This is a genomic window from Exiguobacterium sp. s152 (assembly GCF_018618335.1).
Taxonomy (GTDB): domain Bacteria; phylum Bacillota; class Bacilli; order Exiguobacteriales; family Exiguobacteriaceae; genus Exiguobacterium; species Exiguobacterium chiriqhucha.
On record NZ_JACSLX010000001.1, the window covers coordinates 514745 to 572255 of the forward strand.

Consider the following 57511-nt stretch of genomic DNA (forward strand, 5'->3'; position numbering starts at 1 on the left):
ATGTCACTGACGCCCCCTTAAAATTGACAACCGAGCCGTGTGTGTAGCTCTCTTCTGTCTTTAGTATAACGAACGCCTGAAAAAAAGAGAAGGGATTGCGGTCGCCCGCAATCCCTTCTGTCTCTAGTCACGCGTTTTGTTCGTGCAACGCCTCGAGGAGTCCCTCGATATAATGTTGCGCGTTTTGAGCAGCGATCGATCCGTCGTTCGTCGCGGTGACGACTTGACGGAGCGTCTTGTCGCGAACGTCTCCGGCTGCGAAAATCCCAGGGATTGTCGTCTCCATCGCTTCGTTCGTGACGATATAGCCTTGCTCGTTCGTGATGCCGAGGTCTTTGACGAAACCAGTGATCGGGTTCATGCCGATATAGATGAACACGCCGTCGATCTCATGGTCCGACTCGGTCCCGTCGACCGTGCTGACGAGACGCGCCCCACCGACTTTTCCATCTGCTTCCACGATCTCTTTGAGCGTGTGGTTCCAGATGAAGTCGATTTTCGGGTTGTCGAACGCCCGTTTTTGAAGAATCTTTTGCGCGCGAAGCTCGTCGCGACGGTGGACGATCGTGACTTTGTCAGCGAAGCGCGTCAAGAACACGCCTTCTTCGACTGCCGAGTCACCGCCACCGATGACGAACAAGTTCTTGCCTTTGAAGAACGCTCCGTCACAGACCGCACAGTACGAGACACCGCGGCCGCCGAGCTCTTCTTCGCCCGGGACACCGATTTTCTTGTATTGCGCGCCTGAGGCGAGAATGATCGCCCGCGCTTTATAGTCGCGGTTGTGGGCGTGGACGACTTTATACTCTGTCTCGTCCGAGATGCTTTGGACGTCGCCATAGGCGTACTCCGCACCGAACGCTTTCGAGTGGTCGAACATTTTTTGAGACAAGTCTGGGCCAAGGATGCTGTCATAGCCCGGATAGTTTTCGATATCTTCCGTGTTCGCCATCTGTCCACCTGGGATGCCGCGTTCGATCATAAGTGTCGATAAGTTGGCACGCGACGCGTAGAGTGCCGCCGTCATTCCGGCTGGGCCGGCCCCGATGATAATGACGTCATAGATTTTTTCTTCTGTCATAATGATTCCACCTCTGCATGAAATTGATTGACTTCAGTATAAGAAACCTAGGGAGGTATCGTCTATCTTTATGCTTGTTCGAGTGTCTGTTTGAACGAACGGATCGTCTCCGTGAGCGTCGCGACATCGATACCGAACGCGTCGGCACAGTCGTCGAGGACGAGAGCGTCCCGTTTCGCATAGAACATCCAGACGAGGGCAGCGGCCGATGCCGTTGTGTCCTCGAATGATGCACCGGCGAGCAGCAAGAGCGCGAACCGTTCATAAAAGTCGCCGTCGAGGCTCATCTGTTCTGCTTCCGACACTTCCGTCTCGGCGAGCAGGAGCGCGTCATACGCCCGAGCGATGCGGACGTCGCCTGTGAACGGGGCCTGGCAAATCTCGGCGCGGCACTTCTCGGCGAACGCGATTACCGTCTCGTTGTCGGTGATGCCGCTCGTCAATGCGAGCGCTTCGAACGCCTCGTCATCGGCGAGCTTCGAGATGATTCGGATAATCTCGATTCGAGCCGCGTCTTCTTCTTGGCGCAATCCTTGAACGAGCGCCGAACGGAACTCGAGATTGTCGCGGATGTCGTACGGGCTCTTCTCTTCGAATCGTTTCAACTCGTCACTGTTCAAATAGGTAGCCGCTTCTTCAAGACGCCCGGTCTTGTAGGCGGATACGCTGAGCCAATGCCCGAACAGTGAATCCCCACGGAATCCGCGTTCCTTCAACAGGCGGAGTTCTTCGTACGCGCGGTCATATTGACCGACGAGCGCGAGCGTCGTGGCGAGTTTGTAGCGTAAATCGAACTGGAGCGGACGGACACGTGTCAGCGGGACCGACAGTTGGAGCGCCGCGTCCGATTGTCCGGCTTCATGCAGCAACAGAATCGTGTTCAAGAGCGCATGCAAGTTGCCCGGGTTCTCATCGAGCACGTACTCGAGCGTCTCGAACGCCGCTTCATCGTTGCCGAGATAAAAATTGACGACGGCCAAGTTGTTGAACGCCGGCCAAAAGCGCGGATAGCGATCGATTAACCGTTCGAGCGTCGACTTGGCTGCGAACAGGCGGCCTTTGTCGATATGCTGTTGGGCCTCGGTGTGCCACGTGATCAGCTCGTCTTCCTCGTCATCCTCGAGTTCTTGTTCGAGTTCAATCAGTTCTAACAGGGATTGGACCGAGTCCGCGTAGCGTCCGTGTGCCTCGACTTCGAGGTAGCGGTTTGCATACATCGCTGCTTCTTCATATAAAGAGATATAGGCGCAGTTGCTCGCAAGGTGATATAAGGCCTCTGTTGACGTTTCATCGAGTTCAAGCACCCGTTTCCACACGTCATTGGCGTGGTAGATCTCCCCTACTTCAAATAACAGTTCAGCGTACTGTTTGTGATAGTCGACGCGGTGGGCTGCAGCGGCAGTGGCTTCAGCCATGAAAAAAGTCGCTTCATCTAGGCGACCTTCACGTAACGCACGACGACCTCTATAGTAGTGGAGCTCCGCGGCGAGCGGAGATTCTGGTTCGGGTAGCGTCATTACTGCTTCATAGTTCGCTTCCATATTCTAAATCCTCCACATCATCTCTAAATCTTTTTTTAGTTGCAGGGTTAAGAATACCGCACTCATTCAGTGAGGGCAACTGAAAAACTTAAAAAAAATCGGGACTATATTCCTTCTATAATGAATATATTTTGCTAGGTCCACTAAATGCTTTTTGACAAAAATATGAGGGTTTTGTGTCAGCGCCCACAGACACAAAAAAGCGGCATCCCCTTTAAAAAAAGTGATACCGCTCTAGTAATTTTATGAGGACGGACATGTCTTGATCTCAAAATGATTTCGCGCTAAATTGTGTCTATTTTGTGTCGACGGTTTGGAGCTTTGCGCCAACGACGCGCTCTCCGGGCAGGACGTCGCGATGCACGACGGCACCGGCACCGATGACGGCCCGGTCGCCAATCGTGACGCCAGGAAGGATCGTCACGTTCGCCCCGATCAACACCTCGTCCCCAATGCGGACATCCCCGATCCGGTACTCGTCCACGAGGTACTCGTGACAGAGAATCGTCGAATTGAACCCGATGACCGTATTACGGCCGATCGAGATTCGCTCCGGGAACATGACGTCCGGTGTCACCATGAGGGCGAGCGCGCTATACTCGCCGATTTCCATGCCGAGGAACGTCCGGTACAACCAGCGTTTCGCTTTGACGGATGGGGAGTAGCGGCCGATCAAGACGACGGTCGTGTTCTTGAAGACGCGCAGGAAGCGGATCGTCCGATACATCTGCCAGAGCGGGTTCGGCCCGTCGAGACGAAACCGTTCCGTCTTACGCATGGATCGTGACCTCGTCGAGCCACGCCTCGAAATGTTCCATCGAGTCGATGATGACGTCCGGCTCGAGCGCTTCTAAGAACGCACGGCCTTTGAGCGCCCATCCGACGGCGACTGTCTTCGTGCCGGCGTTTTTGCCGCTGAAGATGTCCGTGTCGTTGTCTCCGACCATGACGGCGCGGTCCGCCGTCGACCCGAGCGCGTGGAGCGCCCGCTCGACCGGTTCGGCGTGCGGTTTCTCATGAATGACATCGTCGGCCGTGATGACGACGTCGAACAAGTGGTCGATGTTGAACAAGCGCAATCCTTGCTCGACGACGGGACGGCCTTTCGACGTGACGACGCCCATCTTGAAGCCTTTGGCGTGAAGGCGGTACAGCCCTTCGATCACACCCGGATATTCGGCGACGAGCTGGTCGTGCATCGCGATGTTGAAGCTGCGATAGAACGCCTGCATCTCTTTCCATTCCGGCTCATTGAGCGCTTTGAACGACTTCTCGAGCGTCGGTCCGATGAACGGGAAGATGTCCTCGTCGCGATACGTCTCGTCCGGGAAGTAATACCCGAGCGTGTGACGGAAGCTCGCGATGATGAGCGGGTTCGTATCGAGCAACGTACCATCCAAATCGAATAGAAGTGTATCCATCAATCAAACAGTCCTTTCTCTGAAGGGTCGTCGTATCGTTTCGCTTTGCGGCGGACGACCATCATGACGACACCGAACACGATCATCGCGATCGAGACGAGTTGTGCCGTCCGCAGGTCGCCGGCCATCAAGCTATCGGTCCGCAGTCCTTCGATATAGAAGCGACCGATCGAGTACCAGACGAGATACGACAAGAAGATATAGCCGCGCGGCGGGTTACCGACCATACGCCATACGACGAGCAAGATGACGCCGATGATGTTCCAGACGCTCTCGAACAGGAACGTCGGTAAATAGTAGGCTCCGTCGATATACATCTGGTTGACGATCCAGTCCGGGAGGAACAGCGTCTCTTTCAAGACACGGCTCGTCGTCTCGGCCCCGTGCGCCTCTTGGTTCATGAAGTTGCCCCAGCGTCCGACCGCCTGTCCGAGGAGAAGCGACGGTGCGAGGATGTCCGTGATTTTCCAGAACGACATCGACTTGCGCATGCAATAGATGACGACGACGAGCAGCGCCCCGAAGATGGCCCCGTGAATGGCGATGCCGCCTTGACGGATGTCGATGATTTGACCGAGGTTCTGACTATAGTAGTCCCATTGGAAGGTGACATAGTAAATCCGGGCAAAGACGATACTGATCGGAATCGACCAGATGATGACGTCGACGACCCGTTCTGAATCGTAATTGAGTCGTTTCGCTTCGAACAAGGCGAGAACGAGGCCGAGCATCGCCCCGAAGGCGATAATCATGCCGTACCAATAAATCGGGAGCGACCCGATTTCAAACGCGACGCGGTCAAATGTTGGCTCTACCATTATTCCACGTCCCCTTCGTTGTCATGGATAGCGTTCGCGAGCCGTTCCGCGAACTCTTCGGCCGTGTTGATGCCCATGTTCTGCAGGCGGTAGTTCATCGCCGCGACTTCGACGATGACGGCCAAGTTACGTCCCGGACGGACCGGAATCGTCAAAATCGGCACTTCACTGTCGATGATTTTCATCGTGTTGTGATCGAGCCCGACGCGGTCATACACTTTGCCCGCATCCCAGTTCTCGAGGTTGATGATCAAGCTGATTTTCTTGTGGGAACGGACGGCGCCGGCGCCGAACAACGTCATGACGTCGATGATACCGATTCCGCGAATCTCGAGCAAATGGCGAATCAGCTTCGGCGCTGAACCGACGAGCAATTGGTCCCCAGTCTGGCGAATCTCGACCGAGTCGTCGGCGACGAGGCGGTGGCCTCGCTTGACGAGTTCGAGGGCTGTCTCGGATTTCCCGACGCCGCTCTTCCCTTTGATAAGGACACCGACACCGTAGATATCGACGAGCACGCCGTGCATCGCCGTCATCGGTGCAAGTTCCATCTCGAGGAAGTTCGTGATTTGCGACTCGATCGACGTCGTCATCGCGTTCGTGCGCATGAGCGGTACGTTCGCCGCCTCGGCTTCCTGTTCAATCTCTTTCGGGATGTCGAAGCCGCGCGTGATGAGGATGCCCGGTGTCAATTCCGTGCATAAAATCTTCGCCCGCTCGCGGCGGCTCTCTTCCGACAAGCTCGCATAAAACGTGAGCTCCGTCTTCCCGAGCACTTGAAGCCGATTTTTCGCATAGTGGGTATAGTAGCCGGCAAGGACGAGTCCCGGTCGACTGAGGTCCGGTGTGGCGACGGGACGGTGAAGTCCCTCTTCCCCGGCGATGACTTGAAGTTTGAAGCGCTCAACGAGTTGAGCCGTGCGTACGATATTTTGCATGAGTAATCTGCCCCTTTCACGCTCATTATTGTATCATAGCTCTTCTTCAGAAGCGTCAACGAAAGTGAGCCGAAGCGTGTCGAAAAAATGGGGTGAAACTAAATTGTGGCAAATCCGTAGAACGGGTATAGACGAATAGGGAGGTGAAATGAAATGAATTCACTATTTTGGATTGCCATTGTCTTTATTTTTATCGTCGGGATCGCGGCGCTCGTCTACTTGGTCAAGTCACTGTTTGACATGTGGCGCGAGTATGCCGCGACAAAGAACGAGACGGTGCTGCTCTTGTTCATCTTGAACATCGTCGGCTTGTTCTTGTCCGGGTCGCTCCTATCGATGATCGTCGCCATCATCTTCTATTGGAACCGGTCGAAGTCGATGCGGAACCTCGGGATTTTCTTGCTCATCGCCGGACCGGTCCTTTTTATCTTGTTCATCATCGGCTCATTCACGCTGTATGACGGTCAAATGATGGATTGGGAACAGATGGAGTATCAAATGAATCTATGACATGACAAAAACCCGGAGGCAATCGCCTTCGGGTTTTCGATTGGATTTATCATTCGCCCGGCAAATAGCCGATCACGGTATCCGACTCCGGTGCGACTAAAATTGTCGGGACACCGACGCTGCTGTTCGGGTCCGCTTCGAACGAGACGGCGAGCGCTTCGGTGCCCGCATACACATCGTCCAACAATTCATAGCCGTCATCGACCGTGACACGGTCCACCTCGGCACTTGCTCCCGCATCGAGTGCAGGTTCTTGCCAGTTGCGCGCGGTAACATATGCCCAGGCGACGACGATTGCCTCATCGTCAACCGGCTCATTCCCATTGACGATGCGCTGTTCGTCGTCACATCCGCTGAGCAACAGTACCGCAATCATCATCCATCCGTACGAGGACACGAATCGCCTCATCCCGTCCCTCCTCATCTATCAAGTTGAAACAAACCCGAAGGCGAGAGGCCTTCGGGTAGTTGGTCATTGCTGATGGAACGGGTTGTTCAAGTCGGCCGGATTGACCGGGGCGACCGGGTCGATCGGTTCCACCGGTTCATGCTTGTCCTCTTCGAGGAACGTCGACGGCGTGTGGAGCGAGCCGTGCTCGAGGTCAATCGTACCGGTACGTGTTCCGGCCTCGACTTCGATGCGCGGGGTCTGACCGCGTCCCGACAAGAATTCAAGACGACGCTGGGCGACGTCTTTCCGGTCACGGATCAACTCGAGCTCGTCCAAGTTACAGTGGAGACCACCGAAGTTCGTCTCGAGTTCCCCTTCCACCTCGACGCCGTGCGGCAAGACGAGGCGGATGTTGCCGGCGAGCGAGACGAGCTCGAACTTGGCCGGGCGGGCCGTCGCGAGTTCGGCCCGGATATTCCCGTTGCCGGTCTTGAGCGATGCCTTGTCATATTTCCCGTTCACGATGACGGCACCGTTGCCGGTCCGGACGTGGACGAGTTCTGACTCGACCGCTTCGACCTCGACCGTGCCGTTCCCCGTATTAAGGAGCAGCTCTGAGGCGTGCACATCATGGAGCACGACCCGGCCGTTCGCCGTCTGGATGCGAACGCTCTCGACGTCGAGGCCGTCCGCGCGGACTTCCCCGTTGAGCGTCTGCACGTGCAGGTGATCGAAATGATGATGCGGGACGTACAGTTCGACGTGGGCCCGGACGAGCTTATCACGGAGCGACACGACGAGACGGTCGCCGATGACCGAGTGTTTGACCGCCGATTGGAGCTGTTCGAGTGCCTTGTCCGCGTCTTGTTGACGGAGCGGACGGCCGGTGACGATCAGTTCGCACTCGTCGTTGTCGGACGAGACGATTGTCGCCGAGGCATTGAACAAGTCGAGCGAGATGTCTTTCCCGGTAAACGGGAACGATTTCGAATATGTCACTTCCGGTCCGAAGTTCGAGCTGAACGTGAAGTCGCTGTCACGAAGTTTCGTCACGAGTCCTTCGACGGCCGACGTCAGTTTCGTCGTGAGCGACTCGACCGAATACGCATCGACTTTCTCCGTCTCTTGACGTTCCTCGAGCGCTTGGACGCGCTCAGGTTCGAGCCGTTCCAGTCGTTCGAGTTGGGTCATGCCCTCTTCAATCGTCAGCTTTCCATCTTTCACTTGCTGGAGAATCAGTTCACGCATTTCTTGTTTCACTGTTCGTTTCCCCCTTCGATTTGGTTACACGTCAATCATGTTCCCGTTTCTCATCATTTCTATACCTTACTTCCGTTTTCCTGCTTTTGGTTTCGCTCGGGCCGAATCCCGTTCTAACACCGGCTTCAAATACTTGCCCGTATACGAGGCTGCCACTTCAGCGACTTCTTCCGGAGTCCCGGTCGCGACGATTGTACCGCCACCGTCGCCGCCCTCAGGTCCGAGGTCAATCAAGTAGTCGGCCGATTTGATGACGTCGAGGTTATGCTCGATGACGAGCACCGTGTCCCCGTTCTCGACGAGGCGTTGCAGCACTTTCAACAGACGAGCGATGTCGTCGACGTGAAGACCCGTCGTCGGCTCGTCCAAGATGTAAATCGTCTTCCCGGTCGAACGTTTATGGAGCTCGGAGGCGAGCTTGACGCGCTGCGCTTCCCCACCGGACAGTTCCGTCGCCGGTTGTCCGAGTTTCATATAACCGAGACCGACGTCAAAGATCGTCTGGATCTTGCGCTTGATTTTCGGAATCTTGTCAAAGAAGTCGAGCCCTTCCTCAATCGTCATATCGAGCACGTCGGCGATCGTCTTACCTTTGTACTTCACTTCGAGCGTCTCACGGTTATAGCGTTTCCCGTGACACACTTCACACGGGACGTAGACGTCCGGCAAGAAGTGCATCTCGATCTTGATGATCCCGTCCCCGCGGCACGCCTCACAGCGTCCGCCCTTGACGTTGAAACTGAAGCGCCCTTTCTTATAGCCGCGCATCTTCGCCTCGTTCGTCGACGCGAACACGTCACGGATATCATCGAATACACCGGTATATGTCGCCGGGTTCGACCGCGGCGTCCGTCCGATCGGTGACTGGTCGATATCGATGACTTTGTCGATATGGTCGAGTCCTTCAATCTTCTTATGCTTCCCTGGTTTCGCCTTGGCCCGGTTGATGTGATGAGCGAGCGATTTATACAGAATCTCGTTGATGAGCGTCGATTTCCCGGAACCGGAGACGCCGGTGACGGCGATGAACATACCGAGCGGAATCGAGACGTCGACCCCTTTCAAGTTGTTCTCTTCCGCCTTCAAAATCTTCAAGAAACGCTCGTCCGGCACTTTCCGTTCGGCCGGGAGCGGGATGAACTTCTTACCAGACAAGTATTGGCCTGTTAGCGATTTTCTGTTCTTCATGAGCTGTTTCGGCGTCCCGGCGGCGATGACTTCTCCGCCGTGTTCGCCGGCACCCGGTCCGATGTCGATCAAATAATCGGCTGCCATCATCGTGTCCTCGTCGTGCTCGACGACGATGAGCGTGTTACCGATGTCACGCATCTGTTTGAGCGTCGCGATCAAGCGGTCGTTGTCACGCTGATGCAATCCAATCGACGGTTCATCGAGGACGTATAGGACGCCCGTGAGCCGTGAGCCGATTTGCGTCGCGAGACGAATCCGCTGCGCTTCTCCACCCGAGAGCGTCCCGGCGGCGCGTGACAACGTCAAATAGTCGAGACCGACGTTGTTGAGGAAGCTGAGCCGTTCGCAAATCTCTTGCAAGATGAGACGGGCGATGGCGATATCTTTCTCGCTCAACTCTGTCATGATTGAGTCGAACAACTTGATGGCGTTGACGACGGACAGTGAGGTCACTTGCCCGATATGGTGGCCCGTGATTTTGACGGCGAGCGTCTCTTCTTTCAACCGATAACCGCTACATGTCGGACAAGCGTGTGTCGCCATGTACGTCTCCATCTGTTCACGGATATAATCGGACGTCGTCTCTTTATAGCGGCGCTCGATGTTGCGGAGCACCCCTTCGAAGAAGATCGTGTTCGTCCGGACTTGTCCGAAATCGTTCTCGTAACGGAACAAGAACGACTCTTCGTCCGTCCCGTGCAAGACGAGGTCTTGGTCACGCTTCGACAGACGTTCGAACGGCACGTCCATGTCGATGTCAAAGTGTTTGCACATCGAGGCGAGCAGTTGCGGATAATATTGCGAGCTTGTCGGCTGCCAGGCGACGACGGCGCCTTCCTTCAGCGTCTTCGACGGGTCCGGGATAACGAGTTCCGGGTCGACATCAAGCTTCGTACCGAGCCCGTCACACGTCGGACAGGCACCGAACGGCGAGTTGAACGAGAACATACGCGGCTCGAGTTCGCCAATGGAGAAGCCACAAATCGGACAAGCGTGATGTTCGCTGAACAGGAGCTCGGTGCCGTCCATCTTGTCGATGATGGCTCGGCCGTCGGCGAGGCGAAGCGCCGTCTCAAGTGAATCAGCAAGACGGCCTTCGACGTCAGGGCGGACGACGAGGCGATCGACGACGACCTCGATGGAATGTTTCTTGTTCTTATCGAGCTCGATCTCATCGGTCAGTTCGATTGTCTCGCCATTGACACGAACGCGGACGAACCCTTCCTTTTTGAGCGAGTCGAACACTTTGACGTGCGTCCCTTTGCGGCCCGAGACGATTGGCGCCAGGATTTGCAGGCGCGTCTTCTCCGGCAGTTCCATCACTTGGTCGACCATCTGTGAGATGGTCTGGCTCGAGATTTCGATACCGTGACGCGGACAGACCGGTTTCCCGATGCGAGCGAACAAAAGACGTAAGTAGTCATAGATTTCCGTCACCGTTCCGACGGTCGAGCGCGGGTTACGGCTCGTCGTCTTCTGGTCGATCGAGATGGCCGGGCTCAGCCCTTCAATCGTATCGACGTCCGGTTTGTCCATCTGTCCGAGGAATTGACGGGCGTAGGCCGATAGACTCTCGACGTAACGGCGCTGCCCCTCGGCGTAGATGGTGTCGAACGCGAGTGACGATTTACCGGAACCGGACAAGCCCGTCAAGACGACGAGCTGGTCCCGTGGAATATCGATATCAATGTTTTTCAAGTTGTTGACGCGCGCCCCTTTGATGACGATCGCATTTTTCTTTTCAGCCATTTAATTCCCTACCTTCAACTCCAAGATTAAGTCACGCAATTCGGCCGCCCGTTCGAACTGGAGGTCGCGGGCCGCTTGTTTCATTTCTTCTTCTAGCTTGGCGATGGCTTCCTCACGTTCAGCCGGCTTCATCGAGCTGAGTGATTCGAGCACATCCTCCTCGGCGTCGACCGTCGCGCGGATGACGCCGCGTACTTCTTTACGGATCGTCTGCGGCGTGATGCCGTGTTCTTCATTATAGGCTTGTTGAATCGAGCGACGACGATCGGTCTCTTCAATCGCGCGCGTCATCGAGTCGGTCATCTTATCAGCGAACAAGATGACGTGCCCGTTCGAGTTCCGCGCCGCCCGCCCAATCGTCTGAATGAGCGATCGGTCCGAACGGAGGAACCCTTCCTTGTCGGCGTCTAGAATCGTGACGAGACTCACTTCCGGGATGTCTAGTCCTTCCCGCAGTAAGTTAATTCCGACGAGGACGTCGTATTTTCCGAGACGCAGGTCACGGATGATCTCAATCCGCTCGAGCGTCTTGATTTCAGAGTGCATATAGTTGACCTTGATGCCCGCTTCACGCAGATAGTCCGATAAATCCTCGGCCATCTTTTTCGTGAGCGTCGTCACGAGGACGCGTTCGTCCTGTTTGATGCGGTCGCGAATTTGGTCCATCAAGTAGTCGATTTGTCCTTTGATCGGATGAATCTCGATCGTCGGGTCGAGCAGCCCTGTCGGCCGGATGATCTGTTCGATCATGTGCGGGGTATGCTCGAGCTCGAACGGACCTGGTGTCGCCGAGATAAAGATCGCTTGCGACAACTTCTTCTCGAACTCGTCGAACTTGAGCGGACGGTTATCTTTAGCTGAAGGCAGGCGGAACCCGTGGTCGACGAGCACTTGCTTCCGGGCCTGGTCACCGTTATACATGCCGCGTACTTGCGGGAGCGTCACGTGCGACTCATCGGCGACGAGTAGGAAGTCTTTCGGGAAGTAGTCGATGAGCGTGTACGGCGTCGCCCCTGCCTCGGTCAAGTTCAAATGACGCGAATAGTTTTCGATGCCTGAACAGTAGCCCATCTCACGCATCATCTCGAGGTCATAGTTCGTTCGCTGTTCGAGACGCTGGGCTTCAAGCAGTTTGCCTTCCTCGCGGAACTTCGCGAGCTGTTGTTCGAGCTCGGCCTCGATGTTGACGATCGCTTTTTGCAGCTTCTCGTCGCGGGTGACGAAGTGGGACGCCGGGAAGATTGAGACGTGCTCGCGGTCGGCGATAATCTCGCCGGTGAGCGGGTCCATCTCGCGGATGCGATCGATTTCGTCTCCGAAGAACTCGACGCGCAAGCATTGTTCGTCGCGTGACGCCGGGAAAATCTCGACGACGTCACCTCGGACACGGAAACGGCCGCGCTGGAAATCGATATCGTTCCGTTCATATTGGATGTCGATCAGTTTGCGAAGCATCTGGTCGCGCCCCATCTCTTTCCCGACACGGAGACTTATGACGAGACTGTTATATTCTTCCGGGTTACCGAGACCGTAAATACAGGAGACGGAAGCGACGATGATGACGTCGTCGCGCTCGAACAAGGCCGATGTCGCCGAGTGGCGGAGTTTATCGATTTCATCGTTAATCGAGGCGTCTTTCTCGATGAACGTGTCGGTCGACGGCACGTACGCCTCCGGCTGATAGTAGTCATAATAACTGACGAAGTATTCGACGGCATTGTTCGGGAAGAACTCTTTGAACTCGGAGTAGAGCTGTCCGGCGAGCGTCTTGTTGTGGGCCAAGACGAGCGTCGGCTTCTTCACTTCTTGGATGACGTTTGATACGGTGAACGTCTTCCCTGTACCGGTCGCCCCGAGCAACGTCTGATATCGGTCGCCGCGATTGATTCCTTCGACGAGCTGACGAATCGCTTCCGGTTGGTCGCCGGCCGGCTTATATTCTGATTGTAAGTCAAACGGAACGCTAATCTTATCCATGTATATTCCTCGCTTTCTGTACCTTGCATAGTACCTTGATTATATCACATACACGAACAAATATTCGCTTCTGACATGCTTCCCAAATCGTTCCGCTTTTCGTTATCATGGAGAGTGAATCTAAACAGAAACGAGTTGGTCGTCATGTGGTCGCTTCTCTTTATCCCGCTCGGTGCCATTGTCGGCGCCTTGTCCGGATTTTTCGGCATCGGCGGCGGTGTCATCATCGTCCCGGTGCTGCTCTTTAGTGGATACTCGGCGGCCGAGGCCGTCGCTACGTCGCTCTTGTTCGTCGTCGGGACGAGCCTGTCCGGCGCCAAGAAACATACATCGCTCGGCAACGTGTCCTGGTCGACAGGCATCACGGTCGGTTTGGCCGGTGCCGTCACGGCGCAACTGTCGAGCCGGCTTGTCCTCTCGATCTCGGGGACATACGACTGATTGCTTAACCTATTTTATCTGGCTATCCTATCTTATTTTGCCGTTACGCTATTAAAGAAAACATCGAAACCGCAGAAGCCGAAAAAATCATCGCTGCTTGCCGCCCTCGTCATCGGGATGATGGCCGGACTGTTGTCGGCTCTGCTCGGCATCGGTGGCGGCTTCATCATCGTCCCGCTCCTCGTCAGTTGGCTCGACTTCTCGACGCATCGCGGGGTCGGGACGAGCCTGGCCGCCGTCCTGTTCATCTCGCTTGGCGGACTCGTCGGCTATCTCCCGTCGCTGTCGCTCGACTATATGACACCGCTCGCGTTGGTCGTCGGGGCGTTCATCGGGGCCCCACTCGGCGCTTCGCTCACGAATCGTTATCACGATAAAGAGATTTCCACCCGGCTCGCCTGGTTGTATGTGGCCGTCATCGTCTCGATCGCGCTCGACCTCGGTGCCGCCCTCTACGCGCCGCTTGCATACGTCAGTTTGGCGATCCTGCTCGCTTTTCTTGTCGGGATTGGACTCGACTTCAGACGGCGTATTGTCAATCAAAACCACTTTTCATAAGAAAAGTGGCTTTTTTTGCATATTCGGTTTTGAAACGCTTACATTTGGGGCATATAATGAAGTGGTAAGCCAAATTTAATATGGAAGGAAGGGAGTATCACATGTCAGCATTCGTCAGCGAAATTATTGGTACAATGCTACTCATCTTGCTCGGTAACGGTGTCGTCGCCGGCGTCGTCCTCCGTCATTCGAAAGCGGAGAACGCAGGTTGGGTCGTCATCACGTTCGGTTGGGGCTTCGCCGTTATGATCGGGGTATACGCAGCCGGAATTTATGGAGGGGCGCACTTGAACCCTGCCGTCACGGTCGGGCTCGCGACAGCAGGCTCATTCCCTTGGGCTGATGTGCCAGCCTACATCTTGGCACAGTTTATCGGGGCGTTCATCGGGGCCGTCCTCGTGTTCGTGCACTACAAACCGCACTATGATGTGACCGACGATCCGGGTGCCAAACTGGCCACCTTCTCGACCGCACCAGGGATTCGTAGCACGCCGTTCAACTTGATCGGGGAAATCATTGGTACGTTCGTTCTCGTCTTCGGAATTTTGTCATTCGGGGCCAACACGTTCACGGACGGCTTGAATCCGCTCATCGTCGGTTTCCTCGTCGTCTCAATCGGTCTCTCACTTGGTGGTACAACGGGATATGCCATCAACCCGGCACGTGACCTCGGGCCGCGGATTGCGCATGCGATTCTTCCAATCAAAGGCAAAGGGACGTCGGACTGGGGCTATTCATGGATTCCGGTCGTCGGACCAATCATCGGGGCGGTCATCGCCGCATTGGTTTACGGCATTCTTGTCCCATAATCTTTCTAATTTCTAAGGAGGCACTCTCATATGGAGAAAGAAAAACGTTATATCTTAGCACTTGACCAAGGAACGACAAGCTCACGGGCCATCATCTTCGACCATGACGGGAAAATCGTCACAGTCGCGCAACGTGAGTTCAAACAATACTTCCCGAAACCGGGCTGGGTCGAGCATAACGCCAACGAGATTTGGGGTTCTGTCCTCGCCGTCATGGCCGAGGCGTTCGGGTCGGCTGATATCGATCCAAAAGAGATCGCGGCCATCGGAATCACTAACCAACGGGAAACGGCCGTCGTCTGGGAGAAGTCGACAGGACGCCCAGTCTATAACGCGGTCGTCTGGCAATCGCGGCAAACGGCTGGCATCTGTGACGAGCTGAACGCGGCCGGACACGGTGACTTATTCCGCGACAAGACAGGCCTCTTGATTGACGCCTACTTCTCAGGAACGAAAGTCAAATGGATTCTCGACAACGTCGAAGGTGCGCGCGAGAAAGCGGAAGCCGGCGACCTCCTCTTCGGGACAATCGACACATGGCTCATCTGGAAACTGTCAGGCGGTCACGCCCACGTCACGGATTACTCGAACGCCTCACGGACGCTCATGTACAACATCTATGAACAGAAGTGGGACGATGAGCTCCTCGAGATTTTGACAGTACCAAAATCGATGCTCCCAGAAGTCAAACCGTCGAGTGAAGTATATGCCAACACAATCCCGTACCACTTCTTCGGATTCGAAGTACCAATTGCCGGTGCGGCCGGTGACCAACAGGCTGCCCTCTTCGGTCAAGCTTGCTTCGAGTCTGGCGAAGGGAAAAATACGTACGGGACAGGTTGCTTCATGCTCATGAACACGGGCGAAGAAGCCGTTAAATCGGACCACGGGTTGCTCACGACAATCGCTTGGGGTTACGGCGGCAAAGTCGAATACGCGCTCGAAGGATCAATCTTCGTCGCTGGTTCAGCCATCCAATGGCTTCGTGACGGACTCCGCATGCTCAAGTCGGCGAAAGATACGGAACAGTACGCTAACCGTGTCGAAACGACTGACGGCGTCTACGTCGTCCCTGCCTTCGTCGGTCTCGGTGCGCCGTATTGGAACTCGGACGTCCGCGGTGCCATCTTCGGCCTCACACGCGGTACGGAGAAAGAACACTTCGTCCGGGCGACGCTCGAGTCACTCGCTTATCAGACGCGCGACGTCTTGACGGCGATGGAACAAGATTCTGGCATCGAGTTGAAGACACTCCGCGTCGATGGTGGTGCGGTCAACAACAACTTCCTCATGCAGTTCCAAGCGGACATCTTGAACGTGCCGGTCGAACGTCCGGAAGTGAGCGAGACGACGGCCCTCGGTGCCGCCTACCTCGCTGGACTCGCCGTCGGGTTCTGGAAAGACCAAGCTGAGATTAAACAGCAGTGGAAACTCGACCACCAGTTCGAATCGAACATGGACGAGGCACACCGCGAAAATCTGTATAAAGGCTGGCAACACGCCGTCGAAGCGACGATGGGCTTTAAACCGTCGAAACTTGAACTTTAATCGAACGCACGAAAGGGAGCATCCGCCAAGGATGCTCCCTTTTATAATTTCCTTAACCGCAGACGCGGACTCGCCGGCTCCGCGACGAACAAGATGCCGAGCTCGTGCGGGTCGGTCTCATACATCGCCCGTTGCACGAATCGGATGTCTCCGTTCAAATTGAGCACTTCGAGCTTGATGTATGGCTTATGGAGCTGGAGCGCCTCATAGAAGCTGCTCCCGCCCGTGATGACCGTCCCGTTCACTTTATAAATCGACTCGCCCGGGATGAGTTGCATCGATTCACCCGGCGAGCCTGGGAGCGTGTCGATGATGACCGCGCCCCGGTTGCCGTTGATGAACACCGGTGTCGTCCCGCGGTTCTCCCGCTTGATCATTTGAAGCGCTAGCTCATACAAGACGAACACGACGAGCAATCCATAGGCCGCATACGGCACGTCGGTGACGTACGACGCCCCGAACAAACCGAGGGCGACAAGCGCGAGCAAGCCGCGATACAGGCTCAGGCGACCGAGGAGCGTCCCTGGCAAGGCTCCGGTCGATAACAGGCTGACCCCGATTGGAATCGGCAAGATGACCGGCACCGGCATGTCGAGACCGAACGACGGTGGCAAAAAGACGACGAGCGGGAAAAACCAAAGCCGTTTGACGACGTGTCCGCCGATGAACTGACCTCGTTTGGACAAGATGAGCGTCGGTGATGTCTCAATCGACCCTTTCCAACGCAAGAGAATCGCTTCCGCCAATGTGACGACTCCGAACACGAGCGCATAGACCGGCCACTCGACCTCGGATAGCCGGTCCATCCAGCCCGAGACGGCGCCGTAGTCAACGACGTCACGCAACGTGACCGCCGTCAGCATGAGGAGGAATGGGAACGCCGGGCTGCTGAAGCGTGGGTGCATCGTCAAGACGATGAGCGCATACAGCACGCTGAACGTCACGAGCCATTCCCAGTTGACGGTCGTCTCGAGCAAAATCAATGCGGCTGAACCGATGACGGCGAGCAACAGGCTCGGCCATACAAAATGGCGCCAGTCCGACTTCGGCGAACGTCGCCGTGAGCGGAACATGCCCCGTTCCCGTTTGATGCGCGTCATTGATATGTAAGCGAGGGCGACGAGCGTCGCCCAGAGTAGCGGACTACCAATCAAGGTCAACAAAGCAGTAAAACTCATTCGTAGAACGTCCACACTTGTCCAATCCTTTCCCTAATCCTTATTTTGCAGCTTCTTCGAGCGCACGGTTCAATTGGGCATCGTTCGCCTCATCTTGAATCACCTCGAGCAAGCGTGACTCGAGCGCCGACGCCGTCGCCTCATTGACGACCCCGTCTTCCGGCAAATTGTTGTCGGCTTGGAAGTCGCTGACGGCGCGGGCCATCGTGTCGCCGTAATATCCTGGCTGTCCGCCCGGCTCATAGCCGATGCCCGACAAGACCGTGTGCAGGTTCGACACCGCCTCGCCGTAGTCGCCGACTTTGAGCGAGTCCGTGTCGGCGAGGATGCGGTTCACCCCGAAGTAATCCGGTTGATTGACCTCGACGTCCGGCTCGATGCCTTTCTCGTTAATCCAATTGCCGTCCGGCGTGAGCCATTTGCTCGTCGTCAGCTTCAAGTTGCTGCCGTCCTCTAAATCGAACGCCGTCTGGACGACCCCTTTTCCGAACGTCTTGTTGCCGATAATCGTGGCACCGGCCCCTTCTTTTAGCGCACCGGCCAAAATCTCAGATGCCGACGCCGATCCTTCGTCCGTCAAGACGAACAAGTCGTACGGCTTCACTTCTCGGGCGCGGCCTCTCTGCGACTCGCGTTCCCCGTCCGCGTTCTCAATTTGGACGACCGGTTTATTCGTCGGCACGAACCCTTCGGTCATCTCGATGACGGCCGGAAGCAAGCCACCCGGGTTCCCGCGCACGTCGATGATAAGGCTATCGATGTCTTCTGACTCGAGCGTCTCAAGCTGCTCCAAAAACTCATCGGCCGTCGGCTCAGAGAACTGGGTCACCTCGATATAGCCGATTTTCTTGCCGTCCTGTTCTTTCACTTCTGAATAGACGGTCTCGATCGGAATCGTATCGCGTGTAATCTCATAGTCGGCCTCTTGGCCGCCGCGACGGATGGTGAGCGTGACGACGGTCCCTTTCTCGCCACGGATGAGTTGGACCGCCTCTTCGACGGCCATCCCTTCAATCGATTCCCCGTCGACCGACGTGATGACGTCTCCGGCCCGAAGACCCGCCTCTTCGGCTGGTGCGCCTTTGATTGGAGCGACAATTAAGATGTCTTCTCCTTTCTTCTCCAAAGTCGCGCCGATTCCTTCAAAGCTCGACTCGATCGAGTCAGTGAACTGTGACGTCTCTTCGGCGTCGAGGAAGTCCGAGTACGGGTCGTCGAGCGCTCCCGTCATCCCGTCGAGGGCACCGGTCAACAAGTCTTCTTCCGAGATATCCTTTAACGAATGCGTCTCAATCAATTGTCGGACTTGGTCGACTTTGTCCCAGCCTTCCGCTTTCGGTTGAAGCGGTAACGCTGTATCGGTGAACGCCATCGTCGCGAGCCCAGCACCGGCACCGGCGACGAACGTGGCACCGGCTAGTAATCCTGCGGTTGTATTTTTCACGGGTAGTCCCTCATTTCTCTTTGTCAGTCTTTCATCCAGTATAGCAAAAAGTTCAGAAAAACGGACGTGTTCCAGAAATTTGGAACACGTCCGTCTCATCAGTAACCGATGTATGGACCCGGGTCGACCGCATTCGGTTGCCCTGGCGCCCATTGTCCGCGATGTAATTCGAAGTGGAGATGCGGGCCTGTCGACCAGCCCGTGCTGCCGAGCGTACCGACGGTCTGTCCGGCTCCGACCGTTTGCCCTGACGTGACCGTAATCGCGTCGAGATGGGCATAGACGGTCGTCCATACTTCCCCGCCGACGATATGGGACACGAAGACGACGTTGCCGTAACCGGTCGCCGGGGCCGCCTTGATGACGATGCCTGGTGCCGACGCGACAATCGGTGTCCCGGTCGCATTGACGAGATCGATGCCACGGTGCGACTCCGCCACGCCCGTGAGCGGGTTTTGACGAGGGCCGAACGGGCTCGACACGTAGCCGGAGACCGGCCGCACGAACGAGGTCGTCGGTCCCGTCACGTTCGTCGGGGTTTCCGCAGGTGGTGGTGTTGTTGGAGCAGGCGCTGGGGCAGCTGGCGCTTTGTCGTCTGCCCGCTTGTCCGCTTCCGCTTTGGCATCAGCCCGTGCTCTCGCCTCTGCCTCGGCTTTTGCCTGCGCTTCTGCTTGTGCCTTGGCCTTCGCTTCGGCCTCGGCGCGGGCGGCGGCTTCCCGCTCCGCTTGGGCGATCGCATCGAGTTGACCGGCGATGATGCGGCTCTGCTCACTCATGAGCGCCTGTTCTTCTTCACGGCTCATCTTCTCGAGCTCGAGCAGTTCGACTTGTTCGTTCAGTTCTGACAACAAATCCCGCTTTTGTTCGGCGGCGACGTCGAGCGCTTGTTTCGTCACGACTAGTTCCCGCTCTTTCTGTTTAAGGAACGAAAGCTGGGTCCGCTGCCGTGCTTCGAGCGCTTCGAGCCGCTCGACTTCACTCATGTAGCTATGTATGAGGTCCCGATCCTGATCGGCGATCGTCTGCGCGGTCAATAACCGTGTCACGAAGTCTCCGAATGAACGGGACTCGAAGACGACTTGAAAATAGGACTGGTCCTCATGTACTTGAAGCACACGAAGACGCTCACTAAGGAGCGCCTTCTGGCTTTCGAGGTACTGCCCTTGGGCAGTGAGTTGATCACGGGTTTCCTCGAGCTCGGTGCGCGCCGCGTCCGCTTCTTCCTGTTGGACGGCGATCTGTTCACTTAAGCCTTCGAGACGTTCATTGACGGCGCGGATTTCTGTCGTTACCGCGTCACGTTCCGCCTCGGTGACTTCGAGCTCGGCGTCCGTCTCGTCTTGCGCTTTCTTGGATTCCTCCAATTGATTGGATAAACGATCTTGTCGTGCTTTCAGCGTGTCTTTCTCCGTCGCCCATACAGGCGAGGCAAGTAGCGTCAAACTTAATCCAAGCGCAAGCGAACGTTTCATCCGCCAACTCCTCCTCATATTTAAATTAAATCAGACTTTCAAGAATCGACCGAGCGATGTCGTCGAACCCCAGATCCCGATGAAGGCACCGAGCGCTAAAAGGACGAGTGACACTTGCGTCGTCAAAATCGATGGATCAATCAATTTAAATATATCACTATTCAGTTGATCTAGCGATGGTTGTAAAGCACTATATGCGACGTCATAACCGAAGTAGATGACGGCAATCGGGATGAGCGCACCGAATACACCGAGGAGAAGCCCTTCGATGAAGAACGGCCAGCGAATGAAGCTGTTTTTCGCTCCGACGAGACGCATGATCTCGATTTCGCGACGGCGTGAGAAGATCGTCATCTTGATCGTGTTCGAGATGAGGAACATCGCCATGAGCGTGAGACCGACGATCAACGCAAGTCCGCCGATGCGAATCCCGTTGAAGAAGGCGAACATCTTGTCGATATAGTCCTGTCCATATGTGACCTTATCGACGTTATCAAGTGACTGCACCGAATTAGCGACCTTCTCCGTATTGAGCGGGTCTGACGCCTTGACGATATAGCGGTCGTGGAGCGGGTTGTCCTTCTCGACCGTTCCGTAGGCGTTCGCATCTTCACCAAGCTGGTTACGGAAATTCTCTAATTCATCCTCTTTCGAGCTGAACGTGACCGATTCGACGCCTGGAATCTGTTCTAAGTTCTCGCCGAGCTTCTCGACGTTCGCTTCCTCCGCGGTCCGGGTGACGAATACTTGAATCTCGACGTCGTTCTCGACGTTCTCTGAAATCTCATTGACGTTGAACATGACGAGGGCAAATACCCCGACGAGTAACAAGGTGATGGTAACAGCACTGATGGCCGCGAACGTCATCCAACCGTTGCGAAGTGTTCCCTTGAACCCTTCGCGCAGATGACGGAATCCACTTTTAAATATCATAGCCATAAGCTCCTTTCTCTTCATCGCGTACGACTTTCCCGTTCTCGATCGCGATGACGCGATGGCGGATCTTGTCTACGATATCACGGTTGTGGGTCGCCATGACGATGGTCGCCCCCCGGCGGTGAATCTCTTGGAACACTTCCATGATGCCCCAAGCCGTGTCCGGGTCTAAGTTACCCGTCGGCTCATCGGCGATGATGAGCTTTGGCTTATTGACGATGGCCCGAGCGATTGACACACGCTGTTGCTCCCCACCCGAAAGTTCATCCGGATAGTTGCGCGCCTTGTGCTTCAGTCCGACAAGGTTCAACACGTCCATGACCTGCTTGCGCATCGTGTTCGTGTCGGCCTGGACGACCTCAAGAGCGAACGCGACGTTCTCGTAGACCGTGAGTGACGGCAACAACTTATAATCTTGGAAGATGACGCCGAGTTGACGGCGTAATTTCGGGACGTGGCGGTTTTTCAATTTGCCGACGTCAATCCCATCAATCATGAGAAGACCGCTCGACGGTTTCTCCTCTCGATAAATCATTTTCATAAACGTCGATTTCCCGGCGCCGGATGGTCCGACGACGTATAAGAACTCGCCGTCTTGAATCTCTAACTCGAGGTCATCGACGGCGACGACGCCGTTTGGATATACTTTACTGACTTTTTGCATCGAGATCATAACGTATTCCCTACCCTTTTTATATATTTTTCATGCATCTATCACGTTTCATGCATCTATGACGAAGACTTGATTAGTTAGTTAAGTGAATATTTTCGTCTAGCCTCTGTTCTACACGATAAGCACTGGTCCTGTCAAGGGACCTTGTTCGTGTCCACCTGTCCGAAAAATGCGGCAGGCGATATAGTTCAAGCGCCTACAATTATAGCAATTGAACTTTTAAATAACCATTACAGGAATGTTTCAGTTGGATTGAGTTCGGTGTGAAATTGTCGCTTTGAAGATAGATTTCACGACCTAGACACAGATGATGAAACGTACATTCAAAAGGCATCCGCGTCTACGATGACCCGAATTCGGTTGAGAATGAAACAAAAAAACCACGAGTCGTCTCGTGGTTCCCCATGATTATTTTTTCTCGGCGAGCCAAGCGGCGACAGCCGTGATTTCTTCTTCGTCTTCAATCACATTCGCAGGCATAGCGCCTTTCCCGTTTTTGATGACTTCTTCAATTTCACTGGCAGATAGACGTGAACCGACATCCGAGAGTTTCGGACCGCTCATCCCTTCTAAGTTCGCGCCATGACATGCCGCACAGTTTTGCGCGTAGACCGCTTCTGCGTCGACCGACGCCGTGTTGGCGCCGTCCCCGTTGCTCGTCGACTCTTCTTCATTGCCACCGCCGCACGCACCGAGCGTGAGCATGGCGCCAAGTCCAATCGCCATCATCCATTTCTTCATAATAGGGTTCCCCTCCTAAGTTGTAGAAATAACCTACTTTTACCATTATAGCCGTTATGAACCGCTTTCTAACCTAACTCACGAAAAATACACAAAGATTCCACAACTTAGGGAACGTTGATATAGCGTTTGTCTGACGTGAACCCTTGCCCCATCACCTCGTGCGCCTCGCTGAAGATGAGGAACGCATCAGGATCGATGCGGCGAATGATTTCTTTCAGCCGGCTCACTTCGTTCTGGCGGACGACGACGAGCAACATCGGACGCTCGATGCGCGAGTATGCCCCAATCGCTTGAATCTCTGTCGCGCCCCGATCGAGCTCATCGAAGACGGCGCGCGTGATGACGTCCCGTTTCTCCGAGATGACGTACGCCATCTTGTCCTGTGTGAAGCCGAGCTGGACAAAGTCGATCATCTTGATCGTGATGAACAAGGCGATAAGTGCATACAGCCCCGTCGTGAACGAGAACGTGACAGCAGCGACGAGGACGACCGCCCCGTCGAGAATGGCGATACAGAGATAGAGCGGGATGTGGGTGAACTTATGTAAAATCTGCGCGAGCAAATCCATTCCCCCGGTCGAGGCCCGTCCCCGGAAGATGAGCCCGAGACCGATGCCGACGCCTGCCCCGCCGAAGATGGCCGCGAGCAGTGTGTCATTGACGGCCGCACCCGCGTCAATCGCTTCATAAAATAAGATCACGCCCGGTAAAAAAATCGACCCGACGAGTGACTTCACGCCGAAGCCTAGCCCGAGAATCATCCAGCCGACGAGGAGGAGCAACACGTTCGACACGAGCTGGAACGCCCCTGGCGAGATGTTGAACAGCTCGTACGTGATGATCGAGATCCCGCTGACGCCGCCCGAGGCGAGGTTGTTCGGCAATAGGAACAAGCTGAACGCCGAAGCGACGAAGACGGACCCGGTCAGTAAATAGATATAGTCTTTGACGATTTGCTTCATTAAAGGTTTTCTCCTCTACATACAACGTGGCCCAAAGACGTCAGTCCTTGAGCCACTTGCATCACATATTTGTCTTGCGGAGGTAAGCATCGATGAAGCCCATGATGTCACCATCCATGACGCCACTCGTGTTCCCGACTTCATAACTCGTGCGGTGGTCCTTGACCATCGCGTACGGGTGGAAGACGTACGAACGGATTTGGCTGCCCCAACCGATGTCTGTCTTCTCGCCGCGGATCTCATCGAGCTTGCGTTGCTGCTCATCGAGTTCGCGTTGATACAGTTTCGCCTTGAGCATTTTCATCGCTGCTTCACGGTTCTTGATTTGCGAACGCTCGGCTTGACACGAGACGACGACGCCCGTCGGCACGTGCGTGATCCGGACGGCCGAGTCGGTCGTGTTGATGTGCTGACCGCCGGCGCCTGACGCGCGGTACGTATCGATCCGGAGGTCTTCGGTCTTCACTTCGATTTCGATGTCGTCATTGAATTCCGGCATGACGTCGCACGAAACGAATGACGTATGGCGGCGGCCCGACGAATCGAACGGCGAGATGCGGACGAGACGGTGAATCCCTTTCTCCGCCTTCAAGTAGCCGTAGGCGTTATGCCCAACGATACGGAGCGTGACCGACTTGACGCCAGCTTCTTCGCCCGGCAGATAGTCGACCGTCTCGACTTTCCAGCCTTGCTTGTCCGCGAAGCGTTGGTACATCCGGAGCAGAAGCGAGGCCCAGTCTTGTGATTCGGTACCGCCCGCTCCTGGGTGAAGCTCGAGGATGGCGTTGTTGGCGTCGTAAGGTCCGTTCAAGAGGATTTCGAGTTCGAACGCGTCGAAATCGGCCTTGAGCGCCGTGACCATCTCTCCCAACTCACCTTGCATCTCGGCGTCCGGCTCTTCTTTGATCAGTTCGAGCGTGACTTCGCCGTCTTCATGCCCATCGGCGAGCTCTTGGTATTTGTCGACCATCGCTTTGAGCGCGTTCGACTCGTCGATGACTTTCTGCGCCTTCTCTTGGCTGTCCCAGAAGTCTGGGTACGTCATCTCGTTCTCGAGCTCGGCGATGCGGGCCTGCTTCTCTGTCAGGTTGAGCGATTGACGATAATTTTCGAGGCGTTTCGCCATCGCCTCGAGTTCATTGCGAATATCTGAAATTTCCATAGTGTAGGTCACCTTTCCGTAGGAAAGAGGCGAGCGGACTCGCCTCTTTCAAAATTAAGCCTGTTGTTTGCCGTGGCAGTTTTTGAACTTCTTGCCTGAACCACACCAGCACGGGTCGTTGCGCCCGAGCCGTTGGTCTTCCGTGCGACGGACCGGCTTTTTCTTGAGCGGGGTGTCGTCCTTGCCAGACACCGCCACTTCCTCCTCGACGACTTTCTCGCGTCGGAGATTGTCGCCGACTTCGGCACGAAGCACGAAGCCGGTCACTTCTTCGGAGATGGCCACGTTCATCGCGTCGAACATGTTGACGCCTTCCGCCTGATACTCGCGGAGCGGGTCGTTCTGTCCGTAGGCACGCAAGTGAATCCCTTGACGGAGTTGGTCCATGTGGTCGATGTGTGCCATCCAGTGTGAGTCAACGGCACGGAGCACGATGATCTTCTCGAACTCGTTGAAGCGTTCCGGCGGCGCGAGTTGCCGTTTCGCCTCATACTGCGCGGTCGTGCGTTCGCTCAAGAGCTCGATGATCTCTTCGCGCTCTTTGCCGTAGAAGTCCTTACCTTCGACCGGCTGCTCGAGGGCGAGCGTCTGGTTGGCCCAGTGCGCGAGCTCGTCGATGTTCCACTCTTCCGGCACGAGCTCGAGCGGCGTATATTGCGCCACGCCCGTCTCGACCGTCTCTTGAATCATCGAACGGACGATGTCCGTGACCGACTCGTTCTCGAGGATGCTAGCCCGGTCTTTGTACATGACTTTCCGTTGGTCGGCCATGACGTTATCGTAACCGAGGAGCTGTTTCCGAGCGTCGTAGTTGTTCCCTTCGACACGCTTCTGGGCCGACTCGACCGCTTTCGAGACCATGCGGCTCTCGATCGGTTGCGTGTCGTCCATGCCGAGGCGCTCCATCATGTTCTGGAGGCTGTCCGTCCCGAAGCGACGCATGAGCTCATCTTCGAGTGACAAGTAGAACTGGGATTTACCCGGGTCTCCTTGACGGCCGGCCCGTCCACGGAGCTGGTTGTCGATCCGGCGCGACTCGTGGCGCTCGGTCCCGACGATGTATAATCCGCCGAGCTCGATGACGCCTTCGCCGAGCTTGATGTCGGTTCCGCGTCCGGCCATGTTCGTCGCGATCGTGACCGCGCCTTTTTGACCGGCGTTCTCGACGATCTCGGCCTCACGGGCGTGGTTCTTCGCGTTCAAAACTTCGTGTTTGATCTTCTTCTTCGAGAGAAGCTTACTCAAATGCTCCGACGTCTCGACGGCGACCGTCCCGACGAGGACCGGTTGTCCCGTCGCGTGGGCTGCCATAATTTCTTCGACTACGGCTTTGAACTTGCCATCCATCGATTTGAAGATGAGATCCGAACGGTCTTCCCGAAGGATCGGTTTGTTCGTCGGGATCGTCACGACCTGCATGTTGTAAATGTTACGGAATTCTTCTTCCTCTGTCTTCGCCGTTCCGGTCATCCCGGCCAGCTTCTCATACATACGGAAGTAGTTCTGGTACGTGATCGTCGCGAGCGTCATCGATTCACGCTGAATCTCGACGCCTTCTTTCGCTTCGATCGCCTGGTGCAACCCTTCCGAGTAGCGGCGTCCGTCCATGACCCGACCGGTGAACTGGTCGATGATCATGACTTGGCCGTCGCGGACCATGTAGTCGACGTCATGATGCATGACGGCGTTGGCACGAAGGGCGAGCCCGACGTGGTGGTTGACCGAGACGTGCTCGATCGCGAACAAGTTGTCGATACCGAAGAACTTCTCGGCGAGGTCGACCCCTTTGTCCGTGAGGAGAACCGACTTCGTCTTCACGTCGACCGTGTAGTCGTCCTCGATTTTGAGCGTGCGGACGAAGGCATCGGCCCGTGTGTAAAGCTCTGTCGATTTTTGGGCCGAACCCGAGATGATGAGCGGGGTCCGCGCCTCATCGACGAGAATCGAGTCGACTTCATCGACGATTGTGAAGTAGAGCTCGCGTTGGACACGGTCTTCTTTATAAAGGACCATGTTGTCACGCAAGTAGTCGAAACCGAGCTCGTTGTTCGTCGAGTAGGTGATGTCACAGTTATACGCCGCCTGCTTCTCGACACGGTCCATGTTCGACACGTTGAGGCCGACCGAAAGACCGAGTGCGAAGTAGAGCGGTTCCATGAGTTCTTTGTCACGGCGAGCCAAATATTCGTTAACCGTCACGACGTGGACGCCGCGGCCCGTGAGCGCGTTCAAATATACCGGAAGGGTCGCGACAAGCGTCTTCCCTTCCCCGGTCTTCATCTCAGCGATGTCACCGTTATGGAGCACGTAGCCCCCGATGAGCTGGACACGGTAGTGGCGCATGCCGAGCACACGCTCAGACGCCTCGCGACAGACCGCGAACGCTTCTGGCAAGATATCATCAAGCGTCTCGCCCTTGTCCAAACGCTCCCGGAACTCAATCGACTTCGCCTGAAGTGCTTCGTCAGACAATGCCTTAATCGGTTCGGCGAACGACTCGACGAGGTCGGCCGCTTTTTCTGCTTTTTTCAATACTCGTTTCTGTGGAGCAAATAAATCTTTCAAAAAGTTCGCCATACGCTTTATCTCCTCTGCATTCACTGAAAAATGCATGTTTTTTCCCTAATGTACAGTTTAACCGAAGTGACCCTCGCTTTCAAGGAAAGGCCAAACGAAACGGCCCTCCGAGTTGGAGGGCCGTGTGGTTTCAAGGTTAAATTATTCTGGTTCGATCAAGCCGTATTTCCCGTCTTTACGACGATAGACGACGTTCGTGTTGCCCGTTTCTGCGTCTGAGAAGACGAAGAAGCTGTGGCCGAGCATGTCCATCTGAAGAATCGCTTCTTCCGTATCCATCGGTTTGAGCGTGAAACGCTTCGTCCGCACGAGTTCGAGTTCTGCCTCGTCCTCGTCGTAGACGACCACGTCCTCAGGACCTTCGAGTGACTTGAAGTACTCGCCGATACCGCCATCTTTGGCACGTGATTTACGGTTGAGTTTCGTTTTGTGCTTACGGATTTGACGTTCCAATTTATCGACGACGAGGTCGATTGCCGCGTACATGTCGAGGTTTGTTTCCTCAGCACGGAGCAACAAGTTCGGCATCGGGATCGTCACTTCCACCTTTTGCTTCTCATTGTACACTTTCAAGTTGACGTAAGCCGTCTGTGCATCCGTAGGAGTTGTGAAATACCGAGTCAATTTGTCCAACTTTTTCTCGACATAGTCTTGAATAGCTGGTGTGACTTCAATGTTTTCGCCGCGAATGTTATAAATCATCTGAACTCCTCCTTAAAATAACCGCTTGACCCAATGATTCGTCGATTTGGACCGAATCTCCTGCTTCATTTCTGAAAAGAAAGTGGAACCAGGTGGCTCATTTATAGTATACCCCGAATTCAAATCTTTTGAAAACGTTATCATCAGAAAATAATGACAATTTTGTTCCGATTGCGTCGTCTTCAAGTTGAATCGGCGGTATAAAAAGAAACTACCCGTTCTGCCCGTTCTTAAACGCGATTTTGATTCGAAGGACGCTATGTAAGAAAAATAAAAAGCCGGCTCCACGAGGGAACCGGCTTACGGCTTGAAATTATAATTTTGTAACGTTAGCCGCTTGTGGGCCACGCTCGCCATCAACGATTTCAAATTCTACCTCTTGACCTTCGTCAAGTGATTTGTAGCCGTCAGTTTGGATTGCAGAGAAGTGTACGAATACGTCTTTGCCGCCTTCTACTTCGATGAATCCAAAACCTTTTTCTGAGTTAAACCATTTTACTTTACCTACCATGTGTAAATCCATTCCTTTCACCATTGAAGAATACAGAGGCTTTCCCTCTATCGGTAATCTTACCACCTTCTTGGAAGCGTGACAAACACTTTCTCGTTTTTTTGTAAATGAATCGTCTTTTGGCTTACATTGGAATTATATTTCCCTACTTTTCATATCGACATATTGAATTTACATATTTTGTGATATATCATAGTGTGGATGATTTAGGTTTGTACGCCATGTGGGCGACCCGAGCCTGAAAATCCAATACGAAAAGGACGGTGCAGCCATATGCGCCCCTACCACTCCGAAGAAAAGTACCGTATTACGAAGCGAACGGTCGCCATTATGCCTTGCTACGAGACAGCCTGGGAATCACGAGTCATTCTCGAGGACGGCTCCGAGATCAAGACCCCGCTCCGGCCCTACCAGCTCTTGCAGCTCTCCTGCCGCCAATACAGCAGTTCGATTGAGGAGCGCATCTTCGTCGCCAAGCGCGTCGCCGGAATCAAAGGCAAAGTGCCTGTCGTCATCGAACCGACGTCCGGGCTCGTCTTCTTCCCGACGATGTCCCCGAAGCGTCCTGAATGTGAATGGTACGCCTGGTCGCACGTCCGTGACATCACGAGTGACCCGATCGAGTCGAAAGGCTTGGTCGTCACCCAGAACGGTCACCGAATCGCCACGAATGCGACCTCATACGTCCTCCGCAATCAATTGAAAGCGACGGGCGAACTCGTCGCCCGGTTCCAACAATTAAACCAAAGCACAACGCTCCACTCTTGATCCTTCCGTCGATTCGACGGGAGGTTTTTTTCTGTCGGTTTCGCTTCACTTTTTGAAAAAGAGGTCGATATATTGATCGAGGTGACAACTATGCAAATCCAAGCTCCCATGACCGCGGCCGTCGCGGTCACAGCCGGCATCCAGACGAATCGCATCTATAAAGCCGAGCTCGTCAAACAGACCGGACCCGACTCCGGGATCGTCAAAATCAACGGCGAGCACGTCGAGGTCACGTTCGAGGGCGGGCTCCCGAAGACGAACCCGTTCCAACTGACGCTCGCCGAACAAGATGGCCAGCTCATCGCGACAATCGTCGTCAAGCCCGAACCGGAGACGCCGGATATACCGAGCGGCCAACCGGTGAAACTCGATACGAAGATTCAGGCGTTGCTCGCATCGCTCCCGCCCGAGGTCCGGAGCGCCGTCAGCCGTTTGCTCCAATCGGGACGGTTGCCGATGAACGAGGACACGGTGCGTCTGCTCGAGACCGTCTTCAAAGGCGACTTGCGCGATGCCGTCCTCTGGCTGAAGACGGTCGAGGCGCCGACGCTACCGCGTGATGTCGCGCGCGACCTCGCCGTCGCGTCATTAGATGAAGCGAGACAACAAATGAAACCACCGCCACCTGACGCGCCGTACCCGCAGAAAGAACGGTTCATCGAGCACGTCAATCTGTCACGCCCCGTCAGCGAGCGCATGACGCCGACACCGGAGACGGTCGATCGGCTCATCAACGAGTTGCCGGAGCCGCACCCGACACGAATCGAACCACGTGAGGCGTTACCGCCCGTCCTCGGACGTCCGGTGCTCGTCAAGGAAGTGACGACGCATCTCGCGACCGTAACGAACACGTTCCGAAGCGAACAAGTGACAGTGACGAAACAGCTCGGCCAAGTCGCCGCCCTCGTCGAGACGAACCCGCATCAGGCACGTCCCGCACTCGAGACGGTATCGACCCGCTTGACGCAGCTCATTCAAAAGACGGACGCCTTGTTACATACGAGTGCGACCCATGAGAAGGCGCTCGTCGCAATGACGGCGAAGCTCGACGTCGCCCTCGGCCTGCTTTCGACGAAACCGGCCGAGAGCGCCGCGCTCATCAAAGAAGTACGCGCCAGCCTGAACGAGTTCCGTTACGTGCCGAATCACGTTCGTCTCGAATATATTCCGCAACAGGCGACCCGCGCAGGTGAATTGCCACGCGTCACGCCGTTCAAAGTCGACCCGAACCTATCGGGCCGCGTCATCCAAGAGACGGCGCAGCGCGTCCAGGCATCGACGTTGTCATTGAAAGCCGACGCGGCGACACCCGAGGCGCAACGGCTCGCCTCGTTCTTCCAAGTCCAGCAGACATTGAACCGGCTCGACGGCGGGCAGCTCCAGCAGCTCATCCTCGCCTTGCCGGCGAAAGTCCAAGAGATCGACACCGGCATTCACGTCCATATCCAAAACCGTGAGACCGGGGATGTCGTCGACTGGGAGAACAGCGTGCTCTATATCCGACTCGAGACACCGCGACTCGGAGAGATTGGCGTCAAGCTCGAAGCGATCGACCGGAATCTCCGGCTCACGCTTGAACACGATGACCCGACCGTCGAAGCACTCGCGCGTCCCCTACTCGGCAAGATCGAGACAACGCTCGAGGCGATCGGTTATCGCAGTGTCACAACCCAGTTCCGCCCATTGACGAAGGCGGACCGACCGGAGACCGAGCGTCCTACGCTCGAGACGACCGGCTATGATTTCCGCATCTAGGAGGCTGTTATGTATCAACGCATGGATTTGACGAAACGCAAGACGGCCGCCGTCGTCCGCTATGATGAGACGATTGACCGCGCTCCGGTCGTTGTCGCCCGCGGAACGGGCGCCGTCGCCGATAAAATCTTAGATGAGGCGAGATCACGCGGCGTCGCCATCGAGCATGACCATTCGCTCCTTGGCCACCTGCTCGACCTCGACCTCGGGGACGCGATTCCGCCCCAACTGTATGACGTCATGGCCGAAGTGCTATTACTGATTGAAGAACTCGACACCATCAAAGGAGACCCATCATGAATTCGAACCGACTATACGAAATGAGCCCGGAAGAGCTGACCCAAGCGATGCTCCACGCGCTCGTCTACCACTATGAACAAGCCAGGACGGCGACGATCGCCGAACGCAACCGCCACTTGCGCCAAGCGCGTGAACTGCTCGCGAAGCTCCATCAAGGACTCCATGACGGTGGCGGCATCATCTCGGCCCAACTCGATGAGCTTTACCTCTATATGGCGAAATCGAGCCTTGAGGCGTTGATTGAACAAGACATGGACAAAATCGAGGAGCTTCATGGTCTCGCGACCGAGCTCGACCAGACATGGGGCGAGGCGATTGAGAATGCCCGACTTCAACCCGTACCTTCAGGAGGAAACCGTTATGAAAATTACCAATAACGTGCAAGCACTCAAAGCGTACTCGTCGCTCACGGTCAACCAGGCGACGATGAAGAAGACGATGGACCGCCTCTCGAGCGGTGTCCGCATCAACAAGGCGTCCGACGACGCGGCCGGGCTCGCCATATCAGAGAAGATGCGTATCCGCCTCGACTCGCTGTCGATGGCCGAACGCAACACGCTCGACGGCATCTCGCTCACACAGACGCTCGAAGGCGGGATGAGCGAGACGCACGCCCTCCTGCAACGGATGCGCGAGCTGTCGGTCCAAGCGTCGAACGGGACGCTGAGCGGTGATGACGCCAAAGCGATCCAAGACGAGATCACGGCCCTCACGGCTGAAGTGACCCGGATCGCCGAGACGACCGAGTTCAACTCGAAGAAAATCATGAACGGTGACTTTATCGCCGGCAATGAGACCCTCTTCTTCCAACTCGGGGCCGGCAGCGGCGAAGGTGTCGTCTTGAACGTCGACGACATGCGCGCCGGCGCACTCGGAATCGACGGACTGGATGTGACGACGCAAGGTGGCGCCAATGACGCCATCGCCAAGTTCGACGCCGCGATTCAAAAGGTCTCGCTCGAACGCTCGAAGCTCGGTGCCATCCAAAACCGACTCGAGGCGAACGTGAGCGTCGTCACGATCGGATCTGAGAACTTGACGGCATCCGAGTCCCGCATCCGCGACGCCGACATGGCACGCGAGATGATGGACTTCGCCCGCCTCAACATCTTGAACCAGTCCGGCATGGCGATGATCGCCCAATCGAACGCATTGCCGCAAGGCGTGCTACAATTGTTGAACTAACTTAAGGAAGGACGGATCCTATGGACATTCGTCGCATCATGGAGACACAGTCGCTTCACGGCACCGGAAAAGCGAAACGCCCTGACACCGAGCCCAGCGTCTCGTTCCAGAACGTCATCGGCCAGAAACGGGAGGACCGCGAGCATGAGCGCTTCCAACGCCAAATCGCGGCCATCCACGAGAAAGGCGAGCTCCTCGCCGAGAGCCAGACGGTCGAGTCGCTCGCCGAATATAAGCAACTCATCAAAGACTTTATGAAGGACGCCGTCGACGCGGCGCTCCGCCTCGAGGACAAACGCGGCTTCAATCGCCGCGGCCGCGCCAAGATTTATAAGATTGTCGAACAGGTCGACCAGAAGCTGCTTGCCTTGACCGACCAAGTCATCTCGGGCGAGGCGTCCCGTCTGTCGCTCCTCGACCAAGTCGGTGAGATTCGCGGCCTGCTCGTCAACGTATACGTGTGAGGTGAGACGATGGCAGAACATATCTTTTCGAAAAAAGTGAAATGTCCGTATTGTTTGAAACAGAGCGAGACGCCGCGCGTCCTGTCGCGCCATATCCGGCCGCAGGAAGTCGCGAAAGACGGCTATACGACGTATGATGGCGCCAACCCATACTTCTATGAGCCGACCGTCTGTAGTCACTGTCACCTCGTCTTTCACGATTCGTTCGACAAGGTACGGAAAAATAATCGTGATGCGCTCGAGACGGGCTACTTCGACCGCGTCAACGCCGAGGCGCTCAACGGTGACCGTTCGGCAGAGCACGTCATCCGGCTGTACAAGTTCGCCGTCGTGACGGCCCAATTGAGCGGCCAGAAACCCTCCGTCGTCGCCATGCTCGGCATGCGGCTCGTCTGGATGTATCGCCTGACAGGCGACGAGGCGTCCGAGAAGGAATGGATGAAACGGACGCTCGATAAGTACAACGAGGTACAGGAGGCATACACGGACCAAGTCCGGACCGGCCTACCGTACGACCAGCTCATGTTGCGGATCGCCGACTTGTCGGCCGCACTCGGTCTATATGAGGACGCGAGGCGTTGGTACGGCATCTTGCTAGGAAGTAAAGAAGTGTCGGAGCGGATCCGTACCCAGGCCCGGGCACACTGGGAAGACTTTAGAATCGAACATGCCTAAAAGGGAGAGCCGCGGCTCTCCCTTTTCGCATACAAAAAAACGCGCTCTTCCACTCACGGACAAACGCGGTCGGATCTCTTCATGGGTGAATCCTTAAACCGAAAAGAGATAGACGCGACATGACTCACGTCAAAACCTAAACAGGGCATCCAAGAACCGATTGCGCGGTGGCGTCTTGCACGGTTCAGTCTCAATGATTTTTATCACGGTCAGATTGGGGTATGGTTAGTAGGAATCCAAAGGAGGTCATTCCATGTTTGAAACCCGCTATTTCGAAACGGTACGCTCGATTTTTCAGGAACAGAAACAGCTCGCCGAGGACGCGTTGAAGCAAGTGAACGACGAGGACATGCATCGCGTGCTCGCGAAAGACACGCTCTCGCTCGCGGTCATCGTCCAGCACATCTCGAACAATATGAAGTCCCGCTGGACCGACTTTTTGACGACGGACGGCGAGAAGCCGGACCGGAACCGCGACGCCGAGTTCGAGGACCAGCACCAGTCACGCGCAGAACTGATGGCGACGTGGGATGAACGTTGGCAACTGTTGGACGACGTGCTCTCGGGTCTCACGCCGGAAGACCTCGGCAAGACCGTCTTCATCCGCGGTGAAGAGAAGACCGTCATCTTGGCAATCGAGAAGCAAGTGTCGCACTACAGTTATCACGTCGGACAGATTGTCTATCTCGCGAAGCTGTTCGCCGGTGAGAACTGGAACGTGTTGACGATCCCGTTGCCACATCAACGTAAATAAGAGAACGCGCATCGCGAAGATGCACGTTCTCTTATTTGGTGACGTCAATCGTGTATTCATAGCGCTCTTCGGCAATTTTACGGAACTGATCATCATATGGTCCTTCCACAACAAAGCGGACTTCGGTCAGTTCTTCAGGCATCGACTCGACATGGAACAGCACGCCTCCCTCTTTCTTCACTTTTCCTAAAAATTCTCCGCCTACATCCTCTGAAATGACGAGGTCAGCATCAACCTGTTCGCCTGTGTTCGTAACGAGCCTGGCTTGGTTTGGATGAAAGCTGACCGTCTCATCACTCGTATTTTCGACGATGACATTGAACGAAACGATGGTCACTTCTTTTTGATCATCGAAGAAGAAACGATAATCAGAAGCGACTTCTAGACGCAGCGTTTGCACCTTATCGATTTGAAAGATGATTGGCCCAATCGTTTCTTCAATGCCTAAATCACGATTCTTCATGTAAATTTGACTGCGCCCAATCTCATCTTCCTGTACTTCAAACTTTTCACGTTGTACGGTTTCTGTTTCTGTCGTCTCTTTTTGGCTGTCTGTCGACGGAACGCTTTCACTTTGGTTGGTAGGTTCGGTAGTAGTCGATGATGGCTCCGTGTCTCCACATCCGACTAACACAAGCAAGGGAATGGCTAAGATGAATCCGTACGACTTCAATCCAATCCTCTCCTTTACCTCAAGACTTTTCCAACTTATATAAATCTTATTCCCCATTTTTAAAAGGGCATTCGAGGTAAACGTTAAATTTTTTGGGTATTACTCTGGACATAAAACGGCCGCACCAGTTCCCTGGAGCGGCCATTGTTTATTTCTCGACGTTGATTGTATATTCGTAGCGCGATTCCCCGATCGACTCATAGTTCGCGTCCGACGGTCCATCGATGACGACTTTCACGTCCGCTAACTCTTCCGGCATCGCTTTGACGAAGAAGAGGACGTTCCCTTCCTTCTTCACTTTCCCGAGGAACTCGCCGCCGACATCATCTGAGAACCACAAGTCGGCTGACACCTGTTCCCCTGTGTTCGTCACGAGCGTCGCTTGGTTCGGGTGGAAACTGACAGTGTCGTCAATCTTATTTTCGACGATGACATTCATCGCGACGACCGTCACTTCTTCTTGCCCGTTAAACGAGTCGCGGTAAGCCTCGTTGACCGTGAGTCGGGACGTCTGTACTTTATTGATGGCGAAGTTGACAGAACCGATCGTCTCTTTAATGTCGAGCACCTTGTTCTTCATGAAGATTTGGTTCGAACCAAGTTCACTCTCCTGCACTTCTGCTTCTTCTGTTGTGTCTGCCGCTGGTGCCTCCTTCTTCTCTGCCTCTACGACTTCCTCCGTTTCGGTCGCTGTCGTCTTCAGTTCATCGGCTTCTCCGCAGCCTGCAAGCAATGCAAGGGGTAAAGCGAGGATCAATCCGTATCGTTTCATGTTCATCTTAACTCTCTCCTTTTTTCGTGTGAGTGGTGGTTGATAAGATGAGCATACTGGATTGTTTAGCCTGACCGGTGTAAGAAAACGTATAGGGTCGTCACCCTGAATAAATAAAAGCCAAGGTCCACAATTGGACCTTGACTTCGCATGTTTTATCCTCGTGATTTGAGGTCTTCTTCTTCATACGGATCGGGTCCGTCCTCGATTGGCGCATCGTCTTCGATGTACGCTTCAAGTTTCGGGTCACGTTCCACATACTCATCGTACGCCCCTTCTGGACCGTAGACGAAGTAACGACGATCTTTCGATGACTTGGGCTTTACCTTTTTATCACTCATCTCGTTTCCCTCCCCTTTCCAGAACAGAAGCAACAGTTACAGTGGTATTTACCCGATTTTATACGAAAACAGGCGTCTTTGCATCCTTACATCCCTATTGAAACTTTTTCCAAATCAAATCGTATACAAAGACAACACATGAATGAGAGGACGAGATAGATGAGTTTATTGAAAACAGGACTGGTTCGTGGCGTGAAGTGGTTCATGCTATTTGGGTTGCTTGCGATGTATCAATGGTGGAATGAAAATGTGGAAGGTGTACATAGGATGCTCGTCTATAGCGGGATGGCGTTCTTCCTCGGTCTGACGAGTGTTATCTATGAAGTGAGACGGTGGTCATTCCCGAAACAGATTCTGATTCATTGGGCCACGATGCATGTGACAATTCTACCGCTCGTCATATTCAGTGGGTTTCTGCCGGTGTCGTCGCTTCGAGATGTCCTGATGGTTTACTTGAAGTTTAATGTGAGCGGGCTGGTTTTGTTCACGCTATCCAGAATGCTTTTGAAAGTGCGACAACAAATCAAAACCTCATAAATAAAAGCAGCTCGAGGGCGCACCTTCGAGCTGCTTCATGTCTGTTGATCGAACAATCCTGAGAAGTTCGAATCGACGTCCTCGTATGGATCGACGTATGACTTGACGGTTTTCCGTTCTTGCCGTGCCGTCCCGAGCGTCATCCCGAGTCGTTGGTGCTCGGCTTCGATTAAACGGGCAATCTGTTGACTGTCATCGACGAGTTGACGGATTACCGTCTGGTCAGCATCCTTCAGGTCCGGTCCGTGCGCTGCGAGCAATTGCTCGCGGTCGTCGAGCAGTTCATGGATTTGGTCCATCCATGTGTCATAAGTCGGTTCCTCAGGCACTTTCGCCAGTAAATCTTTTAACCGCTGTGTTTTGAAGATGATTTCATCGATGGGTCTCATGCTTGCTTCGCGAGTTTCATCGCTTCCTTCCACGTATCGCGGAGCTCGGTCGTGAAATCGAGCACTTCGTCGAGGATGGTTGTGTCGTTTTGGATGTTCGCATCGACGAGACGACGCCACATGTACTCATACAACGAGTCCAAGTTCGCCGAGATGGCAACATCTTTATTTAACGTCAAGCGCATCTCTTGAAAGATGGCTTGCGTCTTTTGGATGTTCTTATTCTTCAAATCTGGATTCCCTTGCTCGATGGCGAGTTTGGCGAGGCGCATAAACTTGAGCGCCCCGTCGTACAGCATGAGCGTCAGTTCTTGTGGGTTCGCGGTCGTGACCGCGTTGTTTTGATATGCTGCATATGGGTTGGCTACCATTTAAATTCCTCCTCTTACATGCCTCCGCCTAAGAACTGTTGCAGTGAGGCGGCTTGCGAGTTCGCCTGGTTCATCGCCGTCTCCATCGCTGCGAAGCGACGGTAATAGGCGTTTTCTTTATCAACAAGTAGTGCATTTAAACGTTGGATCCGGGTGTCGATTTGAGCCATCTCTCGGCCCATGGAATACGTTGGAGCTCCGGATCCATCGGTTCCTGCAATTCGGGTAATAGATGTACGCGAGCTTGTTGCAGCATCACGAATTTGCAACAGTAACCCGCTCTCAGTATTTGTGAAGAGTTGATACACTTGTTCTGGGTCTTTCTCTATGGCAGCTTTAAGCTTTTCTTCATTCAGCTCAATTTTCCCGCCATTTGTAAAGTCTGCTCCTGTCGAGAGTCCAATTTGAAACAATTGCTTCATTTCTGCGTCATTTGTAGCAGAGGACGTACTTGACCACTTTCCTCTTAATGCGTCCATAGCCCCACGAACGATTGTGTCATTCTTGAGCAAACCGCTCATTGCTTTATCTTCCCACTTTTTGATTTCATCTTCAGAAAGTTCATCTTTCTGAGCGTTCGTCAAAGGATTAAAAGATCTATATCTTTCTTCTTTTACTTTTTTGTTCATTAAATCTATTGTTTCATTATATTGATCTACAAATTTTTTGATGTTATCAAAAACTTTTTGTGTGTCTGTAGCAGCCGACAAAGTAACAGGATTCCCTGCCGCAAAGGATGATTTTAAAGTAACCGTCATATTGTCTATCGTAACTGTATTTGAACTTTGCGACATAGTTATGCCATTCACTGTAAAATTAGCATTAGTACCATTTACAGGTATAGCTAAAGGATCTATTCCAAAAGCAGTCTTAGTTGTTGCATCTAATTCTATAATCGCATTATTTCCTGTCTGTTTTTGTGTAAGTGAGAGCTTTCCAGAAATCGGTTCGAAGAAAGCAGAGATCCCAGAATCTTTTCCATTCAACGCCGTGACTAGATTTTCCATAGTCGCATCTTCCGCCACTTTAATTGTTTTGAACTCTTCGCCTTCTACAGAACGGATTTGAATTTGATAACCAGATGTGTAAGTAGCCGTTGTACCTGTTGGAACGTCTGATCCATCATTCATCGTTACTTTACCTGTTGCCTCATCATAAGACGCATCAATTGGATTGTTCGACGCATCTTTGAGAGCGACTATTTCACCTGCACGTGGTTTAGGTGACAAAGTCCATTCCTTTGTTAAAGTTGATAAAGTAACCACTTGAGTAGCTGACTGTAAGTTCATGTCAGCAACTTTTGTCACTTTTGTTACTGCATTTCCGTCTTTATCTTTTGGTTCAACAATTTGTGTAGCAGCAGTTGCTAGGTTGTTAACTGAGTCGATACGAATCGCCGTATTTCCACTAGACGGTCCCGCCACAACAGAAACGCGAGACTCATCAGATGAGCTAGCAGTTTTCGCATAAAAATTACGGCTAAACATAAGATCCACCGCACTATTTCGAAGCGTCATAAGTGAACGATTAATTTCACGATATGCGTCACGTTTCCATTCAGTCGACTGCTTTTTTTGTTCAAGCTTATCAACTGGCGCTCGTTCAACTTGCATTAACTGCTTAATAATAGTGTCTGTATCAATACCACTAGCTAGTCCACCAAAACGAATAGGTGTTGTCAAACAATCTCCCCCTTATACACGTTCATCAAATAATCGATTAAATTCCATAAAAGCAGCAAAAAAATCGAGCGATTTCTTACTAGGAATTTCTCTGATCACTTCGTTATTTGTATCTACAATTTGAATGTAGTAATCGTTTAATTTTTCGTGCTTAATAAATTTCAGGCCAGTCCTTTGCAACTCTAATGACTGATTAGCTTTTTCGATTGCCACCTCAAGTTTAGTAACGTGCTGAGGAGTTGGAAGAACAACTAGACCTTCTTCGGATAATGACTTTTGATTAACGTCTAAGAAAATATTTTTTGTTGGTTCATATGGTAAGACCGAAGAAGGAAAATATACCCTAACTTCTTTAATATCGTTTACCATTTGTAAGTTCCTCTTCTTTCTCAGTTATTTAAATGCTATAGTTCTCTACTCTATTCATCGGCTAATGTTTTTATTTTTATATATTGGAATGAAGTAATTCTATATTTTGTTTCATTAACAATTTTAAATAATTCATTCTCGATTTCTAATTCTCCCCAATTCAATATTCAAATCGAAAATATCGATATAATGATTTTGAAAAACTTGTTTAATTTCTAGAACTATTTCATCTAAATGAAAACTGTCTTTTATAAATAAGATCCTTAGATATACTAGAGTTAAAAAACCGTCAATCAACACTTTCCTCACTAAAAACTCTCAATCAAAGGTCGATTAACAAAATCGAAATTAAGATTCGTTTCCGATGAAAATGTTTTCTTATTTTAGTTACTCTTTCTTAAAGTAACAAGAAATAAATTATAACCGCCCTTATACCTTATATAAGTCTTCTAGCAAAGTGATAATGCTAGTTTCTGCTCCTCCACATTTCAAATGATCATAAACATGTATTATATTTATTTAAGTCCTCCTTTACGAAATTGATGTATACGTCTCTTTAAATTTTATGTCCCCATAAATTTTTAAATTTTCTTCAGTTGGATTAGATACGTATAAATATTCAGCTAGATATAACGCTTCTTCGAATATTTCAGCAAATTCGTAATATTCAATCAGAATTTTTATTGCATACGATGCTACGGAAGACAGACCATGTAAGTTAATAAGTTGTATTAATTCACCAAGTTCACAATACATAGCAAATTGAATGCTTGATATGTAAATAGATGATTGTATTGATACCTCTTTATTTAATATAACTTTTACAAAGTGAATGTAGTCATCAGTGTTACTTAATGAAATCAGATGGTCTATCTGATGTAATTTTAAATAATCGTTAACTAACTGAACCAGAGTGTGGAAGTCATTTATCTCTATAGATGAAAAAGCAAATAATAAAATTTCATGACCAAAATCCTTTAAATTATAATCTTCTTTTTCAGTTAGACTTAGATAGTAGTCATATAAGCTTTTGGCTTCATTTGCAATAAAAAGACTTTCAGGAAGAATATATTTCTCCACCATTTTATACTCTTTAAAATTATTCCAATTTATATTCGGTAACCTTTTAGTATTCGAAGCTTTATTTGCAACTATTCTTTCAACATCTTTAAAAATGTAATTCCAATTAGTCCAAGTAAAATCTTCATTGTCAATGCTTTCAAGTTGATTTTGTATATTATGAGAATATAAAAACATTGCGGCATCTTGGGAGGTTTTATAAAAATAAGTTCTTGATGGTTCACGATATAGTAAATCTGGAAATCCTGTCGAAATAACAAAAACGTTTCTGTCGGCAATATACTCGTAATACTTTAATGGTGTGACTGAGGATGATAAAGATGTATCTTGAAAAGGAATAATTGCATATTTACTAACTTTTAGATATTTACTGAGTTCATAATAATCAATGATTCCAAGTTCTTTAATATTAGAATTTTTAAAACTATATTTAATATCCTTGGGTCCGATGATATTAAAATTTAAATTAGGATTCATACTAGCCATTTTTTCAATACTTTCTACATCAATCCACGAGGAAACAGATCCGAAAAACACTACCTGATTTGATTTTATAACCGTTTCGTCAGTTGCATAATCAAGTTCAAAACTTCCATTCGGCAAATACATTATGTTTTTGTTGTATCGTTGTGCAATGTAACCTAGTTTGATTGCACTAACAGATACAAATTTACATTTTTTCATTAATCTTCTTTCGGCATTAAGTAAAATTTCAGGAAAATTGATTTCTGAAATAGTTCTTCTAAATTCATTCCATAAATCTATAGAATCATATATTACATTATAATTTTCTAATTCTTCGTCCGAGAGCAACAAGCCAAAATACGGATGCATCACCCAAATAAATTCATAAATTGATAAATCTATTTCATGGAATAGTTGCTGAATATTTTTTTTCGTATTCCATACTTTGTAATTTTCAGACTGTATTTCAGTTTTTTCATTTAACCCTATATAGTCTATAAAGTATCCTTTACTTTCAAAAATATTTACTAAATGTTGTGGCCTTTGCCTTGTTTTATTTTGATATGGAACTCCACTACATATTAGTATTTTCTTCATAGTTAATTACTCCTTTAAATAAAGGTCATGGAGAAGTTTCTCCATGACCTTTATAAGATAGAAAATATTAATGAAAAGATAGAAAAGATTAACGCAAAAGTTGAAGAACTGCTTGAGGCTGCTGATTAGATTGGCTCATCATTGCTTGAGCAGCTTGATTTAAGATGTTGTTCTTTGTGAAGTTCATCATTTCTTTAGCCATATCAACATCACGAATACGTGATTCTGCAGCTTGAAGGTTTTCAGCAGAAGTGCTCAAGTTATTGATAGTATGCTCGAGACGGTTTTGTGTTGCACCTAAAAGGGAACGTCCTTTTGAGACTGTCTCAATTTGTGTCGAGATTGTGTTAACTAACGCTGTAGAAAGAGCTGATGTTGCAACACTCGTTGATGATAGAGAACCTACTGCTGTGTTAACAGTATCGAGGTTAACTCCTGCTGTAGTAAAATCAACTGCCATTGTTTGAGCATTGTTTGCCCCGACTTGGAAAGTGACACTTCCAGATACACCAGCAGTTCCGTTAAGCAATTTCTGTTCGTTAAACTCCGTATTATCTTTAATTCGTGTAATTTCTTTTCCAAGCTGAGCTAATTCATCTCCGATTGCTCCACGATCAACAGCTACGTTTGTATCGTTAGCTGCCTGCACAGCGAGTTCACGCATACGTTGAAGGATTGAGTGAGTTTCATTCAACCCGCCCTCTGCAGTTTGAATCATCGAGATACCATCTTGTGCGTTTTTCGAAGCCATATCAAGACCACGAATCTGTCCGCGCATTTTTTCAGAGATTGCAAGACCAGCAGCATCGTCGCCAGCACGGTTGATGCGAAGACCTGAAGACAATTTCTCCATCGCTTTACCAGTTTGTGCTGTGTTGAATGACATGTTACGGTGTGCGTTCATCGAGTTAAGGTTGTGGTTAATAATCATTGTAATTTCCCTCCATAGGTTTAAGTTTTTTCCGCTCTTCCAAATCCATTTGTCCGAGCATACAAGGTTTAGGCCGGCCCCTCACCTTGTATTAGTTGGTAACGTTTTTGCGTTTCCATACTCTATATCGGAAGTTCAGAGATTCTGTTTAGTGTTTTTTGAAAAAACTTTTTGTGGGATGCATTTTGATCGACTTGATTTTTCCCCCCTTGAATTCGTAAAAAAATCGTGAGTGCTTAACTATCACTTCAACTCTGCCTCTCAAGAACTTTTCACTTCTTATTTAATTCATCTACATTTAACCACTAACCTCCGGTGCATTTTTTACTCTACTAAATCGCTTCATCATGCGATTTGTTCTTTAATTATCTCTCTCAAAAAAATATATTTGAAACACCATAAAAATCCCAATTATCATACAATCGTTTACCTATTTTAGAAATTGTTCCTTTCAATCCTTTCCCGATTTTCTCTATACTTGGTTCGAACATTCATTATTTATCGTTTTCAAATCAAGGAGGGAAACCATTGAACAAACGAAGTAAACGCTTGAGTACAGCCATCTTTTTATCCGGTGTGCTGTTTGCCACGATGTATACTCAAGACGTAAATGCCGCATCGAAAACAGCTACTGTCGATACATCTATCTTAAATGTTCGACAATCTTCCTCTACATCATCTCCAATCGTTGGAAAGTTGACAAAAGGAAACAAAGTCTCTGTATTGAACGTCAAAGGGTCTTGGGCTGAGATTAACTATAAAGGGGCGAAACGCTACGTTTCTTCCGCCTATTTAAAAATGACAACAGCAACACCGGTATCGGCAAGTAAAGTCAAGCAGACGTACACCGTCACCGATAACTTGAATTTGCGCCAATCGGCCAACTTGAAAGCGCGAGTCCTTGTCACCATCCCTAAGAATAAAGAGGTGCAATACCTTTCAAAAACAGGAACTTGGTATCGCGTAAAATATGGATCAAAAACTGGATATGTTGCGGCCAAGTACGTTAAGGTACAAAACACTGTCGTCAAAAATGCTACCACGGCTGCACCGAAGCCTACTACAGTCACAAAAAACAACGCTTCATCTAGCACGACGAAACAAGTATATGCAACGACTGCGAACTTGAATTTACGTAGCACGGCCTCGACGAAAGCAAAAGTTCTCGTCACCATCCCGAAAAACAAAGAAGTCCAATACATCGCGAAGTCTGGCAATTGGTTTAAGGTGAAATACGGCTCCAAAACCGGTTTTGTGTCTGCTAGCTATATCAAAGTGACGAACAAAACCGTCAGTCCAGCTCCTATCAAGCCTGCTGCGCCAAAACCGCCTGCACCGAAACCTCCTGCTGCTACATCGGCGCAGACAAAAGTGTATAAGACCAAAGAAAATTTGAACTTACGTAGCACGGCCTCAACGAAAGGCAAAGTGCTCGTCACCATTCCAAAAAACAAAGAAGTTCAATACATTTCGAAGTCTGGAAATTGGTACAAAGTCAAGTACGGATCGAAAACCGGTTTCGTGTCTGCCACGTACATTTCAGTGACTACGAAAACGGTGACCCCTGCGAAACCAGCGCCTAAGCCACCAGTTGCCGCTCCTTCGAATAAGGTCACTTATAATACAAAAGAAAACCTCAACTTGCGCAGTGCGGCATCATGGTCTGGTAAAATCCTTCTCACGATTCCAAAAAACAAAGAAGTGACTTATGTCTCGAAGTCTGGTGATTGGATGCGTGTCACTTACAACGGAAAAACCGGCTATGTTGCAAGCAGCTATTTGACAGCAGTCAAACCAGCTCCGGCAAAGCCGGTCACGCCAGCTGCGAAAAAGTATTATTACACGACTGCGAACTTGAATTTGCGTGCCTCGAACTCATTAAGCGGAAAAGTCATTGTGACTTTATTGCCCAATAAAAAAGTCGAGTTCGTATCGGCACACGGTGATTGGTACAAAATCAAGTACGAGAATAAAGTCGGTTTCGTCTCAAAGAAATATTTGACCGAGAAAGCTCCTGTCGCACCGAGCAAACCGGTTGAAACCGAGCAAGACTATACGATTGCGTATGAGGCTGTCGTCACTGCAATGCCAAGCTTGAACGTTCGGACTGCGCCAGATGCAAGTTCAACTCAAATTGGTACGGTACTTCACAATCAAATCATCGGAGTAATCAAGAAAATCAACGATTCGTGGGTTCAAATCGAATTTGAACTGAATGGGAAATTGGTACCAGCATACGTGCATAGTTCGTATATCAAACCATATACTGGTCCGACTGTACCAGAGACCGTACCTGGTACAAAAAACGTTGTTTTGAACTACAGCGACTATGATTTGAAGTTGACCGACATGGTTCAAATCCAAAAGAACGTCAATGCTCAAACCGATAAATACCGCGGGACTGCCGCTTTTGTATCAAAAGAGTTTATCCAATTGATTGAAGGAACTCAAACTGGCAAAGTCTCGACAAACGCCTTGAATGTCCGGGCGGATGCGACGACGAACTCGCACGTATATGGCATCCTTAACATGAACAGTGTCGTCAACGTCCTCGGTGAGAAAGACAACTTCTATTTGATCTCGTACAAGCGGAAAACCGGCGAATCGGAACGTGTCTTCGATAACACATGGCGGTTAGCGACGGAGTCTGATATTTTGAACCAAGTCGATCCACGTCTCGTGAAGTTCGAAGCTGCCCTTGATTCACCACGTGAATCGTTCCAATACTTGGACCTCTCGAAGTCTGCCAACGTTTCAGCTACGATTTTAAACAAAACGCTTCAAGGAAAAGGAATTTTGTCTGGTCAGGCGCAAGCCTTTATCGATGCGGGCAAGTCATATAACATCAACGAGATTTATCTCATGTCACATGCTTTCCTTGAGACGGGGAACGGAACTTCTACCCTCGCTTCAGGAGTTTGGGTAGATCAGACCGGGAAGTTAAGCACATCGACGAGCACACGTTACAAACGTGTCTATAACATGTATGGAATCGGCGCAACAGATGCCAACCCGACAGCAGGGGGTGCAAAATACGCCTTCGACAACGGGTGGTTCACACCTGCCGAAGCCATCAAAGGTGGCGGTCAATGGATCAGCAACCGTTACGTCAACAACACACGTAAACAAAACACGTTGTACAAAATGCGCTTCAATCCAGATAAACCTGGAACGTATCAATATGCGACCGATATCGAGTGGGCATACAAGCAAACGTTCAAAATCCATGAGATTTACAAGTTGCTTGAAGAATACACTGTCGAATTCGATATTCCACGCTTTATTTATTAATTTCATTCAGACGCTAGAAGGAGCCATAACGGTCTCCTTCTTTTTTGTTCTAACTCTAACCCGACAAATAAAAAATAAGGAGAATTATCTCGAATCAGATAATCCTCCTCATTTCACGTTATACGTTCGACACCTTCACTTGCTCCGTCTCATTCTGCAAACTCTCCGCGACACGGACAAGCTCCGTCATCGCGCCGTTCACTTCACCGAGACTGGCCGCCTGTTGGCTCGCTGCTGACGTGACTTCCGTCGCGTAGCGTGACGCCTCTTCGACCATGCCGACGATGCCGGCCGAGTTCGTGACGACCGAGTCGATTTGACCGCGCGACTCATCTAAGAGCGCATCGACCGAATGGACGTGGCTGTACACTTCGTTCGCCGAGTTGTGGATCGACGCGAAGGCGCCTCCCGCCTTCTCGACGAGACCGACGCCCGTCTCGACTTCTGCTTTCACGTTCGCCATCGAAGACGACGTGTCGCCAACTAAACGTTTCACGTCAACGATTAAATCCGTGATTTCTTGCGTCGAGTTCGCCGTCTGTTCAGCGAGCTTCTTAACCTCGGCCGCAACGACCGCGAAGCCGCGTCCATGTTCCCCGGCGCGTGCCGCTTCAATAGACGCGTTCAAGGCGAGCAAGTTCGTCTGAGCCGAGATGTCGCTGATGACGTCCGTGATGCGCGAGATTTCGCCTGTCATCTCTGTCAACTTGCTGTTGAGCGTCGATGACTGTTCGACTTTGCCCGCAATCGCATGCATCGCATCGACCGACGACGAGGCAAGGCCTTTGCCGCTCTCGGCCTCTTGTTGCATCTCACTTGCTGAATTTAGAGCCGAGCCCATCTCGTTACGGATATTCTCCATCGTCCGGGCGACGGCCCCGAGTAGGTCCATCGAGCTATACGTCGCGCTGACGTTGTCCTCGAGCATCTTGTTCAAGGCGTCCATCGCTTGACGGATGTTCTCGCCGGCGACATTGCCTTCTTGGACCGCTGCCGCAATCTCTTGCGCCGAACCGGTGAGCTGGTCCGCCGTGTAACGCATATTCGTCCCTTGCTCCCGTAAGTGCCCGACCATGTTGTCCATCGAGAGGAGCAGACGTCCCATCTCCGAACGGTCTGTCGTCGTCTCGTCCGCGAACACGACCGTCAAATCGCCGTTGCCGACCTCGACCGCCTTGTCGGACGCCAATTCGATGGCCTTGAGCGGACGACGGGCGATCAAGTAGATGACGGCGCCGCCAATCCCTGAAATGAGCAACGCCACGGCCGTCCCGACGAGCATGACCTGACCTTTCGCCATCTCAAGCTCTGTGAGCAGCAAGAGCGTGATCCAGCCGACCGCTCCGCCCGTGATAAAGGATGTGACCAAAATCCATGCGAGCAGTTGGGTCGTAAAGTTTTTGAATAGCTTCACTATGAGTTCCTCCTCTGTGTAATTCATCACCTACTATATCGTCCGAATTCCAGCTTTTGTATAGCGTTTTCAGTTGAAGTTTTGGTCAATGAAAAAACGCCCTCGTCACCGAGAGCGTCTTGATTAAAAACGGTCATCTTCTTTTGTCATGTGCACCTGTTCGCGTGGGGTCATCAACGCGTCGATTGCGAGTGCAATCGCGGCTGCCCAATGTAGCATCATGCCAAGGAACGGGATGAACCCGAGCACCGATGCTGTGATCCCTACGAGTGCCCCGACCGAAATCCGTTTCAGCCGCGACAGCGACACGACGAGCAAGACGATGTGGAACACGAGCATGAACCCGAGCGGTGTGTAGCCCATGCTGATGATGAACAGCCCACCGAGTGCTGGGATGCCGAGAAACGCCTCAAAGGCGGCCCCGAGCCATTTCAAATTCCGAACCATTTATCTCACCTCACAGTTCTAATAGATAGAACTCATAGCCGCCGTTCTCTGCGAACCCGGCCCGCTTGTAAATCTCGAGCGCGGCCTTGTTCTCCGTCTCGACGTCAAGCTCAAGCTTCGTCCGGCCCATGCGGAACAGCTGCTGTACCATCTGCTTCAACATCTTCGTGCCGTAGCCCTTGCCTTGCTCGTCCGCCTTGACGCCGAACGCGTGGATGCTGCCGGCATCTTCGCCCGAAAGGAGCGCGCGAATGACCCCCACCGGACGACCATCGACCTCACCGATGTACGTCACTCGGTCCGGCGTGTCAATCTGTTGATAGATGTTCTCCGTCACGTCGAGCGGGTCGCCGAACGCCTCACTGAGCGTCTCGATGATGAGCGGGCGGTCCGCTTCCGTCGCCTCCCGGAGCGATACTTCGTTCGGCTTCAAGAATAGCTCGGCTTTTTTGAGCACCAAGTTGTATTCTGAGAATTGGTACGCCGCGCCGAGATGGTCGATGACCGCCTTGCCGTCCTTCGATTTGCGATCGATGACGAACGTGAACGCTTCACAGCCATTCTGTTTCGCGTCCTGCTTCGCCGTTTCAAAGAGCGCCTTGAAAACGCCTTGTTTCCGATAGTCCGGATGCACGAGCGCATTCACTTCATACTCGTTCGGAAGATACGGGAAGAGCACCATATAGCCGACGAGCGTTTCGTCATCATAGACGGCGTAGTCGTTCTGACCGACTGCCACGTGTCCGAGTTTCACGTCAATCTTGTCATATGCGTTGACCGCTACCTCGAGCGCCGCCACCAGTTCTGCCTGTCTCACTTCTTCTACTGTCCAATTCATGAAATCACCTCACGTCATATTGTAGCATAATCGAAAAAGCCCGCCGTAGCGGGCGGACTCATAACGTCCGGAATTCAAGCTCCGGTAATGTCTCGAGCAGTTCGGCAATCTCATCCGTGTGCGCCTCGGCACCCGGGACGGCCTCGGTCGGTTCGACCCAGAAGAACGTCTTGTCGCTCGCACCGAGGTAGTTGCCGTAGCCGACTTCCTGGGCGAACGCCTCTTCCGATAGTTCACGGTCAATCAAGTCCAAATGGAACAACAACTGGTCGTCGCCGTCCTCGACGTTATAGTAGAGGTCGAACGTGCCATAGCTGTTCTTGTCGCCGACATCGACGACGTCCTGCGCCTTCTCGATATAGACGTCCCCACGCTCAATCGCCTCGACGATTTTCGATGGGAGAATGATCTCGTAACCGAGCTCACGGTCACGGATCGTCTGCGTCGTATCATCCGTCCGTCCCCGGGACGAAACGACACCGACCGTTGCGACAAGGGCACCCGTCACGCCGAGCGCGACCGCCCACTTCATTGTTTTGTTCATATGGATTCACTCCTCTTTGGTCTAGCCATGAGACGATTATCGCACAAAATGACCGTAAATCATTAAATATTCTGAAAAAATGTTTTAGGATGCGTTGACGCACGTCCGTCAATCCCATACGATGAAGATATCGTATTATAGAAAAGAGGAACTGATATGTCAAACGAACAACAATTGTCACGCGCACAGCTCGACGCGCTCTTAAAAAACGTCTTCGCCCTTCAAATCCCGGTCATCGAGAAGTTCATGACCGACTTGTTCAGAAAGTACGTCTCGACAGCGTCCACGTTCAAACAGGACATGGATACGATGAAAGCGACAGAATGGCATAAGCAGTTCTTCGGTCAGAAAGTGATGCCGCACTTGTTCATCGAGAACCTTGGCTTCGGCGCGTCGTTCCGTCATCAGGAGCAAGACAAAGTCGTCAAAATTCCGGACAATATGACGGTCGTGAAACCGGACTCGGACGACCAGATTGAAGAGATTCTCCAAAACCTCGACAAGACGATGGCGTCGATGGACAACATCAAAAACAAGGGACTCGTCAAAAAGTTCTATAAAGAGACGCTCGAACTCATCTGCCAGCTCGGTAGCCGGACTGGGATGATGGACGAGTTTTATGAGCAAGTCAAAGGCAGCTTGACGAAAGCATGACCTTTCATCCACGTTCACGGACGTGGATTTTTTTAATGACCGTCCCGCGGCTCGAACACCGCCAAGCGCTCGATATTGGCCAGAATCGGCCGTGCCTTCCCAATCAACGTCTGCGTCGTCTCGAGCGACAGCGACTGCTGATGCGCCTCGATACTTGCCCATACCTCATAGACGACGATCGACTCATCGTCGAGCGAGACGTTCACCCGGTATGTTTCGCACGTCGGCTCTCGTTCCATCGCCGTCGCCGCCTCGAGCAAAATCGCGAGCAGCGTCTCGCGCTCACCTGATACGGCGGTCAGTTTTCCGATCAATCCATAGGACATGTTCATCCCTCCTTGTCATATCGATTCGTCACTGGTACGACAGTCTCCTTTACGTTGAATTGGCTACGACTATGCAGCACGACCCCGACCATGACGAGCGAGATGCCGACGAGCGACAGTCCGGACGGCAGATGAGCCTGCAGGAAAATCAACTCGCCGATGAGCGCGAACAGCACCTCGAGCGCCTGGGTCGCCTCGACCGTGGCCAGTCTCCCCATATCGTGCTTGACGAGGTCGGTCGCCTTGAAGAAGAGCACCGTCGCGACGACGCCCGATAACAGGGCGACGAGAAGCGTCTGCGTCAGTTGAGAGTTCGTAGGTGCCCCCGTCGTCAGCCCGTAGCCGAACAAAAGGAGCCAGACCGGGAGTGAGCCGATGCACATGCCGAGGATGCGTTCGAACACGTCATGGTCGGTGTGGGCCATCATCTTCCGGTTGCCGAGCGGATAGGCGAACGCGGCAATCAATACCGGCACCACCCCGATCCACAGGAAGCGCGGCTCGAAGTCGGCGAGGAACTCGACTTGCATCAAGACGACGCCGAACAGAATGAGTCCTGAGAAGCGGAGCGCCGTCCACGGAATCCGCTCCCGCGTCCCGTCGCTCCGGCGGAACAGTGGTGACAACAAAGCCCCGGCGATGATCGTCACTTGCCACGTGCCGGCGATGAGCCAAGGCGGGGCAACCTCGGCGGCGAGACAGATCGGGACGTAAAACAGACCGAAGCCGACCGTCCCCCAGACGAGCCACGGGAGCGGGGTCTCGGTAAGGGCAAGACGCACCCGATGCATGCCACCCCGGACGGCCACGACGAGCATGAGCAACGGAATCATGAACAGGAAGCGGAGCGAGGCGCTATACGCCCAACTCCCCCCGCCGACCTGCATCGATTCATTCAAGACGAACGTGCTCGCGAAAAACAAGGCGGCGAGTACACCTAATAACAGCGGACGCATACGGTCTCTCCTTTCTGAATCCCCACTTGTTCCCTATCCGTCCCGCATTTCCCTGCCTCCACAAAAAAATCAAGCAGCGTCCGCTGCTTGATTCGTCTCAATGGATATCGCGTTTGCGGAAATTCCCGCCTTTGACCTCGGACACCTCGTACACGACGACGAACGCCTCGGGGTCGACCTGGTTGATGATTTCTTTCATCTTCCGCTCCTCAAGCCGGTTGATGACGCACGTGATCTCGTAATAGCACTCTTTTGAGTACGCACCTTGAATCTGGTTGAGCGTCGCGCTCCGACCGAGCCGGTCGCGAATCGTCTCGACCATGACCTCAGGCGCGCCCGTGATGATCTTGAACGTCTTCGCACCGCTCAGTCCCTCCTCAACGATATGAATCACTTTCGAGGCGATGAAGTAGGCGATGGCCGACAGGACCGCTCCTTGCAGGCCGAACACCGTCGAGACGACGATGAAGACGAACACGTTCAAGAAGAGAATCAAGTCGCTCGTCCCGAACGGCAACTTCCGTGATAACAGGACGGCCAGCATGTCGATGCCGTCGAGGGCGCCCCCGTTCCGGAGCGATAGCCCCATCCCGAGCCCGAGGATGATCCCCCCGACGACGGTGACGAGCAGCGTGTCCCCATCGATAATCGTCGGGACGTGGTGCATGATGAGCGTCCCGACCGATAGCGAGGCTATGCCGGTGACCGACAGGATGGCGAAGCTCTTCCCGATCTGCTTATAGCCGAGATAGACGAACGGGATATTGAGAATCCCGAGGAACACGCCGAGCGGGAGACCCGTGAGTTGGGAGACGACGATGCTGATCCCGGTGATGCCCCCGTCCGATACGCTGTTCGGGATCAAGACCGACTCGAGGCCGTACGCCGCGATCATCCCGCCGATGATGTTCATGATGATTTGAAAGCCCATGAGCCAGGCTCGATTGTCACGTTTCATGAGTAACGTCCTCCTTTTTGTTTTAACTTTCCTAGTCTAACATAAAAAAATAGTAGAATAACATCTTCGGTGTCGATGAAAAACTTGTGTCAGATTCTCTGCCGCTTCTGCTTCATCCCGTGTGAGGTTTGCTATACTAAAAAGAAAAAGGGAGTGACCCCCGATGCAGCGTCCACCGATGCCTTCCCCGACTCCGGAGGAAGTGCTCCGCTTGAAACGTGTCCATAACCCGATCAAACCGACCGAGCTTCTCGCCAAGGGGCTGCTCCTGTTGCTCGGCGCCTTCATCTTCGCGGTCGGGCTCGAGGCATTCCTCGTCCCGAACCAGATCATCGACGGCGGCATCGTCGGCGTCTCGATCATCACGTCATATTTGACCGACACGAAGCTCGCCATCTGGCTCGTCTTGTTCAACATCCCGTTCATCTTCTTCGGCTATCGCCAAATCGGGAAGACGTTCGCCGTCGTCACGTTGTTGGCGATTACGCTCATGTCCGGCTTCACGATCTTGCTCCATTCGGTCGAGCCGTTCACTGACGATTTGCTGTTGTCGACCGTGTTCGGCGGCTTCTTGCTCGGCGCCGGGGTCGGGCTCGTCATCCGGGCCGGTGGGTCGCTCGACGGGACCGAGATTTTGGCCGTATCGTTCACGGACCGGTTGCCGTTCTCCGTCGGTGAGATCGTCATGTTCTTCAACATCTTCATCCTCGGAATGGCCGGGTTCATCTTCAGCTGGGACCGGGCCATGTACTCGCTCCTCACGTATTTCATCGCCTTCAAGACGATCGATATCGTGCTCGAAGGAATCGATCAGTCGAAGGCCGCGTGGATCATCACCACCTCACCCGATGACGTCGGTCAAGCCATCATGGACCGACTCGGCCGGGGTGTGACGTATTTGCACGGGGAAGGCGCCTACACCGGCGACGGCAAGAAGGTCGTCTTCACCGTCATCAGCCGACTTGAAGAGACGAAACTGAAAGACATCCTCGACGACTATGACGAGAAGGCGTTCCTCGCCATCGGCAATATCCATGACGTCCGGGGCGGCCAGTTCAAAAAGAAAAATATCCACTAAAAAAATCGGCCCCGCGGGACCGATTTTTTGTTTATCCGATTTTCGCTTGATTGCGCCCGCTCGTCTTCGCCGCGTAAAGGGCGGCGTCGGCCCTTTCGAACACGACAGTGCCCGGCTCGGCCCCGGCGAGCGATGCCCCGAGCGAAACCGTCATCGGGATGTGCATCCCTTCGAACGAGAATGGGGTGTCGCGGATGACCTTGACGATATCGTCCGCAATCAACCGGACGTCACCGGCATCCTCGAGCACCATCAGAAACTCTTCCCCGCCATAGCGCCCAACGAAGCCGTCCGGCGGACAGTTCGCCTGTAACGTTTGACCGATGTGGTGAAGCGCTGCGTCACCGGCCCGATGACCATATGTATCGTTCAACTGCTTGAACCGGTCGACATCGATGACGAACAGCGCCCAAGGGAGACCCGACATCTCGACCTCGTTCAAACGTTCGAGCGTCATATAGCGGTTCGGGAGACCCGTCAGCTCGTCAATCGTCGCCCGCTGCGCGTGCAGCCGGAACATGCGCAGGTGCGTCTCAATCTGTTTCGCGACCCAGTAACACATCCAGCCACCGAGGAACGTCATGACGAAATACGGCAAGAACACGGTCGTGAACGCCTGAATCGGGACGTTGCCAGCAATTCGAAACAAGACGAGCACGGCCCCGAACACGAGATAGGCCGAATACAAGTGACCGCGTCGCATCACCAGTCGATTTAACACGAGCGACAACACGAAGAACAAGCCGAGCGTGCCGAACGAGCGGATGAATTGGTCGGTCATGCCGTCGAGACCGAAGCGACTGAGAAGAGTCAACCCCATCGTGACTGCGACTCCGACCGGTCCGGCATAGGCGCCTGAGAGCGCGAGCGGGATAATCCGGAGGTCGACTCTTGCCTCTCCGACTTGAAACGAGTTGACCGTCAACAGTACGGCCGCGAGCCCCATGGCGAGACCAAACCAGATACGGACCGCATAAGGAGAACCTGCCTGAATCGGCAACAGCTGGCGCATGAGATACAGGGCCAGTGATAAAACGAGATAGATGATACTGACATTGATGAAAAAGATGTTGATGACTTGACCCAAGCCTTGTCCTCTCCCGCCATTTCTTTCCTCCTATCCTATCGTACAAAAGTGACGCATGTCACCCTATCCAAATTTTAGGACAGCTAAAAAGCCGGAAGCTCACGCTTCCGACTTGTTTTGCATCATCTGTTTCATCAAGTTGGCGCTGTCGCGGGCCGATTCGTTCTCGGCCTGCATCTGGACGTACACCTCATGACGATGGATGTCGATATGGCGCGGGGCGTCGATGCCGAGCTTGACCTGGTCGCCTTCGATGGCGAGCACGGTGAGCGTCACATCGTCCCCGATATGGATGGCCTCGCCTTGTTTTCGTTTCAATACGAGCATCAGCGCACCTCTTCTTTCTGACCGCCGAGCGGGAACCGGGCCGGGTAGACGTCATCCAAGATGACTTGCTTCCCGCGGCGCTCTTTCGTCTCGATGACGATTGGGGCCTTCAAGTTGAGCGTCGAGGCGTCGAACGGTTCGCGGAGCGTCACGATGGCATACACCGAGACGTGTTCCGCCTCATCGATGCCGAGCTGCTCTTTCGCGCCGTCGGTCAACTCGAACGCATAGTCCGACTTGTGCCAGAACGGGTTCGTCACGACGAAGGCGCAGGCCGGGTCCTCGAGCGACTGGAGCGACCAGAACGGGAGCTCGTCGCCGTACGGGATGAGGGCGAACGTCTTCGACTCCGGGAACCCGGGAATCTCGCTGACGAACGAGATCGTCTCGTCTTCATTTACTTCGATCTTGCCAAAATAGTCTGTCTCAATGAACATGGGTCATCCTCACTTTCAACGCGTCTCATCATACATGCCACCGACCGGCCACATTTCGAGCGATGCCTGTTGACGGAGCGAGATGTCCGTCGTCCATGGCGTGAACGAGATATCGGCCGGGGTGAGTGATACATCAATCTGTGCCGGCGTCAGGTTCCACTCGATTTTGACATCCGCCGGCGTATACGTCAACTTCACACGGTCGAGCGACTTCGGCATGAAGTCCATGTCGACGACCGGGTACGGGGTGCTCGTCTTCTCGGCGGCCATCGCGGCAATCGGGTTGCCGTTCTCGATGCGCATGAGCCGGTCCCCGTCCCGGGCCGTGCTCGATGTCGCTTCTCGGGCTGCCTGCTCCCCGAGCTGACCGAAGTGGCGGCCGAGCTCGAGTGCTGCCTTCAAGTTGCTTTCACTGCGCGCGACCGACGAGTCGATCTCGAGCGTGCCACCTGTCGTCTGTTGGGTCATCTCGACCTTGCCTTGCGTCATCGACACATCGGCCCTCCCTTGCCGCATCTCGAGGTGGGGCCGGTTCGACGTGATTTGGATGGCAGCCTGCGTCTGCCGCATCTCAAGCCGGGCGATATCCATCGCTTACCGGAGGAAGTCGAGGAGCGTCGGTTGGATGATCCGGGCTCCGGCCGATAGCGCGGCCCGGTGCACCGTCTCGTGAGACTTGAGCTCCATGATGACTTTTTCGATGTCGATGTCCTCGTTATCGGACATGATCGTCTTGGCGATAATCTCATGTTCTTGCAGACGGTTATCGACGAGTTCTAACCGGTTGGCACGCGCCCCGAGCTCAGCCCGCTCCGTAATCAAGTTTTGGGCAATGACATCGAGGTCAGCGAGCTCGTTCGAGAGCACTTCCCCAGATGTGTTCGGGTCGGCCAATTTCGAGACGAGGTCGTGGAGTCCAGCGAACACATCGCTCCCGAACACCGTCTCCGGCTGCATGTTCACTTGAACGGTGATGCCTTTCGATACTTCGAAGGCGACTTTCCCGCTCGCGGCCGGTGCCCCGCCCGGGTAGATGCTGTTGACGTCCCCGTTCGGGTCGGCAAGGAACGCCTTCAAGGCGTCCATATCGACGAGCGGCTGGTCCGTCTTCGTGCCGTTGTAAATATATTTCTCGCCCGACTTCGCGTTCGCGAGCGAGCCGAGATGTTCGATCAACTGATTGACCTCGCTCTGGATGATTTGACGCTGCGACGACTCGTACGTGTCGTTGGCCGCCTGCGTCGTCAATTCGCGGATTCGTTTGACGGCTTCCGTCACTTCGTTCAACGTCGAATCGGTCAAGTCCATCCAGCTCGTCGCCTCGCTGACGTTGCGGCGGAACTGGTCGACCTCGCGCACCTCGGTCCGATAGCGCATGCCCTGCATAGCGACGACCGGGTCCTCGGACGCCTTCTGAATCCGTTTCCCGCTGATGAGCTGTTCCTGGACTTGAGCGAGCTTGTTATAACTGCTCGATAAATGTTTCAAGTTCGTCTGTGTGAGCATCGTCTGTGTGACTCGCATCAAGCATTACCTCCCTACGACACCCATGCCGTTGATGATTTTGTCGAGCATCTCGTCGACGGCCGTGATGTTGCGGGCCGCCGCGTTATAGGCGTGTTGATATTGAATCATCATCGTCATCTCCTCGTCGAGCGACACGGCGCTCACCGCTTGGCGGCGCTGGTCCGAGCTCGCCATGAGCGCGAACGTGCTCTTGGCGAGGCGTCCGCTCTGGTCGGCGGCGACGGCCATGTTGCCGATGACGTTCTGATAGTATTTGCCGATCGACGTGTCCGTCTGGACCGACCCGTCGAAGCTGAGCGTGGCCGACTTCAAGTTCGCCAAGGCGAGGGCCCCGCTGCCGTCCCCGATATTGCCGTCTTGAGACGCGGCGATCAAGTCGAGGTTGTTCATGACGGCGTCGCTCACTTTGATCGTCGCGGCGCTCGCCGTCCCTTCGAAGAAGTTCGCCGTCCCGGCGTTACCTTTGGCGTCCCTATTGTTGCTGTGGGCCGTGTTGAACGCCGAGGCGAACTTGCCGGCCATCTCGTCCAAGTCTTTCAGCATCGTCGCGTAGACGCCGTTCACGCTACCTGACTCTGGCGTATCCGTGCCGTACATCTCGACGAGCGCTTTCCATTTGCCGTTCGGCATCGTGGCGTGCGTGAGGGCCACGTCGGTCCCGCTCGCATCGGTCATGTCGAGACCGTCGAACGAGCCGACCGTACCGTTGATGCCGTCGACGAGCTTATGGTCGACACCATTGATTGAGACGACGATGTCGATGCGGCCCTCGGCGACCTTCTGGGAGTTCCCGCGCGACTCGCCGTTCGTGTAGTCGACCGGGACACGTGTGAAGTCCATGTACTGGGCGAGCTCGTCCATATAGCGGTCACGCTCGTCATACAGTTCGTTCGGGAGTACGCCGAGCGGCTCCGCGTCCCCAATT

Annotated in this window: 61 protein-coding genes (2 of these 61 cut by a window edge); 17 read left to right on the forward strand and 44 right to left on the reverse strand. The window is 52.9% G+C overall.

Annotated features, from left to right (window positions below; genetic code table 11):
- The 7 genes from rapZ to hprK all read right to left on the reverse strand — a co-directional run.
- A protein-coding gene (gene rapZ, locus KNP72_RS02625; RefSeq protein WP_021065436.1) for an RNase adapter RapZ crosses the window boundary here: on the reverse strand, nt 1-2 show a 2-nt sliver of it. Its footprint begins 871 nt before the window's first position; only 2 of the gene's 873 nt are visible here; its start codon straddles the left edge of the window (only 2 of its three bases are visible, at nt 1-2); its stop codon lies beyond the left edge, outside the window.
- A gap of 125 nt (nt 3-127) precedes the next feature.
- Complete coding sequence (gene trxB, locus KNP72_RS02630) at nt 128-1081, reverse strand: thioredoxin-disulfide reductase (RefSeq protein ID WP_021065435.1); 954 nt, start codon at nt 1079-1081, stop codon at nt 128-130.
- A 68-nt stretch (nt 1082-1149) separates the two neighbouring features.
- Nucleotides 1150-2622 (reverse strand): tetratricopeptide repeat protein, encoded by a 1473-nt coding sequence (locus KNP72_RS02635; protein WP_251128817.1) that lies wholly within the window; start codon nt 2620-2622, stop codon nt 1150-1152.
- Between the two features lie 295 nt (nt 2623-2917).
- Entirely contained in the window at nt 2918-3400 is a 483-nt protein-coding gene (locus tag KNP72_RS02640; protein WP_214832005.1) for an acyltransferase, read from the reverse strand.
- Nucleotides 3393-4043, reverse strand: coding sequence for a pyrophosphatase PpaX (gene ppaX / locus KNP72_RS02645; RefSeq protein ID WP_214832006.1), 651 nt, complete (start codon nt 4041-4043; stop codon nt 3393-3395). The genes KNP72_RS02640 and ppaX overlap by 8 nt, the downstream gene beginning before the upstream one ends.
- Nucleotides 4043-4861, reverse strand: coding sequence for a prolipoprotein diacylglyceryl transferase (gene lgt / locus KNP72_RS02650; RefSeq protein WP_214832007.1), 819 nt, complete (start codon nt 4859-4861; stop codon nt 4043-4045). Before lgt ends, ppaX begins: the two co-directional genes overlap by 1 nt.
- A complete protein-coding gene (gene hprK / locus KNP72_RS02655) occupies nt 4861-5799 on the reverse strand; it encodes an HPr(Ser) kinase/phosphatase (protein ID WP_214832009.1) in 939 nt (312 codons plus the stop codon). Before hprK ends, lgt begins: the two co-directional genes overlap by 1 nt.
- 153 nt (nt 5800-5952) lie before the next feature.
- Here hprK and KNP72_RS02660 point away from each other — a divergent pair, with 153 nt between their 5' ends.
- Nucleotides 5953-6309 (forward strand): hypothetical protein, encoded by a 357-nt coding sequence (locus tag KNP72_RS02660; RefSeq protein WP_214717747.1) that lies wholly within the window; start codon nt 5953-5955, stop codon nt 6307-6309.
- 49 nt (nt 6310-6358) lie between these two features.
- Here the strand turns inward: KNP72_RS02660 and KNP72_RS02665 are convergent, their stop codons facing one another.
- From KNP72_RS02665 to uvrB, 4 genes are all read right to left on the reverse strand, one after another.
- Nucleotides 6359-6718, reverse strand: coding sequence for a hypothetical protein (locus tag KNP72_RS02665; protein WP_214717748.1), 360 nt, complete (start codon nt 6716-6718; stop codon nt 6359-6361).
- Nucleotides 6719-6781: 63 nt separating this feature from the next.
- Nucleotides 6782-7960, reverse strand: a complete 1179-nt coding sequence (locus tag KNP72_RS02670) for a DUF4097 family beta strand repeat-containing protein (RefSeq protein ID WP_214832010.1) — start codon at nt 7958-7960, stop codon at nt 6782-6784.
- A 66-nt stretch (nt 7961-8026) separates the two neighbouring features.
- The gene (gene uvrA / locus KNP72_RS02675; protein WP_214832011.1) at nt 8027-10900 is read right to left on the reverse strand and encodes an excinuclease ABC subunit UvrA; all 2874 of its coding nucleotides are present in this window, start codon (nt 10898-10900) and stop codon (nt 8027-8029) included.
- A complete protein-coding gene (gene uvrB / locus KNP72_RS02680; protein ID WP_251128818.1) occupies nt 10901-12877 on the reverse strand; it encodes an excinuclease ABC subunit UvrB in 1977 nt (658 codons plus the stop codon).
- A 114-nt stretch (nt 12878-12991) separates the two neighbouring features.
- Between uvrB and KNP72_RS16000 the strand changes: the two genes are divergently transcribed.
- The 4 genes from KNP72_RS16000 (at nt 12992) to glpK (ending at nt 16233) form a co-directional block, all read left to right on the forward strand.
- Complete coding sequence (locus tag KNP72_RS16000; protein WP_214832012.1) at nt 12992-13318, forward strand: TSUP family transporter; 327 nt, start codon at nt 12992-12994, stop codon at nt 13316-13318.
- Nucleotides 13319-13876, forward strand: a complete 558-nt coding sequence (locus KNP72_RS02690) for a sulfite exporter TauE/SafE family protein (protein ID WP_214832013.1) — start codon at nt 13319-13321, stop codon at nt 13874-13876.
- A 101-nt stretch (nt 13877-13977) separates the two neighbouring features.
- Nucleotides 13978-14685: an MIP/aquaporin family protein gene (locus KNP72_RS02695; RefSeq protein WP_029334585.1), complete on the forward strand. Its 708-nt coding sequence runs from the start codon at nt 13978-13980 to the stop codon at nt 14683-14685.
- A gap of 30 nt (nt 14686-14715) precedes the next feature.
- Nucleotides 14716-16233, forward strand: a complete 1518-nt coding sequence (glpK, locus tag KNP72_RS02700) for a glycerol kinase GlpK (RefSeq protein ID WP_214832018.1) — start codon at nt 14716-14718, stop codon at nt 16231-16233.
- A 41-nt stretch (nt 16234-16274) separates the two neighbouring features.
- On the opposite strand, the gene KNP72_RS02705 is transcribed toward glpK, so the two are convergent.
- From KNP72_RS02705 to cspD, 11 genes are all read right to left on the reverse strand, one after another.
- On the reverse strand, nt 16275-17411 hold the full coding sequence (locus KNP72_RS02705; RefSeq protein ID WP_214832020.1) for a PDZ domain-containing protein: 1137 nt from the start codon (nt 17409-17411) through the stop codon (nt 16275-16277).
- 40 nt (nt 17412-17451) lie between these two features.
- The gene (locus tag KNP72_RS02710) at nt 17452-18855 is read right to left on the reverse strand and encodes a S41 family peptidase (protein ID WP_214832021.1); all 1404 of its coding nucleotides are present in this window, start codon (nt 18853-18855) and stop codon (nt 17452-17454) included.
- A 98-nt stretch (nt 18856-18953) separates the two neighbouring features.
- Nucleotides 18954-20327, reverse strand: coding sequence for a murein hydrolase activator EnvC family protein (locus KNP72_RS02715; RefSeq protein WP_214832023.1), 1374 nt, complete (start codon nt 20325-20327; stop codon nt 18954-18956).
- A gap of 30 nt (nt 20328-20357) precedes the next feature.
- Nucleotides 20358-21260, reverse strand: coding sequence for a permease-like cell division protein FtsX (gene ftsX / locus KNP72_RS02720; RefSeq protein ID WP_058764154.1), 903 nt, complete (start codon nt 21258-21260; stop codon nt 20358-20360).
- The gene (gene ftsE / locus KNP72_RS02725; protein WP_214717772.1) at nt 21250-21936 is read right to left on the reverse strand and encodes a cell division ATP-binding protein FtsE; all 687 of its coding nucleotides are present in this window, start codon (nt 21934-21936) and stop codon (nt 21250-21252) included. Before ftsE ends, ftsX begins: the two co-directional genes overlap by 11 nt.
- 408 nt (nt 21937-22344) lie before the next feature.
- On the reverse strand, nt 22345-22677 hold the full coding sequence (gene cccB / locus KNP72_RS02730) for a cytochrome c551 (RefSeq protein ID WP_214832025.1): 333 nt from the start codon (nt 22675-22677) through the stop codon (nt 22345-22347).
- A gap of 107 nt (nt 22678-22784) precedes the next feature.
- On the reverse strand, nt 22785-23642 hold the full coding sequence (locus KNP72_RS02735; RefSeq protein WP_214832028.1) for a YitT family protein: 858 nt from the start codon (nt 23640-23642) through the stop codon (nt 22785-22787).
- Between the two features lie 61 nt (nt 23643-23703).
- Complete coding sequence (gene prfB / locus KNP72_RS02740; protein WP_021065414.1) at nt 23704-24804, reverse strand: peptide chain release factor 2; 1101 nt, start codon at nt 24802-24804, stop codon at nt 23704-23706.
- 54 nt (nt 24805-24858) lie between these two features.
- Nucleotides 24859-27381, reverse strand: a complete 2523-nt coding sequence (gene secA / locus KNP72_RS02745; protein ID WP_214832030.1) for a preprotein translocase subunit SecA — start codon at nt 27379-27381, stop codon at nt 24859-24861.
- Between the two features lie 141 nt (nt 27382-27522).
- Nucleotides 27523-28083: a ribosome hibernation-promoting factor, HPF/YfiA family gene (hpf, locus tag KNP72_RS02750; protein WP_021065412.1), complete on the reverse strand. Its 561-nt coding sequence runs from the start codon at nt 28081-28083 to the stop codon at nt 27523-27525.
- Between the two features lie 313 nt (nt 28084-28396).
- Nucleotides 28397-28594, reverse strand: a complete 198-nt coding sequence (cspD, locus tag KNP72_RS02755; RefSeq protein ID WP_021065411.1) for a cold-shock protein CspD — start codon at nt 28592-28594, stop codon at nt 28397-28399.
- A gap of 273 nt (nt 28595-28867) precedes the next feature.
- Between cspD and KNP72_RS02760 the strand changes: the two genes are divergently transcribed.
- From KNP72_RS02760 to KNP72_RS02795, 8 genes are all read left to right on the forward strand, one after another.
- Complete coding sequence (locus tag KNP72_RS02760) at nt 28868-29362, forward strand: competence protein ComK (protein WP_214832032.1); 495 nt, start codon at nt 28868-28870, stop codon at nt 29360-29362.
- A gap of 90 nt (nt 29363-29452) precedes the next feature.
- Nucleotides 29453-31117: a hypothetical protein gene (locus KNP72_RS02765; RefSeq protein WP_251128819.1), complete on the forward strand. Its 1665-nt coding sequence runs from the start codon at nt 29453-29455 to the stop codon at nt 31115-31117.
- 9 nt (nt 31118-31126) lie between these two features.
- Complete coding sequence (locus KNP72_RS02770; protein WP_131472867.1) at nt 31127-31417, forward strand: EscU/YscU/HrcU family type III secretion system export apparatus switch protein; 291 nt, start codon at nt 31127-31129, stop codon at nt 31415-31417.
- Complete coding sequence (locus KNP72_RS02775) at nt 31414-31794, forward strand: flagellar export chaperone FliS (protein ID WP_214832035.1); 381 nt, start codon at nt 31414-31416, stop codon at nt 31792-31794. The genes KNP72_RS02770 and KNP72_RS02775 overlap by 4 nt, the downstream gene beginning before the upstream one ends.
- A complete protein-coding gene (locus KNP72_RS02780; RefSeq protein ID WP_214832037.1) occupies nt 31778-32602 on the forward strand; it encodes a flagellin N-terminal helical domain-containing protein in 825 nt (274 codons plus the stop codon). Before KNP72_RS02775 ends, KNP72_RS02780 begins: the two co-directional genes overlap by 17 nt.
- A gap of 20 nt (nt 32603-32622) precedes the next feature.
- Entirely contained in the window at nt 32623-33066 is a 444-nt protein-coding gene (locus KNP72_RS02785) for a YaaR family protein (RefSeq protein ID WP_214832039.1), read from the forward strand.
- Between the two features lie 9 nt (nt 33067-33075).
- The gene (locus KNP72_RS02790; protein WP_214832041.1) at nt 33076-33741 is read left to right on the forward strand and encodes a DUF2225 domain-containing protein; all 666 of its coding nucleotides are present in this window, start codon (nt 33076-33078) and stop codon (nt 33739-33741) included.
- Between the two features lie 253 nt (nt 33742-33994).
- Entirely contained in the window at nt 33995-34495 is a 501-nt protein-coding gene (locus KNP72_RS02795; RefSeq protein WP_214832042.1) for a DUF1572 family protein, read from the forward strand.
- 31 nt (nt 34496-34526) lie between these two features.
- Here the strand turns inward: KNP72_RS02795 and KNP72_RS02800 are convergent, their stop codons facing one another.
- The 3 genes from KNP72_RS02800 to KNP72_RS02810 all read right to left on the reverse strand — a co-directional run bounded on the left by KNP72_RS02800 (nt 34527) and on the right by KNP72_RS02810 (nt 36281).
- Entirely contained in the window at nt 34527-34958 is a 432-nt protein-coding gene (locus KNP72_RS02800; protein WP_251128820.1) for a DUF4352 domain-containing protein, read from the reverse strand.
- 358 nt (nt 34959-35316) lie between these two features.
- Nucleotides 35317-35946, reverse strand: a complete 630-nt coding sequence (locus tag KNP72_RS02805) for a DUF4352 domain-containing protein (RefSeq protein WP_214832043.1) — start codon at nt 35944-35946, stop codon at nt 35317-35319.
- 149 nt (nt 35947-36095) lie between these two features.
- The gene (locus KNP72_RS02810; RefSeq protein ID WP_214832044.1) at nt 36096-36281 is read right to left on the reverse strand and encodes a hypothetical protein; all 186 of its coding nucleotides are present in this window, start codon (nt 36279-36281) and stop codon (nt 36096-36098) included.
- A 159-nt stretch (nt 36282-36440) separates the two neighbouring features.
- Between KNP72_RS02810 and KNP72_RS02815 the strand changes: the two genes are divergently transcribed.
- Complete coding sequence (locus KNP72_RS02815) at nt 36441-36818, forward strand: DUF3021 family protein (RefSeq protein WP_214832045.1); 378 nt, start codon at nt 36441-36443, stop codon at nt 36816-36818.
- A gap of 35 nt (nt 36819-36853) precedes the next feature.
- Here the strand turns inward: KNP72_RS02815 and KNP72_RS02820 are convergent, their stop codons facing one another.
- The 6 genes from KNP72_RS02820 to KNP72_RS02845 form a co-directional block, all read right to left on the reverse strand.
- A complete protein-coding gene (locus KNP72_RS02820; RefSeq protein WP_029595022.1) occupies nt 36854-37207 on the reverse strand; it encodes a flagellar protein FliT in 354 nt (117 codons plus the stop codon).
- Entirely contained in the window at nt 37204-37578 is a 375-nt protein-coding gene (gene fliS, locus KNP72_RS02825; RefSeq protein WP_034803946.1) for a flagellar export chaperone FliS, read from the reverse strand. The genes KNP72_RS02820 and fliS overlap by 4 nt, the downstream gene beginning before the upstream one ends.
- Before the next feature lie 14 nt (nt 37579-37592).
- Entirely contained in the window at nt 37593-39260 is a 1668-nt protein-coding gene (gene fliD / locus KNP72_RS02830) for a flagellar filament capping protein FliD (protein WP_214832046.1), read from the reverse strand.
- 12 nt (nt 39261-39272) lie between these two features.
- Nucleotides 39273-39629, reverse strand: coding sequence for a flagellar protein FlaG (locus tag KNP72_RS02835; RefSeq protein ID WP_214832047.1), 357 nt, complete (start codon nt 39627-39629; stop codon nt 39273-39275).
- A gap of 531 nt (nt 39630-40160) precedes the next feature.
- Nucleotides 40161-41771: a glycosyltransferase family protein gene (locus tag KNP72_RS02840; RefSeq protein ID WP_214832048.1), complete on the reverse strand. Its 1611-nt coding sequence runs from the start codon at nt 41769-41771 to the stop codon at nt 40161-40163.
- Nucleotides 41772-41859: 88 nt separating this feature from the next.
- A complete protein-coding gene (locus KNP72_RS02845; RefSeq protein ID WP_214832050.1) occupies nt 41860-42702 on the reverse strand; it encodes a flagellin N-terminal helical domain-containing protein in 843 nt (280 codons plus the stop codon).
- A gap of 528 nt (nt 42703-43230) precedes the next feature.
- On the opposite strand from KNP72_RS02845, the gene KNP72_RS02850 reads away from it, so the two are divergent.
- Nucleotides 43231-45993, forward strand: coding sequence for an SH3 domain-containing protein (locus KNP72_RS02850; RefSeq protein WP_214832051.1), 2763 nt, complete (start codon nt 43231-43233; stop codon nt 45991-45993).
- Nucleotides 45994-46111: 118 nt separating this feature from the next.
- Here KNP72_RS02850 and KNP72_RS02855 read toward each other — a convergent pair whose 3' ends face one another.
- The 4 genes from KNP72_RS02855 to KNP72_RS02870 all read right to left on the reverse strand — a co-directional run bounded on the left by KNP72_RS02855 (nt 46112) and on the right by KNP72_RS02870 (nt 49236).
- The gene (locus KNP72_RS02855; RefSeq protein WP_214832052.1) at nt 46112-47407 is read right to left on the reverse strand and encodes a methyl-accepting chemotaxis protein; all 1296 of its coding nucleotides are present in this window, start codon (nt 47405-47407) and stop codon (nt 46112-46114) included.
- Nucleotides 47408-47530: 123 nt separating this feature from the next.
- A complete protein-coding gene (locus KNP72_RS02860) occupies nt 47531-47854 on the reverse strand; it encodes a hypothetical protein (protein WP_138859049.1) in 324 nt (107 codons plus the stop codon).
- Between the two features lie 10 nt (nt 47855-47864).
- A complete protein-coding gene (locus KNP72_RS02865) occupies nt 47865-48692 on the reverse strand; it encodes a GNAT family N-acetyltransferase (protein ID WP_214832053.1) in 828 nt (275 codons plus the stop codon).
- 58 nt (nt 48693-48750) lie between these two features.
- Nucleotides 48751-49236 carry a hypothetical protein gene (locus tag KNP72_RS02870; protein ID WP_021066569.1) on the reverse strand — a complete coding sequence of 162 codons (486 nt, stop codon included), beginning with the start codon at nt 49234-49236 and terminating at the stop codon, nt 48751-48753.
- Nucleotides 49237-49392: 156 nt separating this feature from the next.
- On the opposite strand from KNP72_RS02870, the gene KNP72_RS02875 reads away from it, so the two are divergent.
- Nucleotides 49393-49890 carry a hypothetical protein gene (locus KNP72_RS02875; protein ID WP_021066568.1) on the forward strand — a complete coding sequence of 166 codons (498 nt, stop codon included), beginning with the start codon at nt 49393-49395 and terminating at the stop codon, nt 49888-49890.
- Nucleotides 49891-49922: 32 nt separating this feature from the next.
- On the opposite strand, the gene KNP72_RS02880 is transcribed toward KNP72_RS02875, so the two are convergent.
- From KNP72_RS02880 to KNP72_RS02890, 3 genes are all read right to left on the reverse strand, one after another.
- On the reverse strand, nt 49923-50216 hold the full coding sequence (locus KNP72_RS02880) for a putative quinol monooxygenase (protein ID WP_214832054.1): 294 nt from the start codon (nt 50214-50216) through the stop codon (nt 49923-49925).
- Between the two features lie 2 nt (nt 50217-50218).
- Nucleotides 50219-51172 carry a DMT family transporter gene (locus tag KNP72_RS02885; protein WP_214832055.1) on the reverse strand — a complete coding sequence of 318 codons (954 nt, stop codon included), beginning with the start codon at nt 51170-51172 and terminating at the stop codon, nt 50219-50221.
- A 97-nt stretch (nt 51173-51269) separates the two neighbouring features.
- Entirely contained in the window at nt 51270-52130 is an 861-nt protein-coding gene (locus KNP72_RS02890; protein ID WP_214832056.1) for a YitT family protein, read from the reverse strand.
- Between the two features lie 163 nt (nt 52131-52293).
- On the opposite strand from KNP72_RS02890, the gene KNP72_RS02895 reads away from it, so the two are divergent.
- Complete coding sequence (locus KNP72_RS02895; protein ID WP_214707187.1) at nt 52294-53208, forward strand: YitT family protein; 915 nt, start codon at nt 52294-52296, stop codon at nt 53206-53208.
- 31 nt (nt 53209-53239) lie between these two features.
- On the opposite strand, the gene KNP72_RS02900 is transcribed toward KNP72_RS02895, so the two are convergent.
- From KNP72_RS02900 to flgK, 6 genes are all read right to left on the reverse strand, one after another.
- The gene (locus tag KNP72_RS02900) at nt 53240-54295 is read right to left on the reverse strand and encodes a GGDEF domain-containing protein (RefSeq protein WP_251128822.1); all 1056 of its coding nucleotides are present in this window, start codon (nt 54293-54295) and stop codon (nt 53240-53242) included.
- A gap of 99 nt (nt 54296-54394) precedes the next feature.
- Nucleotides 54395-54622: a carbon storage regulator CsrA gene (csrA, locus tag KNP72_RS02905; RefSeq protein ID WP_021066562.1), complete on the reverse strand. Its 228-nt coding sequence runs from the start codon at nt 54620-54622 to the stop codon at nt 54395-54397.
- A complete protein-coding gene (fliW, locus tag KNP72_RS02910; RefSeq protein WP_214717854.1) occupies nt 54622-55059 on the reverse strand; it encodes a flagellar assembly protein FliW in 438 nt (145 codons plus the stop codon). Before fliW ends, csrA begins: the two co-directional genes overlap by 1 nt.
- Nucleotides 55060-55074: 15 nt before the next feature.
- Nucleotides 55075-55650, reverse strand: coding sequence for a DUF6470 family protein (locus KNP72_RS02915; RefSeq protein ID WP_214832057.1), 576 nt, complete (start codon nt 55648-55650; stop codon nt 55075-55077).
- 3 nt (nt 55651-55653) lie between these two features.
- Nucleotides 55654-56583, reverse strand: a complete 930-nt coding sequence (gene flgL / locus KNP72_RS02920; protein WP_214717857.1) for a flagellar hook-associated protein FlgL — start codon at nt 56581-56583, stop codon at nt 55654-55656.
- 6 nt (nt 56584-56589) lie between these two features.
- Nucleotides 56590-57511: the 3' portion of a flagellar hook-associated protein FlgK gene (flgK, locus tag KNP72_RS02925; RefSeq protein WP_214832059.1), read on the reverse strand. 572 nt of this gene lie beyond the right edge of the window; the window shows 922 of its 1494 coding nt (coding positions 573-1494); its start codon lies off the right edge, out of view — the gene reads right to left on this strand; it ends in the stop codon at nt 56590-56592.

Coding starts and splice junctions, on each gene's coding strand:
- trxB (WP_021065435.1), bottom strand. CDS start 1,081: ATGACAGAAGAAAAAATCTATGACGTCATTATCATCGGGGCCGGCCCA.
- uvrA (WP_214832011.1), bottom strand. CDS start 10,900: ATGGCTGAAAAGAAAAATGCGATCGTCATCAAAGGGGCGCGCGTCAAC.
- KNP72_RS02785 (WP_214832039.1), top strand. CDS start 32,623: ATGGACATTCGTCGCATCATGGAGACACAGTCGCTTCACGGCACCGGA.
- ftsE (WP_214717772.1), bottom strand. CDS start 21,936: ATGATCTCGATGCAAAAAGTCAGTAAAGTATATCCAAACGGCGTCGTC.
- flgL (WP_214717857.1), bottom strand. CDS start 56,583: ATGCGAGTCACACAGACGATGCTCACACAGACGAACTTGAAACATTTA.
- KNP72_RS02870 (WP_021066569.1), bottom strand. CDS start 49,236: ATGAACAAAACAATGAAGTGGGCGGTCGCGCTCGGCGTGACGGGTGCC.
- KNP72_RS02845 (WP_214832050.1), bottom strand. CDS start 42,702: ATGATTATTAACCACAACCTTAACTCGATGAACGCACACCGTAACATG.
- fliW (WP_214717854.1), bottom strand. CDS start 55,059: ATGTTCATTGAGACAGACTATTTTGGCAAGATCGAAGTAAATGAAGAC.
- KNP72_RS02865 (WP_214832053.1), bottom strand. CDS start 48,692: ATGAATTGGACAGTAGAAGAAGTGAGACAGGCAGAACTGGTGGCGGCG.
- KNP72_RS02895 (WP_214707187.1), top strand. CDS start 52,294: ATGCAGCGTCCACCGATGCCTTCCCCGACTCCGGAGGAAGTGCTCCGC.
- KNP72_RS02860 (WP_138859049.1), bottom strand. CDS start 47,854: ATGGTTCGGAATTTGAAATGGCTCGGGGCCGCCTTTGAGGCGTTTCTC.
- KNP72_RS02660 (WP_214717747.1), top strand. CDS start 5,953: ATGAATTCACTATTTTGGATTGCCATTGTCTTTATTTTTATCGTCGGG.
- KNP72_RS02770 (WP_131472867.1), top strand. CDS start 31,127: ATGTATCAACGCATGGATTTGACGAAACGCAAGACGGCCGCCGTCGTC.
- KNP72_RS02805 (WP_214832043.1), bottom strand. CDS start 35,946: ATGAACATGAAACGATACGGATTGATCCTCGCTTTACCCCTTGCATTG.
- hpf (WP_021065412.1), bottom strand. CDS start 28,083: ATGATTTATAACATTCGCGGCGAAAACATTGAAGTCACACCAGCTATT.
- KNP72_RS02765 (WP_251128819.1), top strand. CDS start 29,453: ATGCAAATCCAAGCTCCCATGACCGCGGCCGTCGCGGTCACAGCCGGC.
- ftsX (WP_058764154.1), bottom strand. CDS start 21,260: ATGATATTTAAAAGTGGATTCCGTCATCTGCGCGAAGGGTTCAAGGGA.
- KNP72_RS02890 (WP_214832056.1), bottom strand. CDS start 52,130: ATGAAACGTGACAATCGAGCCTGGCTCATGGGCTTTCAAATCATCATG.
- glpK (WP_214832018.1), top strand. CDS start 14,716: ATGGAGAAAGAAAAACGTTATATCTTAGCACTTGACCAAGGAACGACA.
- ppaX (WP_214832006.1), bottom strand. CDS start 4,043: ATGGATACACTTCTATTCGATTTGGATGGTACGTTGCTCGATACGAAC.
- uvrB (WP_251128818.1), bottom strand. CDS start 12,877: ATGGATAAGATTAGCGTTCCGTTTGACTTACAATCAGAATATAAGCCG.
- cspD (WP_021065411.1), bottom strand. CDS start 28,594: ATGGTAGGTAAAGTAAAATGGTTTAACTCAGAAAAAGGTTTTGGATTC.
- KNP72_RS02880 (WP_214832054.1), bottom strand. CDS start 50,216: ATGTCCTATGGATTGATCGGAAAACTGACCGCCGTATCAGGTGAGCGC.
- KNP72_RS02885 (WP_214832055.1), bottom strand. CDS start 51,172: ATGCGTCCGCTGTTATTAGGTGTACTCGCCGCCTTGTTTTTCGCGAGC.
- cccB (WP_214832025.1), bottom strand. CDS start 22,677: ATGAAGAAATGGATGATGGCGATTGGACTTGGCGCCATGCTCACGCTC.
- KNP72_RS02915 (WP_214832057.1), bottom strand. CDS start 55,650: ATGGATATCGCCCGGCTTGAGATGCGGCAGACGCAGGCTGCCATCCAA.
- fliS (WP_034803946.1), bottom strand. CDS start 37,578: ATGGTAGCCAACCCATATGCAGCATATCAAAACAACGCGGTCACGACC.
- KNP72_RS02715 (WP_214832023.1), bottom strand. CDS start 20,327: ATGAAACGTTCGCTTGCGCTTGGATTAAGTTTGACGCTACTTGCCTCG.
- KNP72_RS02820 (WP_029595022.1), bottom strand. CDS start 37,207: ATGAGACCCATCGATGAAATCATCTTCAAAACACAGCGGTTAAAAGAT.
- KNP72_RS02665 (WP_214717748.1), bottom strand. CDS start 6,718: ATGAGGCGATTCGTGTCCTCGTACGGATGGATGATGATTGCGGTACTG.
- KNP72_RS02875 (WP_021066568.1), top strand. CDS start 49,393: ATGTCAAACGAACAACAATTGTCACGCGCACAGCTCGACGCGCTCTTA.
- KNP72_RS02635 (WP_251128817.1), bottom strand. CDS start 2,622: ATGGAAGCGAACTATGAAGCAGTAATGACGCTACCCGAACCAGAATCT.
- KNP72_RS02795 (WP_214832042.1), top strand. CDS start 33,995: ATGTTTGAAACCCGCTATTTCGAAACGGTACGCTCGATTTTTCAGGAA.
- KNP72_RS02735 (WP_214832028.1), bottom strand. CDS start 23,642: ATGAAGCAAATCGTCAAAGACTATATCTATTTACTGACCGGGTCCGTC.
- KNP72_RS02810 (WP_214832044.1), bottom strand. CDS start 36,281: ATGAGTGATAAAAAGGTAAAGCCCAAGTCATCGAAAGATCGTCGTTAC.
- KNP72_RS02760 (WP_214832032.1), top strand. CDS start 28,868: ATGCGCCCCTACCACTCCGAAGAAAAGTACCGTATTACGAAGCGAACG.
- KNP72_RS02775 (WP_214832035.1), top strand. CDS start 31,414: ATGAATTCGAACCGACTATACGAAATGAGCCCGGAAGAGCTGACCCAA.
- KNP72_RS02705 (WP_214832020.1), bottom strand. CDS start 17,411: ATGAGTTTTACTGCTTTGTTGACCTTGATTGGTAGTCCGCTACTCTGG.
- secA (WP_214832030.1), bottom strand. CDS start 27,381: ATGGCGAACTTTTTGAAAGATTTATTTGCTCCACAGAAACGAGTATTG.
- hprK (WP_214832009.1), bottom strand. CDS start 5,799: ATGCAAAATATCGTACGCACGGCTCAACTCGTTGAGCGCTTCAAACTT.
- lgt (WP_214832007.1), bottom strand. CDS start 4,861: ATGGTAGAGCCAACATTTGACCGCGTCGCGTTTGAAATCGGGTCGCTC.
- KNP72_RS02815 (WP_214832045.1), top strand. CDS start 36,441: ATGAGTTTATTGAAAACAGGACTGGTTCGTGGCGTGAAGTGGTTCATG.
- csrA (WP_021066562.1), bottom strand. CDS start 54,622: ATGCTCGTATTGAAACGAAAACAAGGCGAGGCCATCCATATCGGGGAC.
- KNP72_RS02695 (WP_029334585.1), top strand. CDS start 13,978: ATGTCAGCATTCGTCAGCGAAATTATTGGTACAATGCTACTCATCTTG.
- KNP72_RS02800 (WP_251128820.1), bottom strand. CDS start 34,958: ATGAAGAATCGTGATTTAGGCATTGAAGAAACGATTGGGCCAATCATC.
- KNP72_RS02835 (WP_214832047.1), bottom strand. CDS start 39,629: ATGGTAAACGATATTAAAGAAGTTAGGGTATATTTTCCTTCTTCGGTC.
- KNP72_RS02640 (WP_214832005.1), bottom strand. CDS start 3,400: ATGCGTAAGACGGAACGGTTTCGTCTCGACGGGCCGAACCCGCTCTGG.
- KNP72_RS02780 (WP_214832037.1), top strand. CDS start 31,778: ATGAAAATTACCAATAACGTGCAAGCACTCAAAGCGTACTCGTCGCTC.
- KNP72_RS02790 (WP_214832041.1), top strand. CDS start 33,076: ATGGCAGAACATATCTTTTCGAAAAAAGTGAAATGTCCGTATTGTTTG.
- KNP72_RS02840 (WP_214832048.1), bottom strand. CDS start 41,771: ATGAAGAAAATACTAATATGTAGTGGAGTTCCATATCAAAATAAAACA.
- prfB (WP_021065414.1), bottom strand. CDS start 24,804: ATGGAAATTTCAGATATTCGCAATGAACTCGAGGCGATGGCGAAACGC.